Source organism: Actinokineospora sp. PR83, from assembly GCF_021056305.1.
Classification (GTDB): Bacteria; Actinomycetota; Actinomycetes; order Mycobacteriales; family Pseudonocardiaceae; genus Actinokineospora; species Actinokineospora spheciospongiae.
This window is the reverse complement of the sequence record NZ_JAJCXD010000123.1, coordinates 94,088-145,852: the sequence shown is the minus strand read 5'-3', so window position 1 is coordinate 145,852 and position 51,765 is coordinate 94,088. Positions and strand designations below refer to the sequence as shown.

Below are 51,765 nucleotides of genomic sequence, written 5' to 3'. Positions count from 1 at the left end.
CCCACCCGGGCATTTTCGTAGCCGGGCCTGCGGTTGCGGGGGTGGCTGGTTTTCGCTGCGCACGGTGAGGTTCGGCGTGGCGGGCCGCCAGCCTTGCGGTTGCGAGGGTGCTCGGCGGCTGCGCACGGTGAGGTTCGGCGTGGCGGGCCGCCAGCCTTGCGGTTGCGGGGGTGGTCGGCTGCTGCGCACGGGGGGGTTGCGGGTGGCGGGCCGCTTGGCCGTCGGTTTGTCGGGTGGTCGGCGGCTGTGCGGGATGGGGCTCGGTGTGGCTGGCTGGGGCGGCGTGGTTCTGGGTCGCGTCCTGCCGGACGTGACGCGGGTCTACACCCGCTTCGCCCGCTGTTCGGCCAATTTGGTGATCCGGTCGTGCACGCGCTTCGCCGCCCCGGTCGCGGGCGGGTCGGGTTCGACGCGGAGGGTGGTGAGGACGGTGGCGAGCATTTCGTAGTGGCCGACCAGGAACAGGAATTCCAGCGCCGTCTCCTCGTCCAGGTGCTCTCGCAGCGCGGCCCAGGTCGAGTCGTCGAGGTCCTGGTTGTGGTGGAGGTGGTCGACGGCGGTCAGGAGGGTTCGCTGGCGGTCGTTCCAGCCCTCGGCTCCCGGGCCCTGCCGCACGGCCTCGATGCGCTCGGCGTCGAAGCCGACCCGGGCGCTCATGCGCACGTGGTGCTGCCACTCGTAGTCGCACCCCCGCAGGTGGGCGACGCGCAGGATGACGAGTTCGGTGTCCCGCCGCCGCAGGCGCCCGCCCGCGAGGAGGCGGCCGGAGAAGTGCAGCCAGGCCCGGAAGAGCTTGCGGTGCCGTCCGATGATCCCGAACACCGCCATCGGCCCCGTGCCCTCCACCACCCCCGCGAGTCGGGGGACGACCCAACCGAGGACCCGGTTGTCCTTGAACGAACCCTGGGCGATGCGCGGCGCCATACCGACCGTCCTCTCCACCGATGACGTACCTGCCACTGGGTATACCAGTGCACCCGCCGATCGGCAGACCCCACGCACAACTCCGCTGCACCACGGGTTCCTGTCTGCGCCCCCTGGATCGCTCCGCGGACTTCGGGTCCCCTCCCGGGTTCCGTCCCGACAATCGGAGACGGCCCCCGCGGCTCCCCGGAGGGAAGGACCACGATGAATCAACCGACGCAGGGCGAGGCGGACCCCGCCCAGGGCAGCGGTGCAGTGGCTGAGCACCGGTGGACGCAGGCACAGCAACCGGCGACAACCCCCGAGCCGGGTGGCGGGCGGGGCACCGGCGCCGGGGAGGCTCGCGCCGAGGAGCGCGGGCCGCGTGATCCGTTGGCCGTGGCGATCGGCAACGCATCGCTGTTGGGTGTCGGGTACCTGTTGCTCGGCAGGCGGTGGCTCGCCTCGGCGGCCGTGGTGATCACTGCCGGGCTGGTGGTCGTGCTGACCACGACCGCGCCGAGGGTGTGGGTCGAGCTCGTCGTGGTGCTGTGGTGGCTCGTGACCACCGGGCACGGGTGGTTGCTGGCGGGTGGGCGGCGGGGTGGGGCGGTGCGGCGCGGGCAGCGGGTCACCGCCCTCGCGGTCACCGTCCCGGTGGTGGTGGCGGTCGGGCTGCTGCGCTTCGACGCGGCGCGGATCGAGGGGGAGGTGGGCGACGCGCTGGGGGCGGGTGACTGCGGCCCGGCGCTGGCGGCTCTGGACGGGGTGTGGTTCGGGCACCGCGTGGCCGACGCGCCGATGACCGTGCGCGGCGAGCGGACCGTCGAGGCGTGCGGGCACGCGGGCGAAGCCGCGGCGGAGTTCGCCGAAGCCCTGGGCGGGGACGCGTCGGCGGTGCGGGCGGGGTTCGCGCAGTTGTCCACCGTGCTGTCGACCCTGCCGGGGCACGAGCGGGTGGTGGAGGTGGTGCTGGACGGGTTCCTCGACGCGCTGCCGACCAGGGACGCCTGCGGCACCTCGGCGATCACCGACGTCCTCGGCGAGCGGGCCGCGGACGGCACCGTGCTCGACCGCGGCCGGGAGGCCGTCGCGGCGGTGGCCCCCGCGGCGCTGGTGTCGTGCGGGAACGACCTGATGGCGGCGAACGACTGGACGAACGCCCGGACCCGGTACCGGCAACTGCTGGACCGGTACCCCGGTCACGCGCTCGCCGCCGAGGCCACGGCCGGGGTCAGGGCGGCCACGCTGGCGATCGAGCTGGCGCAGGTGCGCGGCCTGCTCGGTCCGGCGTCGACCGGCTCGCTGCCCCGCTACTGCTCCGCCCCGGCGGCCTACAGCGGGGCCGGGCCGTTCGGCACCGGGCGCGTCCTGGTGTACGGCAACGAGTACGCCTCCCGCCTGCCCGGCGAGTGGCGGACCGCCGAAGCCGCGGAAGCGACCGCGGTCGTCTGCGCCGGGGACAGCGAGATGGGCGCGGCCCGGAAGACCTGCACGTACCGGCCGGTGTCCGGGGCACCCATCCACGACGTGACCTTCCACGACGTGGTGGTGCCGGTGAAGGTGTACGAGCTGCGGACCGGGAAGCTCGTGGTCGACACGAAGGTGTCGGTGGCGGGCGCGACCTGCCCGCAGACGCTGAGCTACACGATCCACGGCTCCGTCGACACCGGCGGACCGCCGGACGTCTACGTCACCCCGACCGACGAGGACGTGCGCGCGGCGTTCCAACCGGTGCTCACGGGCTAGGAGCCGCCCACGAGCCACCCGACCGCGCTGCTCGCGAACGGTGTCCCGCGCCTCGTACACATTGGCGCGGGACACCGTTCAGTGCGTCCGGTCACCCGCAGGGCGCCGCGTCGGGGTCGCGGGCGCCACCGGGCACCCAGCGCACGTTCGCGAACGAGGCGTCGAACGCGGCCTCGGTGTAGACCAGGAACGGCGTGTTGACGTTGCCCAGGTCCAGTCCGCCCGCGTCGAAGCAGGAGATCGGGATCTTGACCGTCTTCTTCGCCCCCACCGGCGCCTGCAGCAGTTGCGTGGCGTCGACCTCGGCCAAGCACGGGTGCACGCAGTGGGCGCTGACCACGACCCGGCCCGCGGGCGGCTGGTGCACGAGCACGTCGAACTCCAGGGCGCTGTCGGCGCTGAGGTACGGCCGCAGGTCGGAGGTCCCGGCCGGGTCCTGCAGGTAGAGCTGGCCGGTGCCCGACCACGTGGTGCGCAGCGCGTCCTGCTGCACGTTCACGTCCGCGGGCACCACGCCGATCGTCGCGTGCGCGGCGGTGCCGTCCGCGCCGATCTCCGTGCCGCCCCAGTTCTCCGGGGAGCCGATGAAAGACTTGTAGGGGGCGATGTCCTGTCGGTTGAAGATTTCCAGGTCCTCGGTGGCGGGGCCGCCGCCACCACCGCCGTCGTCGCACTCCGGGGCGGTTTCGGGGAGTTGACCGACGGGCGTGCGCCGGCGGTCGGTGAGGCCGTAGCCGTACGGGAACAGCGGGTTGTAGTCCGGCGAACCGACGTTGAGCGGGGTCTGGCAGGGGGTGCGCGGCCAGGAGAACGACAGCTTGCCGTCGAACCCGCCGTCGACCAGGCGGTCGGCGACTCCCCCGCCCTCGGTGCCGGGCAGCCACGCCGCCACGAACGCGTCCGAGCGGTTCAGCTCCCTGTTGGCGTACAGCGGCCTGCCCGACAGGTAGACGCTGACCACCGGCACGCCCTTGCCCGCGACCCGGTCCAGCACCCGCAGGTCCTCCGGGTGCAGCCGGGACGCGTCCAGGCCGCGCCTGCCCAGGTCGCCGTTGCCCTCCGCGTACGGGGTCTCGCCGAGGACGGCCACCACCGCGTCGTAGCCGGTGGGGTCGACGTCGCCGGTTTCGCTGAAGGTCACGTTGGCCGCGCCGAGCTTCTCGCGCAGGCCGCCGAGCACCGTGGTGCCGTTGGGGAAGTCGGCGTTGGTGTTGCCGGTGCCCTGCCAGGTCAGCGTCCAGCCGCCGGTCTGGTTCTGCATGCTGTCGGCGCTCTTGCCGACGACCAGGACCTTCGCCCGCGACCGCAGCGGCAGCACCCGGTTGTCGTTCTTGAGCAGCACCAGCGACTCGCGGACCGCCTTGCGCGCCAGCGCCCTGGCCTCCAGCGCCCGACCGGCGTCGCGGCGGGCGGAGGGCTTGGGGGCGTCGAACACACCGGAGCGGAGCTTGACGCGCAGGATGCGGGTGACGGCGTCGTCGATGCGCGCCATCGGGATCTCGCCGCTCTGCACCTGGGCGATGGTGTTGGTGATGAACGCCTTCCAGTCCTGGGGGACCATGACGACGTCGATGCCCGCGTTGATCGCCCGGGGACAGCTTGCGTTGGTGCAGCCGGGGACCTGGCCGATGCCGTTCCAGTCCGACACCACGAGCCCGTCGAAGCCCAGCTTGCCCTTGAGGATGCCATTGAGGGCCAGGTCGCTGCCGTGCAGCTTGCCCTCGTTGATGCCCAGTGCGGGGTTGGTCCAACTGTTGAACGACACCATGACGGTCTGCGCGCCCGCGGCGAGCGCGCCGTAGTAGCCCTGGCCGTGCACGTTGATCATCTCGGCGGTGGAGGACGGGTTGACGCCCTGGTCCACGCCGCCCTCGGTGCCGCCGTCGCCGATGAAGTGCTTGGCGGTGGCCAGCACGCCGTCGAGGCGCAGGCGGCGGTCGCCTTGGAGGCCCTTGACCGCCTCGTAGCCGTAGGCGCGGGTGATCCGGGGGTCTTCGGAGTAGCCCTCGTAGGTGCGGCCCCAGCGGTCGTCGCGGACCACGGCCAGCGTGGGCGCGAACGCCCAGTCCTGGCCGGTGGTGCGGATCTGCCGGGTGGTGGCCTCGGCGACGTCGCGGACCAGGCACGGGTCGTGCGCGGCGCCGAGGCCGATGTTGTGCGGGAAGACGGTGGCACCGAATGCGTTGTTGTTGCCGTGCACCGCGTCGATGCCCCACAGCACGGGAATCCCGGTGCGGGTCGACTTCGAGGCCTGCCAGTAGGCGTCGGCCTGGGCGAGCCAGGCGGCGGGGGCGGCGTGCTTGTCCTGGCCCGGCCAGGCGCCGCCGCCGTTGAGGACCGAGCCGAAGCCGTAGGTGCGGACGTCGTCGGCGGTGATGGCGGTGATCTCCGGCTGAGTCATCTGGCCGACCTTCTCGGCAGGCGTCATGCCCGCGACCATCCGCCGGACCCGGTGCTCGTCGACCGGGTTGCTCGGCACCCGGCTGTCCACCCTCGGCCAGTCGGCGAGCGTCGGCAGCCGGTCCTCGACCCTGGCGCAGCCGTGCCCGTCGGTCCGCGGCGGACCGACCACCGGCCGCCCGGTCGCGGCGGCGACCGGGGTCAGCAGCGCCGCCCCGAGCACCCCGGCGACCACTGCCCGTACGACGCGTGCGTGCCTCATCGCGCTCCCCGGCCTCGTTGCCTGCTTTCCCCTAGCTCACCGTGTACGGGACTACCCGACAATCCGCCTTTGGGTGCATCTCCTCTCGACGACCGAGGGACCCCGTGACGCAGCGCGTACGGCATACTTGATCCGATCGGGTGACGTCGTGGACCGGTCGTGTCGGTAAACACCTGCTCACTTGACGGTGGGGCCGGCTATCCTGGCCGCGCCGCACCCCGATTCCCGGTTCTTCGGCAGTCGACGGCGACCGCTACTGGGGAGTCGTCCGTCCGTGCGCCCGCGGCGCACCCGTTCTGGAGGTTTCCACCCATGCAGACCCCTGCCGCCGCGCCCGCGGCCGGCGACAAGCTCGACGCGGCGGTGCTGAAGATCGCGGGCGTCGTCGTGCTGGGCGTGATCATGTCCATCCTCGACGTCACCGTGGTCAGCGTGGCGCTGCCCACCTTCCAAGAGGTCTTCGGCGCCAGCTACGCCACCGTGGCCTGGACGATGACCGGCTACACGCTGGCGCTGGCTACGGTGATCCCGCTCACCGGGTGGGCCGCCGACCGGTTCGGCACCAAGCGCCTCTACATCCTGGCGCTGGTGCTGTTCGTGCTCGGCTCGGTGCTGTGCAGCCTGGCCTGGGACATCGGCAGCCTGATCACCTTCCGGGTGCTGCAGGGCCTCGGCGGCGGCATGCTGATGCCGCTGGGCATGACGATCATGACCCGCGCGGCCGGGCCGGACCGGATCGGCCGGGTGATGGCCGTGCTGGGCGTCCCGATGCTGATGGGCCCGATCGGCGGCCCGATCCTCGGCGGCTGGATGCTGGAGTCGCTGTCCTGGCACTGGATCTTCCTGATCAACGTCCCGATCGGCGCGGTGGCGCTGGTCGCGGCGGTGCTGGTGCTGCCGAAGGACAACCCGTCGCCGTCGGAGACCTTCGACTACGTCGGCATGCTGCTGCTGTCGCCGGGGCTGGCGCTGCTGCTGTTCGGCGTGTCGTCCATCCCGGAGAAGGGCACCGTGGCCAGCTCCCGGGTGCTCGTCCCGGCGCTGATCGGCCTCGCGCTGGTGGTCGGGTTCGTCTTCCACGCGCTGCGGCCGCGGCACCCGCTGATCGACCTGCGGCTGTTCAAGAACAAGCAGCTCACCGTTGCCACGATCACGCTGTTCCTGTTCGCGGTGGCGTTCTTCGGCGCGATGCTGCTGGTGCCCAGCTACTTCCTGCAGGTCCGGCACGAGACCACGCTCGGCGCGGGCCTGCTGCTGGCCCCGCAGGGCCTCGGCGCGATGCTGAGCATGCCGATCGCGGGCAAGCTCGCCGACAAGACCGGCGTCGGCAAGATCGTGCTGTTCGGCATGGGGCTGATCGCCGTCGGCATGGGCGTGCTCACCCAGATCGACGCGAACACCCCCTACGTGCTCCTGCTGGGCGTCCTCGCCCTGATGGGCATCGGCATGGGCGCGGCGATGATGCCGCTGATGACCGCCGCGCTGCAGACCCTCAACGACCACACCATCGCCCGCGGCTCGACGCTGATGAACATCGTGCAGCAGGTGGCGGCGTCGGTCGGCACCGCGGTGATGTCGGTGGTGCTGACGAACCAGATCAACGGGTCGGAGGCCATCGGCAGGCTGGCCACCAAGTCGTTCGAGCCGCAGGAGGCACCGGCCCTGGCCGCGCAGGCCCAGGCCGACACCGCCTCGGGCTTCGCGATCGCGTTCACCGTGGCGTTCGTGCTGCTTGTGCTGACCCTGGTCCCGGCCTTCCTGCTCCCCCGCAAGAAGGTCGAGACCCCGCAGGGCGCCGAGGCGCCGAAGCCGGTGATCATGCACTGAGGTCCCGCACGGGGAGGGGCGCACACCCGTTGGGGTGTGCGCCCCTTTCTTTGCGGTTCTCACGCGGAAATCCCCGCTGCGGGTGGTTGATCGCCGACAGAGCTCACAGCGGGGTGGCGGCGGGCGATGCACCAGGTGGTAGCCGACGAGGGGGAGGCGCTGTGCTGCGTTCGGTGTTCGTGGGATCAGTGGTGGCCGGGTTGCTGGCGGTGTCGGTGTGGCCCGCGGCGGCGGCCGGGCCGAACAAGCCGTTCCTGGGGGACCTCAACGAGGACGGCCGCGCGGACCGGGTCACGCTCGGCTCGGTGGGGCTGACCTCGACCTGCACGGTGAGCGTGCAGGACGGCCTGGTGGGTGGTGGTTTCGCCGCGGCGGTCCAGCACAGCTACGTGTCGCCGCGCACGTCCGGGCCGCTGCCGTACTGCCCGGACATGGGCGAGGTGGTGGACCTCGGCGGGGACGGGACGCCGGAGATCGTCACCACCGGCTTCTACTGGTACGGGGCGACCGACGCGCTGCTGGTGCTGCGGGACTTCGCCCCGGTGGCGTCGTTCAGCGGGTTGAGCATGCCGAGCACGCTGCGCGCGGTCGACTTCGACGGCGACGGGCGCAAGGACCTGTGGAGCTCCACCGACCAGTCCAGCCGGTTGCGCACGTACACCAACACCGCGGCGGGCACCCTGGTGCCCGGCCCGTTCGAGGTGTGCAGCGACGCCTCGCTGCCCCAGCACGCCTTCGCCGACTTCGACGGCGACGGCGGCCAGGACATGCTGCTGTACCGCCGCTGCGGCCTCGGCGTCGGCCGCGCCGCCGAGCTGTACCCCGGCGGCGGCGGGCCGCCGGTCGTGTTCGCCACCTCCACCACCGCGACCTACGAGGTGTTCGTGGGCGACTTCGACTACAACGGCGTGCCCGACGTGGGGCTGATCACCAAAGCGTCGGGCGGGGCGGTGACGGTCCGGCACTTCCTCAACGACGGCGCCGCGGGCTTCACCGAGCTGCCCTGACCCCGGCCGGGGCTATCGCAGGGCGACCAGGGTGGGGCCGCGCTGCTCCAGGACGATCTCGCCGGTGGCCGACATGGTGATCGGGCCGGTGTAGCCGCCGCGGTCGACCGGGATCACCCCGACGTTGGCGCCGGTGACCTCGTCCTGCACGGCCAGGCCGTTCTGGATCGGGACGACCAGCCTGCCCGCGTGCACCACCCCGGGGCCGAGCGTGGTCTGGATCGTCCACATCGGACGCAGGTCGGCCGGGGACAGGGCCACCGTGCGGGAGCCGGTGAACCAGTAGACGCCCTCCGGGCCGCTGGTCGTCAGCACGGTCGCGCCCGGGGGGTCGGTGTTGGCGAGCTCGCCCGGCCCGGGTTCGTCGAGCGGGTAGTCGGCCAGGGCGACGCCCGCGGAGGTGTAGACGCGCAGCCGGGCCGGGTCGGACAGGGCGACGGCGGTGTGGGTGTCGGTCAGGGCGACGATGCGGGCGCGGGCGCCCACGACGGTGCTCGACACGACCTCGACGTCGTCGTTGTCCTTGCCGCTCGGGGCCTGGCTGCGGTAGACGGTGAGCCGGTCGGCGCCGTTGTCCTCCGGGCAGCGCTCGATGACGCCGACCTTGCCCGCGGTGACCGCGACCGAGCCGAACGTGCAGCCGTGGCGCAGGTTGGACCGGAACTGCACCGGGGTGGGGCGGGTGCCGTACTGCGAGGTCATCACCAGGTCGGAGCGCCAACTGGTGATCAGCCGCCTGCCGGTGGTGGTGGCGGTGCTGCCGTCGGAGAGCAGCCGGGTGCCGAACTCGGCGTCGGAGTTGCGGGTGCGCTCGACCTTGCCGCTGGTGCCGTCGAGGCTGGTGACCTCGCTGCACCCGCCCTTGGCGTACGGGTCGTCGTCGGGCAGCGCCCCGCCGTCGGAGGCGTAGAGGGCGAGCACGGTGCCGCTGTCGGTGCGCTGCGGCGGGGCGGTGTCGAACGGGGCGACGGTGCACAGCGCGCGGTCGCGGGCGTAGCGCCACTTGACCTCACCGGTCAGCGGGTCCCGCCCGACGACCTCCCCACCGGAGCCGGTGGCGACGACCGCGCCCGCGACCACGGGTACCGGGGTCATCGGGCTGTCCGCGCGCCAGGTCTCGGCCAGCGACGGCGGGAACTGCAACGGCGGCTCCTGCACCGCGCCCGGCTCGGCGGCGGGGGCACGGGTGGTGGCCGCGATGTCACTGGTCTGCCAGAGCACGACCGCCGAGGCCGCCAGGGCCACCACGAGCACGCCTGCGACGGCCCAGTCGCGCTTGCGGGTGAAGCGGGTGCGCCGTCCCCTCGGGACGGTCTCCCGAGGTCCAGCCGGGACGGTTTCGCGCGGCGGGTCGGAAGTGTGTCCAGGGTTACCCCCGGGGTCGTCCCGGTCGTTTTGGGACATTTGCCCCGCCTCCGGGACGCGTTCGACCGGCTCGGTCCCCCGCGCTCCGGGACCGCCTGCGCCGACCGCGTCGTCCGCCACCGCTTCTCCCTTGTTTACCCAGGTCAGATGCTCTTGGCGCCCCACCGTGGCACATCGGCGGCGGGCACTCAAGGGCGCTTGAGGCTACCGCGCGGAATGTGTCATCCCCGTTCGGATCGGAGGGGGCGAACCGGGGAGAAACCCACGCGGATGACAGCAGTGGATCATCAAGGTTGCCGGACCGTACAGCATACCTCCACCTCCGCGCCATCGTTGTCCCTCGAATGGAGGTAACCTCCCCCCTCGAGTCCCAGGAGGTGCGGTGAGTCCGGCAGCAGAGACAGAGGCCCCGTGGGCCCGCCGCCCGAAACGGGCGGACGGGCGACGCAACTACGACGCCATCCTCGAGGCGGCCCGGGTGGCGTTCGCCAACCGGGGCACCGGCGCGTCCCTGGAGGACATAGCCAAGGCGGCCGGAGTGGCGATCGGCACCCTCTACGGCCACTTCCCCACCAGGGAAACCCTGGTGGAGGCGTCCGTGCGCGAACAGCTCGACCAACTCGACCAGGCCGCCACCACCCTCACCGAGGAAGACGGCGACGCGCTGGGCGCGCTCACCGCGTGGGTGCGCCTGGCCGTGGAGCACTGCTCCACCTACCGCGGGCTGGCGAGCTTCCTGGCGGGCAGCGCGCACACCGCGGGCGCCCCCCTGCACCACACCGGCGTGATCGTGCACAAGGCCGTCGCCCCCCTGCTGGCCAGGGCGAAGGAGGCGGGCCGCATCCGGGCGGACGTGACCGCGGAGGAGCTGTACGCGATCATCACCGCCGCGGCCTGGACCAGGGAGAACTCCCCGGAGCAGGTCGACCACAGCGTGCGCCTGCTGGCGTTCGTGACCGAGGGCATGGCCCCGCAGGCGGGTTAGGAGCGGCAGGCCGGGCCCACCACCCGGCCGCCGACCACCACCCGGCCAGACGAGTCGCAGGCCCGGCCGCCTGCCACCCGGAACCCGCCGATCCGGCTACCAGCCGCCCGCCCCTCACCGGCGCAGCAACAATCAGCCACGCCAACCCCACCGTGCGCAGCCGCCGACCACCCCACCAACCGCCCAGCCAGGCGGCCCGCCACATCGAACCCCACCGTGCGCAGCCGCCGACCACCCCCGCAACCGCCGGCCCGGCTAAGCAGACGCCCGGGGGGGTGGATGTGCTTGGGTGGGGGTGCCGATCATGTGCAAGCCTGTCTGGGCTGTGGAGCATCTCTTCAGCCCCACTCGGTCACAGTGGGCGCATGATCGGCGTAGGGGCCCCGCCCGAGCGGATCCACCCACCCGGGCACCACCGACGAACGACCGGGCTTTGATACACAGGCACGGCTGAGCAGATCCACCCACCCAGGCACCAGCGGCAAAACCCCGGGCTTCACGACCGAGGCACAGCCGAGCGGAACCCCGAGCGCACACCAGGCCGGTTTCAGCCCGCGCCGCGGGGTACCCGGGGGCCATGGTGAGCATCGGTTACTTCCTGTCCTGCGAGGAGTTCGGCCCCAAGGAGCTGGTGCGGCAGGCCCGCCTGGCCGAGGAGGCCGGGTTCGAGCGCCTGTGGATCTCCGACCACTTCCACCCGTGGCTGGAGGAGCAGGGCCAGAGCCCGTTCGTCTGGTCGGTCATCGGCGCCCTGTCGGAGGCGGTGTCGCTGCCCATCACCACGGCGGTGACCTGCCCGACCGTGCGGGTGCACCCGGCCATCATCGCGCAGGCCTCGGCGACGGCGGCCGTGCAGACCGGTGGTCGGTTCACCCTGGGCGTGGGCAGCGGCGAGGCGCTCAACGAGCACATCCTGGGTGACGCATGGCCGTCGGTGGGGGTTCGGCTGGCGATGCTGGAGGAGGCCGTGGAGGTCATCCGCAAGCTGCACACCGGCGAGGAGGTGTCCTTCCACGGCGAGTTCTACGAGGTCCAGGAGGCACGCCTCTACACCGTGCCGGAGGAGCCGGTCCCGATCTACGTGTCCGGCTTCGGCCCGCAGGCCACCGAGCTGGCGGCCCGGATCGGCGACGGCTACTGCACGGTCATGCCGGACGCGGACCTCATCGGCACGTTCCGCATGTCCGGTGGTGGCACGAAGCCGGTGCAGGCCGGGATGAAGGTGTGCTGGGCGGAGACGGAGGCGGCGGGCCGGGCGACGGCGCACCGGCTCTGGCGCAACGAGGGCCTGGCGGGCCAGCTCGCGCAGACCATGCCCCGCCCGCGCGACTTCGCCGACGCGGCGAGCCTGGTGACCGAGGACGCGGTGGCCGAGCAGATCGTGTGCGGGCCGGACGTCGACCGGCACGTGGGCGCCGTGCGCGAGTTCGTGGACGCGGGTGCCGACGAGGTGTACGTGCAGCAGATCGGGTCCGACCACGAGGAGTTCTTCCGGGTGTGGGCGAAGGAGGTCATCCCGGCCTTCCGCTGATCCGGCGAGCGGTCCAGCGCGGCCGACCTGGTGGGCGGGGCGCGTGCGCGGGCGGGTGGGAACCCGGACCGCGCACGCGCCCCGTCGTCGTTCGGCGCACCGCGACCGGTGATCGGGGTTGTGAAACCGTTTCCGCTGTTGGACTCCGCACAGCCGCGACCGTGTGAGGTGCGGCCGTTCGGGGTAAGTAACGGGTAGAGCTGCCGTCGAGCTGGAGGTCACCGTCCCATGTGGATCGCACTCGCCACTCCCCTGGTCGTCATGCTCGGCGCGGTCGGCATGCAGCAGTTGGAACCGCGTGTCCTGGGACCGGTGACCCCGATCTCGGACGATCCGCTGCAACAGCCGATCGACGCCGACGAACTCACCGTCCACTGAGGATTTCCGCCTGCGGGGCGGGTGCTGCCGGAACGACGGCGTTCCGACAGCACCCGTCCCGCAGGCGTCCGTTCGCAGGTTGCACTCCGCACCTCCCTCGGCGTCCCGGCCCGATTCGCACCGATCGGGTGACCGGTGACCTGGTAACGATGGGGTGCGCAACCGCGACGCCATGTTCGGAGCCCGAAGACCGGTGCGGATGTCCCCGGCGCGGGTGAGGGTGCTCGGGGAAGGGGCGGTATGACGACGACGGACACCGATCGCGGTGCCGCGCCCGCCGAACTGGCGCTCGCCGTTCCCGCCGACGCCGCCGCGCTGCCGGACGTGCGGGTCACCCTGGACCGGTGGCTCACCGGGCTGGGGGTGGGCACCGGCACCCGCCAGGACGTCGTCCTGGTGGTCGACGAGGCGTTGACCAACGCCATCGAGCACGCCTACGGCGACAACCCCCACCCCGACCCGATCAGCCTCACCGCCGTGCACGACGCGAGCGGGGTCGAGGTGCGGGTGCGCGACCGGGGCACTTGGAAGCCGCCCACGGTCGACGGCGTGCGCGGTCGCGGCCTGGCCATGATCGCCACCATCGCCGACCGGATGGACCTCAGCGTCGCCGACGGGCACACCACGGTGTTCGCCCACGTGCCCCACCGGGACTAGCGCCTGTCCTCAAAGCAGGCGACCACCTCGCAACCGCCGGCCCGGCTACGGAAATGCCCGGGTGGGTGGATCTGCTTGGGTGGGGGAGCCGATCATGTGCAAGCCTGCCTGGGCTGTGGGGCATCTCTTCAGCCCCACTCGGTCACACTGGGCACATGATCGGCGTAGGGGCCCCGCCCAAGCGGATCCACCCACCCGGGCACGCCCCCCAAAATCCCGGACTTTGAGGTCACGGCCTAGCTCCCCGGCACCACCCGGAGAACCGCGGGCCCGGCGGGCAGCCGCGCCTCAGCGCTGCCGGAAGACCTGCCGGTACGCGGTCGGGCTGGTGCCGGTGGCCTTGCGGAAGCGGGCCCGGAAGTTGGCGGCCGTGCCCAGGCCGACGCGTCGGGCGATCTCGTCGATGCCGCTGTGCCCGGATTCGAGGAGGTGCTTGGCGAGGTCGATCCGGGCGACCAGCAGCCACTGGGCCGGTGACACGCCCGCCTCCTCGACGAAGCGGCGGGCGAAGGTGCGCTCCGACAGGGCCGCGTGCTCGGCCAGCCTGCGGACCGACAGGTCGTCGCCGAGGTGGCGCAGCGCCCACTCGCGGGTCCTGGCGAGGGACTGCCCGGAGGTCTGCGGCATCGAGTGCTTGATGTACTGGCTCTGGCCACCGGCCCGGTGCGGCGCGGCGACGGCGAACCTGGCCGCGGTGTTGGCGACGGCCGCGCCGTGGTCGCGGCGGACGACGTGCAGGCAGAGGTCGAGCCCGGCGGACGCGCCCGCGGAGGTCAGGACCTGGCCGTTGTCGACGTAGAGCACGTCCGGGTCCACGGTGACGGCCGGGTGCCGCCGGGTCAGCAGGTCCGCCGCCCGCCAGTGCGTGGTGACGGTGAGCCCGTCGAGCAGGCCCGCTTCGGCCAGGGCGAAGACACCGGAGCAGATCGCCACGAGCCGGGTGCCCGCGGCGTGGGCCCGCAGCAGCGCCCGCAGGGCGGCGGGGGGAACCGGCCGGTCCACGTCGTACCCGGGCACGACCACCGTGCCCGCCCGCACCAGTTCGTCGAGTCCGCGGTCGACGCCCAGGGAGAAGCCGTCGATGGTGGGCACCGCTCCCGGTTCGGGCGCGCACAGGGTGAGGCGGTAGCGGTCGGGCAAGGCGCCGAACACGAGCAGCGGAACACCGAGGTCGAAGGTCACGACGCCGTCGAGGGCCAGGACAGCGATGTCGTCGACCCCGGTGACGGGCCGCGCGGCAGCCTGCATGGCAGGAAAATAACACATGTTGGCAGAGCTGCCACTCGATGGCGAGTGCGTCGATCATTAGCGTGATCGGCACGACCGATCAGGAATCGACCGGCACCTCGTCCGACCAGGCTGCCTGCCTGACCGGTCGTCCAATCCACCCTCGAAGGGGCGTGCGCGTGTCAGATCCGACAAAGGCATTCACATCCGATTCCGAGTTCCCGCCGGTGACCGTGGCGATCCTGGTCTGCCCCGGCTACATACCCGCCGACATCATCGGCGTGCACACGTTGTTCGGGACCACCCCCAACGCCGAAGTCCACCTGGTGTGGAAGGACCTGGACGAGGTGATCGGGTTCCCGACGTACCCCACCCGGCCGACGACGACCTTCGCCGAGTGCCCCGAGAACCCCGACGTCCTGTGGACCGGCGCGGTGGCCCCGGAAATGTTCGACGACGAGGAAACCCTGGATTTCCTCGCCGACCGGGGGAGCCGCGCGCGCTGGGTGGGCGGCAACTGCGGGGGGACGCTGCTCCTGGGCGCGGCCGGACTCCTGCGGGGCTATCGCGCCACGTGCAATTTCCAGCAGAAGGACCTCCTGACCCACTTCGGGGCGGTGCCCGCGGACGGCAACGTCGTCGTCGACCGCAACCGCATCACCGCGGGCCCCCTCACCGGCAGCATCGAAGCCGGGCTGTGGTTGGCGAGGGAGTTCTACGGCGAGGACTTCGCCCGCGAGATGGAGTTGCAGAGCGAGTACGCGCCGGAACCGCTCTTCGGCGTGGGCCGTCCCGACCTGGCGGGCCCGGAACTCACGCGGCGCGCGCTCGACAACGCTGCCGCCATGACCCGACCGTACGTCGAGGTCATCGAACGCGCCGCGAAACGCCTCGCCGCCGCGGTGTGAGCCGCGGTTCCGCGCGCCGACCGGCGGCACTTTTGCCATCCGGCCACAAAGGTGCGTGCGGAACGTGCGCGCAGACACGCCAACCCGTCTGTCCACAAGGGTCCAAGGGGTGCAGAAACGCGCCATTGAGCAGGGTATTCAGGTGATTGCTCCTCCTGGGGAGCCGAGTGGGGGTCCACCGGGCCCCGCCTGTCCTGTTCCGAGGGAGATCCGATGCCGCGTCCTCTCACCGCGCGCGTGAACAAACTGTTGGGCCTCGGCGTGGCCGTCGTGGCGGGGGTCGGTGTCGCGTTCGCGGTCGTGCCCAGCGCCGCCGCGCAGGGCGACGTGCTGGGCGCGGGCAAGCCGGGGGCGATCAAGGACAGCTACCTGGTCGTGTTCAAGGAGGGGGCGACCCGCCAGCGCCCGGTGCGCGACCTGGTCGGCGCGCTGGCGGGCAAGCACCGGGCGAAGGTGCGGTTCACCTACCAGAGCACCGTGCGCGGCTTCGCGGGCGACATGTCGGAGGCCGAGGCGCGCAGGCTCGCCGCCGACCCGTCGGTGGAGCGGGTCGAGCAGAACAGCGTGGTGACCACCCAGGACACGCAGACCGGCGCCACCTGGGGCCTGGACCGCATCGACCAGCAGGCGCTGCCGCTGAGCGGGACCTACACCTACCCCAACACCGCCGGGAACGTGCGCGCGTACGTGATCGACACCGGCATCCGCACCTCGCACCAGCAGTTCGGCGGCCGGGCCACCTGGGGCACCAACACCACCGGCGACGGCAACAACACCGACTGCAACGGACACGGCACGCACGTGGCGGGCACCCTCGGCGGTGCCACCCACGGCGTGGCCAAGGGCGTGCAGCTCACCGCGGTCAAGGTCCTCGACTGCGCGGGCTCCGGCAGCTTCGCGCAGGTCGTGGCGGGGGTCGACTGGGTCACCCAGAACCACGTCTCCGGGCCCGCGGTGGCCAACCTGAGCCTCGGCGGCCCGGGCACCAACACCACCCTGGAGAACGCCATCCGCGCCTCCATCGCCGACGGGGTGGTCTACGCGATCGCGGCGGGCAACTCCAGCGCCAACGCCTGCGGCCAGACGCCCGCGCGCACTCCGGAGGCGATCACCGTCGGCGCCACCACCAGCACCGACGGCCGGGCCACCTACTCCAACTACGGCACCTGCGTCGACCTGTTCGCCCCCGGTTCCGACATCACCTCGACGGGCTCCGGCGGCGACACCGCCACCGCGGTCATGAGCGGCACCTCGATGGCCTCCCCGCACGTGGCGGGCGCGGCGGCGCTGGTGCTGGGCGCCAACCCGGCGCTGTCGCCGCAGCAGGTGACCGACACCCTGCTCGGCTCCGCCGTGCAGGGCAGGGTCGGCAACGCGGGCACCGGTTCCCCGAACCGCTTCCTCTACACCGGGGCCATCACCAGCCCTTCGCTCGGCGACACGCTGGCCAAGGGGAAGCGGATGGACGCCGGGCAGTCGCTGCGCTCGGCGGACGGCCGCTACCACCTGGACATGCAGTCCGACGGCAACCTGGTGCTTTACACCCAGGCGAACCAGGCGTGGTGGCACACCGGCACCCACGGCAACCCGGGCGCGTACACCGTCTTCCAGGAGGACGGGAACGTCGTGCTCTACGCCTCGGGCGGCCGGGCGCTGTGGGCGACGAACAGTTGGCGGTCCGCCGCGACCCGGCTGGTGTTGCAGAACGACTCGAACCTGGTCCTCTACGGCTCCGCCGGACAGGCCCTCTGGGCCCGCTGACCCCCTGGGATCCGATCATCCGACCAACAGCTCACCTCCCCCGCGCAGGGGAGGTGAGCTGTTGCCGTTCAGCCCCTCTGGTGGTCACGCAGACCCCGGTCGGACATGGATCACAGTAATATTACGTGCAGCCTGACCAGCGAATACACCGCTTCGCACCGCCGAGGGGGTCGCATCGACGCCGGATTCGTTGAATGATGGGTTAACAAGCCGGTCACGCTCGCGGAAAACGGACAGGAACGTTCAAGTAACCTGCGGCGATGCACCGGGTGAACCGGACATTTCCCGTCCGAGAGAGGGGGACGCGTGCCCGCGTCTGATCCAGCCCCAGCGACCAGCCGACCGATCTCCCCCGGCCGCCCGCGACCGCAGCGCAAGCTGCGCGACACCGGCGTGCTGACCTTCATCGTCCCGGCCGACAGCGACCAGCTCTACCTGGTCCGCCACCGGGTGAGCGCCTGGCTCGCCGCCCACCACGTGCGCGTGGAGCAGCGCCGCGACGTGGTGGCCGTGGTCGACGAGGCGGTGTCCAACTCCATCAAGCACGGCTACCTCGAGGGTGACGACTGCGGCCTGGTCGCCATCACCGTGCACGCCAACGCCGACGACATCGTGGCGCTGGTCGCCGACCACGGGTGCTGGCCCGCCGCGCCGGGGACCCGGGGCCTGGGCCTGACCGTCATCGAGGAACTCGCCGAGGACGTCGAGCTGTCGCACGACGCGGGGCGCACGACGCTCACGGCCCGGTTCCCGCGCGAGCGCGCCACGCGGCCGTCCGCGTGGGCGCCCGAGCAGCGCACCCCCGCGGACGAGCCCGCCCGCGCGCGCTGACCCCCGACACCCCGGGCAGGCGGCGCACCGCGCCACCTGCCCGGTGCCCGTTCAGGCCTGCTGCTCGACGGCGGCAGGCTCCGGCTCGACGGCCGGTTCCGGCTCCACGGCGGGTTCCTCCGGCTCCGGCGGGGTGATCACCGGCAGCGTGAAGCGGATCGTGGTGCCCCGCTCGCCGCTCTCGGCGCGCTCGGTGTCGAGCCAGATCCGGCCGCCGTGGAACTCCACGATCTTGCGGCACATGGCCAGGCCGATCCCGGTGCCCGGGTAGGCGTCCTTGCCGTGCAGCCGCTGGAAGATCACGAACACCCGCTCGGCGAACTGCGGTTCGACGCCGATCCCGTTGTCCGACACCGAGAACACCCACTCGTCGCCGTCGCGCTCCACCTCGATCCGCACCACCGGCGGCTCGTCGGCGCGGAACTTGACCGCGTTGCCGATGAGGTTCTGGAACACCGCCGTCAGCAGCGGGACCTCGCCGCGCACGACCGGCAGCTCGGCGGGCACCTCCACGGTCGCGCCGGTCTCCTCCAGCACCGCGCCCAGGTTGCGCTGCGCGGACTCGACCAGGTTCGCGACCTGCACGTCGGCGTGCTTGCCGGTGTGCCGCCCGACCCGGCTGAACGAGAGCAGGTCGTTGATCAGCACCTGCATCCGCCGCGCGCCGTCGACGGCGAAGCCGATGTACTGCCGGGCGTTGTCGTCGAGCTTGTCGGAGTAGCGGCGCTCCAGGAGCTGGCAGAAGCTGGCGACCTTGCGCAGCGGTTCCTGCAGGTCGTGCGAGGCGACGTAGGCGAACTGCTCCAGCTCGGCGTTGGAGCGCTTGAGGTCGGCGCTGAGGACGTCGAGTTCGGTATTGGTCTGCCGCAGCACCTCCAGCTCGTAGAGGATGCGGGCGCGCATGACGTCGACGTCCTCGGCGAGCCCGGCGATCTCCGCGGGCCCGGTCACCTCCACCCGGTGCCCGAAGCGGCCGTCGGCGACCTGTCGCACCTGGTGGCTCAGCCGCGACAGCGGGGCCACCACGGCCGAGCGCAGCAGCACCGAGGCGACCACCACGAGCAGCAGCAGCGCCCCCAGGGTGATCACGCAGGTGCGCACCAGCACGGTGGCGGAGTCGTTGAGGGCCTCGCGGCCGATGACCCGCTCCCGCTCCAGGTCGGCGCGCACCGCGTCCAGCGTCGAGCGCGCGCGGTCGAACAGGACCTTGCCCGCCTCCGGGTCGGTGGTGAGCCTGCCCGCCGCCGCCTGCGCGATGGTGGGTTCGGCGTACTCCGCGCGCCAGACCTCGACGCGGCGCATCGCCTCGTCGAACTCCGCCTCGATCCCGGGGAGGTCGGTGAGCAGGGGCCGCAGCTCCGCCTCGGCCTGCCGCTGGCGGGCCCGGCCCTCGTCGTAGGGGGTGCGGAACTCCGGGCGGACGGTGATGGCGAAGCCGCGCACCCCGGTCTCCTGGTCGACCACGGCGGTGGTGAGCTGCTCGGAGCTGATCACCAGCGGTCCGAGCCGGTCCAGCAGCCGCGCCCTGGTCGAGTCCAGGTCGTTGATGGCCACGGCGACCGCGGCGATGGCCGCGGCGAAGACGACCACGAGCAGCACCGAGGCCACCGTCGACCGGCGCCGCAGCGACCAGCGGGTCAGCCCGGACCGCCGGGGTCGGGACGGGTGCTCGCTCATCCGGGGTGTCCTAAGCCTCGCGCCGCGCGGGCGTACCCGCCTGATCGCGCGAAAGCCTACGGCCGGGCACCGGCCGGGCCCACGGCGGCGTCGGTGTGCCGCGGCCCCGCCGCCGGGGCGGGGCGCGGGGATGCCGCCGGGGGGCGGCTCGGCCGGGCGGCGCGGTGCCCGGGTGGTCGAGCCGCCGCCCGGTGGCGGCCGGACGGTCCGCGTGGGGGCATCACGCCGGGCACCGTCCGCATGGGAATGGTCTGGGTCGAGGTGGGGGATCCGTTGAGACGCTTACGGTACAACCTCGGGCGAGGACCGGTTCCGTTGCACCCCAACAAAACGCAACACCTCCGTTCCTACGGAAGAGTAACCCCGACTACGTTCACTCGAAAGAGTGAGAAACTCGACGGTAACCCCGTCTCGGCCCGATGTCGAGCGGATCACCGAACGCCGTTCGGCCGATAATCCGGTTCCCCGGGCTTTTGATCGTCCTGGGTGGACTGTGCTGATCACGGAGCAGGACAGGTGTCCTGCTGGGACGCCACCGCAGCGAAAAGCGTTCCCCGGCAGAGTAAACGGGTGTAACGGGTATCTCCGTCGACGAAGCGCCCGAGCCAGGAGATCACCAACCCGGCGGTCAGGTCGTCAGGGGCGTTCGAGAAGTCGTGGTCGCGGTCGGGCAGCAGCGCGTACGCCCGGGCGGGGGCGGTGAGCGAGGCGTAGAACCGCTCGGCGTGCTCGACCGGGGGCGCGATCGTGTCGTCCTCGGCGGCGAGCACGAGGGTCGGCACCCGCACGCCCGCGAAGTCCGCGGCCGGGTCCCACGGCGCCATCGGGATCGCCGCGCGCAGCCCGGGCCGGGCCAGGGCCGCCTCCAGCGCGGCGCCACCGCCCATCGAGTGCCCCAGCACCGCCGCGCGCGCCGGGTCGGCCCGGTCGCGCACCGGGCTGTCGGCCACCACCCAGTCGATGGCCGCGAGCAGTTCGGCGGCCCGGGCGTCCGGGAACTCGTCCGGGTCGAGGGTGTCGATCAGCAGGACGACGAACCCCCGGGAGGCCAGTCGCGGCCCCAGCCACGCCAGCGCCGCCGCACCCTCCCGGAACCCCGGGGCGACGGCCACCACCGGGTACGGGCCACCCGCGGTGTCGGCCGGGGCGAACAGCACGCCGCCGCCGAACCCGGTCACGTCCGCGCGCCGCACAGCGGCGGTGGTCACGGCGTGGGGACCGACGGCGGCCGTCACGCCCGCCAGGGTGGGCGCGGGTCCGAGTTCCGCGGCGGGCGGCGCGGGCGCGGCAGCGGTCAGCCCGACACCCAACCCGACGACGACCGCCACCGCGACCACCGCGTGACCCGCTCTCCGCACCGGAGCACTCCTCTCACCCGAACGGCCCAACCGCCGCCAGGGTAGGTGCGCAACCTGTGCGCGCGGCCTCAGTAGCCGTCGCCCCCGAAGAACATCTCTTCTATCTGGTCGGCGGTACCCGCGAGCAACGCCAACGGGTCGTCGAACTCGTGCACGTCGAGGTCGCGCAGCGGCAGCGAGTGCCGCAGCACCACGTGGTCACCCATGATCGCCGCACCGCAGGCGATCGACCCGTGGCCCACCTCCCGCAGCAGCGCGGCCAGGTCGACCGAGGCGGCCAGGCCGACCGGGCTGGCGATCTGCACCCACTCGTGCTTGTTGTCCAGGACCTCGCGCAGCAGCACCACGATCTGGCTGCGCTCGTCCTCCTCGTCGTACTTCTCGAACCGGAACTCGAGGCGGATCTCGTCCTCGCGCTCCTCGATGACCTCGTACTCCTCGCGGACGTACGCGGCGAGGTCGGCCCAAGTCGAATGCATGGCACCAGCGTACGGGAGACGATCACCCCTCGGGTGGAGCCGTTCGCGGGGTTGTGCGCCCCCCGGCGATCGTGTTAAGTCGATCGGGGCCGCCGACGACGGCACTGTCCACTTGGGAGGCTCGATGCCGAACAGGATCGCCCCGCCCGGTATGCCCGTCTCGCTGCAGTACCCGGACGTCGCGGTGGGCGCGATCCTGCTGGGCTCCGCCCGCCGCTACGGCGACCGGGTGGCCTTCGCCCACGGCGACGACGCGATCACCTTCGCCGAGCTGGGCGCCGCCGCCGCCCGGACCGCCAACGGCCTGCGCGCCAGGGGCATCTCCCCCGGCGACCGGGTCGCGCTGCGGATGCCCAACTGCCTGGCCTTCCCGGTCGCCTACTACGGCACCCTGCTCGCGGGCGCCGCGTTCGTCCCGGTCAACCCGCTGCTCCCGGAGGACGCCGCCCGCGCCCAGCTCGCCGACGCGGAGGTCGACCTCACCCTCACCGCCGCCGACGTCCCCCAGTTGGGCGAGGACATGCCCACCGCCCCGCCCCGGGTGGCCTGCGACGTCGACACCCACCTGGCCCACCTCGCCTACACCGGCGGCACCACGGGCGTGTCCAAGGGCGTCCGGCTCACCCACCGCAACGTGGTGGCCAACACCCTCCAGTACACCTGCTGGCACACCGGCTCCCTGCCCCGGCTCGACGACGAGGGCGGCCTGACCCTGGAGCAGGTGGGCGACCCGGAGGAGTGGCCGGTCCGCCTGGGCACCGGCGTGGCCATCAACCTCACCCCGTGGTTCCACGCCATGGGCATCGTCGCGGGCCTCAACGCCCCGGTGCTGACCGGCGCCACGCTCGTCCTGCACGACCGCCTCGACCCGGCCGCCTACCTCGCCGACGCCGAACGCCTCCGGGTCACCTCCATGGGCGGGGTCCCCGCCCTGTTCGCCGCCCTCCTCGCCCACCCCGACAGCGCCACCCGCGACCTGACCTCGGTCCGCACCGTCGCCTCCGGCGCGGCCCCGATGCCGGTGGAGATGATCGAGCGGCTGCGCACCCTGGTGCCGCACGCGCAGGTATCCGAGGGCTACGGGCTCACCGAGGTCACGATGGGCGCCACGGGTGCCCCGTCGCACCGGTCCGGGGTGCGCAAGGTCGGCTCGGTCGGGGTGCCGATGTTCGACACCGAGGTCCGCGTGGAACCGGTCGAGGGCGGCGCCCCCCTGCCCCCGGGCGAGCGCGGCGAGGTCTGCCTCCGGGGCCCGCAGGTCATGGAGGGCTACCACAACCACCCGGAAGCCACCGCCGAAGTCCTGGTCGACGGGTGGCTGCACACCGGGGACATCGGGGTGGTCGACGAGGACGGGTACCTGTTCATCGTCGACCGCAAGAAGGACATGCTGCTCTACAAGGGGTACAACGTCTACCCGCGCGAACTGGAAGAACTGCTGGCCGCCCACCCGGACGTCCTGGGCGCGGCGGTGGTGGGGCGCCCGGACGAGTTGGCCGGGGAACTGCCGGTGGCGTTCGTGGTCCCGCGCACGGGGTCGGTGACGGCGGAGGCCATCCAGGAGGCGATCAACGCGCAGGTGGTGCACTACAAGCGGCTGCGCGAGGTCCGACTGGTGGAGTCGATCCCGCACTCGGCGGCGGGCAAGATCCTCAAGCGCGAACTGCGGAACCGGTTCACGGACCCGGACGCCGCGGGCGGTGGCCGGGTGTAGCCACCGCCCGCGATGCCTGAACAGGAAGAACAAGAATACGCACATCCACGTATTGACAGATCCTTTTCCCGCACACTGCGGCGCAAATTCATCCACACATGTGACTTCGCTCATGAACCGATTTTCCCGACAGTCGGTTTGATAACGTCCGAGCGACACGGCCGCACAGTCGACAATTTCCATTGACGACCGTCGCCAGTCAATTCATTCGCCGATGACAGGAGTCGTCTTCGATGCGAGGAAAAGCATTCGTCGCGATGGTGGCCGCCGGAGTGGCCGCGGCCGTCGCGTTTCCCACCCCGGCCTTCGCGCTCGGCGACAGCGCCGATCTCATGCCCAGCGTCGACTACCTCAAGCGGAACAACTGCGACGGCGTGCTGTACCCCGTCGCGGACAACGGCGTCCGCCGTTACACCGCGAACGCGGGCACACCGCAGCGCGTCGGCCAGAAGAGCTCGGCCACCCTCACCGCCACGGACACGACCGCTCAGACCGAGCAGGTGCAGACCCAGCAGGGCCTTTCCGTCCAGGGAAAGGTGAGCCTCGGCAAAATCCCGTTGAGCAGCGGGGAAGCCGGAGCAGACGCCTCTGTCACCTACAGCACCGCCACAACGCACACCGACGGGACCACGGTCACCTACAGCACCGCCAATTCGATCAAGGTCACGTCCCTCGGGCCCGCTTTGACCGTGACGCCGACCTATTTCAAGGTGTCCGCCACCGGTTCGTACTACCGCTGCCAGGTGCAGGGCAGCACGCGCACCGCCACCCGTGAAGGGCTCGAAGGCGACTTCGAGATGGACGTGGTCGAGGCTGAGGGTTGGCGGATCGCCTGCTCTCCCGCGAGCCCGTGCAAGGTGAACGAGCAGTACACGTGGTGAAGGGGACAGTTTTGACGATGAGGACAGCGACGGCGAAGGCGACGATGACAGCCAGGTCTCGACCCCCGTTCGCCCTGGCCGCGGCCGTCGTGGCGACACTGGCCATGGCCGCTCCCGCGCAGGCCGAGGAACCGCCGAGGACCTGCTCCGGAGCCGGGAACGGCGAATGCGTCCAAGCTCCCACGGAATGCGGCGTGTACCCGCATCCCGACCAGGACGGAATCGACGCATACCTCGCGGGAACGACCAAGAACGGGCGGATCGAGATCGGCTGTCCCAACAACAAATCGTACAAGAATTTCAAGGTGACGTTCATCAGCCGGGTGTACGAATTCGGAAACTTCCACGGAAACGCGGACGTCATCAACGGCACGGTGGTCGCCGCCGACGGAAAGAACCACACCTTCCCCGTCTACATCACGCAGAACCAGCCCGGCCAGGGCATCCAGTGGACCACACAGGTCGATCTGAAGGTCCTCCCGATCTACAACTGAGCCCCACCGCCGACCAGCGGCGCGCACAGGGCAGACGGCCCCTGTGCGCGCCGTCACATTCATCCGGCAGGGAAAAGGCGGAGCCATGGCGACATTGCCACATGATCATTCACCGCGCTCGACCACTGATGATCGACATTCCACTGCGGAAGCGTTCCCTACGTAATTCTGTCGATGCGCTGTCGCCGCGCGTGACCCAGTGTGTGGTCATGCCGAACGACGCCATGCCGAACGACAGGGCCGGCCAGGACCATCTCGAATTGACCAGTTTCGTGGGTCGGGAACGCGAACTGGCGGAAATCGATCTTCTTCTCGCCGAGTGCCGGTTGGTGACTTTGGTCGGTCCTGGCGGGGTGGGCAAGACCAGGCTGGCCAGGCGGGCGGGCCTGGGCGGGCAGGACGGCCCCGGGTGCGCGCCGGTCTTCGTGGAGTTGGCCGGGCTGACCGACGGCGCCCTGCTGCCCGAGGCCGTGGCGAGACGGCTCCGGCTGGCTCGACCCGCCCTGGACCTGGTGCTCGACGCGCTGCACGAACGGGACGCGCTGCTGGTGCTGGACAACTGCGAGCACCTGGTCGACGCCTGCGCGGAGTTCGCCGACGCCGTGCTGCGCTCCTGCCCGGGCGCGCGCGTGCTGGCGACCAGCCGAGAGCCGCTGGGCGTCTACGGGGAGCACGTGCTCGCGGTCGGGCCCCTGCCCGCGCCGCCGCCCGACGCGCTGTCGGCCGCCGACCTGGACGACTGCGACGCGGTGCGGCTGTTCCTCGACCGGGCCTCAGCCGTGCTCCCGTCGATGCGGATCGGCGAGGACGGCTTGGTCGCCGTGGGTCGGCTGTGCCGACGGCTGGAAGGTCTGCCGCTGGCCATCGAGCTGGCCGCGGCGCGGTTGCGGGTGCTGTCCCCGCGGCAGATCGATGAATGCCTCGCCAACAGCTTCGACGTGCTGACCGGTGGTGGCCGGACCGTGCCGGAACGGCACCGGACCCTGCGCGCCGCCTTCGACTGGAGCCACGGCCTGTGCACGGAGGCCGAGCACGCGGTGTGGGCGCGGCTCTCGGTGTTCCGCGGCTCCTTCTGCCTCGATGCCGCGGTCGGGGTGTGCGCGGGCGAGGGAGTGGCGGCGGACACCGTGCTGGACGTGGTCGACAGCCTGCTGGGCAAGTCCGTGCTCACCCGGGCGGACGAGGACAGCGGGGAAAGCGCCGTGGCGCGCTACCGGATGCTGGAGCCGCTGCGCCAGTACGGCCAGGAACGGCTCACGGCGAGCGGTGACCGCGCCAGGGTCGCGCGGCTGCGCCTCGACCGGATCGATCGGCTCACCGCCCAGGCCGACGCGGACTGGCCAGGCCCGCGGCAGCGGGACTGGATCGCCCTGCTCGGCCGGGAGGACACGGACCTGCGGGCGGCGCTGGAGTCCGCGCTCGCCGAGCCAGGGGAGTCGGCCGTGGCGCTGCGCATCGCGGCGCGGCTGCCCGAGTACTGGAGGCTGCGCGGCCTGAGCAACCAGGCGCGGCGGTGGCTGGAGCGGGCGCTGGCCGCCACCGCGCCGGACTGCCCCGGCCGGGTGTACGCGCTGGGCACCGCCGCGCTGCACGCCCTGTGGCAGGCCGACCTCGACGGTGCCCAGGCGCTGCTGGACCAGGCAGGCAACCCGGCGGTCGACGACGGCGACGACCTGCTGCTCGCGCATGTCATCTCCGCGCGGAGCCTGCACGCGCTGCTGCGGGGCGACCCCCGGGCGGCCGCGCTGGCCGCGACGGCGGCGCGGATCTTCGGCGCGCGGGGCCTGCGCCGCGGGCAGGTGTACCCGCTGCTCCTGCACGGGGTCGCCACCGCGCTGGCGGGTGACCTGAGCACCGGCCGCGCGGCGATCCACCAGGTGACCATGCTGTGCGAGTCCGGCTGCGAGGGCTACCGCCCGGTCGCCCTGTTCGGGCTGGCCACGCTGGAACTGCTGTCCGGCGACACCGACCGGGCGGCCGAGGCAGCCGGGGACGGCCTGGTCCACGCCGAGGCGATCGACAGCCCGTTCGACCGGGCGTACTTCCTCGAAGTCCTCGCCTGGGTCGCCTCCAGCCAGTACGACCACCGCAGGGCGGCCCGGCTGTTCGGCGCCGCGGCGGGCGCCTGGGCCAGGCTGGGCGTGGCCGCGGAGCGCGCGGTCCCCCGGCAGCACCGCGAGCACGTGGACCGGACCAGGGCAGCCTTGGGCGCGGAGCCGTTCACCGCCGCGTTCGGCGAGGGGCGGGCGATGACCGTGGAACAGGCCAGGGACTGCGCCCTCGCCCCACACGTCGGGAACGTCGGGATCCTGCCGGAACCGAGGTCCGAGTTGACCAAGCGCGAACTCGAGATCACCGGCCTGATCGCCCAGGGGCTCACGAACCGCGACATCGCCGCCGCCCTGTTCATCTCGCCGCGCACGGCCACGACGCACGTGCAGAACATCCTCGGCAAGCTGGGGATGGCCAACCGGGCCCAGATCGCTGTCTGGACGACCACCCAGCGGGAAACATGAGCCGGTCGCATCCCAAACACCGGGTTGACGCGCGGTGAACGCATTTCACGCGGCGAAGGAAACGGTCCGACCTTCAGGGATCGCACAACGCTCCGATCCCGGTCGAGGTCCTGCCCGTCGTGACCGGTGCGCTCGCGAAACCGGGCGGGGTGTCGTCCCCTGTGGACTCCGAGCGACACCCCGCCTGCCACGCGACCCGCCGCACGGCCTCCGGTCAGCCGCCCGCCTTCGCGTTCCGCTCGAAGCGAGACCAGATGTCGGCGGCGCAGTACCCGCAGTTCGCGCCCGCGAACTGCGCGGCCGCCCGCTGGTCGCCGAGCAGCCGGGCCCGGAACCACGCGGTGACCGGACCGCGGAAGCCGCCGCCGTCGCCGGTGGCGGTCAGGTGCGTCGCGGCCGCCAGCTCGCCGTAGACGGCCGCGACCTGGTCGGCCCGCTGGTAGCGCGGGTAGACCAGCGTCTCCGCCGGGACGACGTTGTCGTCCTGGCCCGCGAGGAAGAACGCGGGGCCGTGCAGCTTCGCGACGTCGCCGAGGGGGCCTGGCTCGATGGGCACCACGGTGTCCACCCGCGGATCGGCGCCCGCCGCGATGGCCCCACCGCCGCCCTGCGAGTGCCCCGTCGCGCCGACCCTGGTCAGGTTGACCTTGCCCGCGTAGACGTCGCCGGGGGTGCTGTTCCGGGTCGCCAGGTAGTCCAGGCCCGCCAGCATCTCCCGGCCGCTTCCCGCATTGGCGGTTTTCGCCGCGGCGACGACGAACCCGTGCGAGGCGAGGTGGCGCAGCAGTCCGTCGTAGGTGTTCGGCCCCACCCCGGTGCCGTTGCCCCAGACGATCACCGGGTACGTGCCGCAGGCCCCCAGACTCGCCGGGCGGTAGATGGTGGTGTCCGGCGCGCCTGTCTCGACGGTGACCGCGAATGGGCCCCGCGCGGCCCAGCCCGTCGATACCGACGAGCAGTCGGTCGCCGCGGCGGCCGTTGACGTGGGCACGAGGGCGGCCATGATCGCGACCACACCGAGCAGCGTGAACCTTTTCTTCATCCTGGGTGACTCCTCTGTAGACAACCGCGCTGTGCGCTTGCCCCGAGTATCGACAGATCCACGAAGAACTGGACATACGTCTATTTGCGTATCCGGCCGCCAATACCCTCGGCGTGGGCAATTGTTCAGCTTCTCGTCACGGCGTGGACACCATTACCGCGACCGATTTCACGACGGGTAATCGCCACTACCCGGAGGGTGGCGCGACGAAGACCGCCCACCGTGTCCAAGATCCATTTTAGTTGGACCGACACCCATTGCCGCACAAGCGAAAACCAGGCAGATATTCCAAGCCGAAAATCACCCTGCGCTGTCCACAGTGGTTCACCCGTCGTTCATCCCTGTCGCTCGTTCCATGCTCCCACCCGCCCGTGGCGCGGTGACTCAGTCATCGGGGGTGGTTGAGGCGGCGCGCGGTTCCGCCCTTGCGAGGCGGGGTGGCGGTCACTTCGGCAGTGCGGGCTCGATCAACTCGGCGGCCGCCGGCACCCTCGGGCACAGCCGCGAACCGTCGTTGCTGCCCGCCCCCGTCGCCTGCACGTCCACCCGCGACGTCGCGGTCACCTCGATCGACACCGCACACACACTGCCACCCGCCCGAAGTGATTGAACGCCACGTCGAGAATTGATCTTGACTTCCTTCTTCTCACCGACGGCGACAACCTCATCAACACCGAGCTTCAGGAAAACAGCGATCCCGAAGTTGTAGCGGTCCGCAATCTCACCATCGCCAACCTGCCACTGACACAAACTGGAAGACGACGAATCCCGGGACTCAGGCGTTGTGGTAAGCCCCAACGTCGTCTTCATCGATGGGGTCGGCAACTCACACGGGTCCACAGAACTCAACGAACCGTCACCACTCGGCGATGAACTGGTCGTTCTGGGCGACGTGGTCGGCTCGTCAGACCCCTCAGTCGGGGTCACGTCCTGATCGGCGACAGCACGACCCGGAGTCTGCGTCGAACACGCGACCACGGTCAACGGGAGCAATGCGGCGAACGCCGCACACAGGACAGCACGCTTCACCGGCACTTCACCCTTCACGCGAGCTTGTCCGCGTTGCTGCTCCCCGACTTCGGCTCCTGCTCCGAGTAGCCCAGTTCACCTCATGTGCTGTCGATCCAGTCGGTCATCTTGCGGATCGCCTTGCGCAGGGCGTCGCCGCCGTGTTCGTTGACGGCGAATTGGCCCGCTGCGGCGGCGCCCGCGAAGGTGTCCACCGACTTGCCGATGGCTTCGAGCGCGATGGAGTCGCCCTCATCGATGTACACCAGCACCCCCCGAGGCGACGACCCATGGACTCATGGGTCACCGCACAGGGCACGAGGGTGAGCTGTATCAGACTGTGAAAAGTTGACCTGTCACGCGCAAGGGTTCACCTTGCGTGCTCTACCGGGAGATACGGCCCGCCTTGACGGAGGCAACCAGCGCGGCGGCGTCGCCGCGCAGCAGCACCGCGTCGGCGCCCCGCTTGCTGTCCCGCAGGTACGCCAGGGTGTGGGCGACCTCCACGCAGTCCTGGGTACCGGAGTGCCGGGACTTCTTGAACCGCAAGGGTTCACCGCGCATGGTCACTTCCCCACAATCCGCTGCTCGATGATCTTCTCAAGCCTATCCTGCGTTGCCCGCACCGACAAGGCAAGGCCATCGAGCTTCTGCCGGGCAGCCGTGTAGGGCTCGCTTTCCTTGTCGAAGAGGAAGGTCGACGAACCCAGGTGCTCCACCACCGCCACCGGTCCGGATCGGTCGAAGTTCAGGAGGTACCACCCGCCGATGGCGAACGAGGTGGGCGATTCGACCAATCGCACGTCCACCCCCTGGCGGTTCGCCATGACGACCAGGTGCCGGAGTTGGGCGACGAAGTCCTTGGCCGGACACAACTGGTTGCGCAGGGCCGCTGTCCCGATGAAGGCGGTGTAGTCGACCTCGTGCCAGTTCAGCAGCTCCTGCCGTTGCCGTCTGGCCCGCAGGCGCGGGTGGACGTCGTGCTCGGGAACGCCCAAGTCCCGCATGACCGCCTCCGCGTAGGCCGGGGTCTGCAACATGCTCGGGATGACACCGGGGCTCCAATGCGTCATGCGAATGGCCTCGTACTCGTATGACGCCAGAGCGCCGAGGTCACTCGGCACGCCTGCGGGTGGGCGGTCCCACCAGCCCAGCGTGGCCGGTTCCTTGGCGCGGGCGACCAGTTCGTCCCGCCGTTCCAGTGGCAGCTTGTAGACCACGGCCAGGCCCATGACGGCCTCCGGCGAGATGTGCCGCTGCCCGCGCTCCAGGCGGCTCAGCGTGGAGACGTTCCACTGAATGGCCCTGGACACCTGCGCCAGGCTCAGTTCGTTCCACTCCCGGATCGCGCGCAGCTCGGCTCCCAGGGCACGATCGCGCGGCGTTGCAGGCCGGTGTTTGCCACCCATTCCACTCCCCCAATCAGCAATTCTTCGTTCGACTTTCTGTCACTGCGGTCAAGACCATACGCTCGGTACCCGCAGGCGGGCAAAAACGTTTCTCCCCAAGCGCAACCGATGCAGTGGTCAACATCAGAAACAGGTGACAACATGCGGATAGGCCCCGATCCGGGAATCCACCCGGTGAAACAGAATTCAGCTTCTGACACTCCGATGACCGCACCCCTTCACCGGGCACCGCGATCCGACAGCGACACCATCCGGGCGAAGACGCTGCGCGGGCTCATCCTGGCGCGCAGGCTCGACACCGCCCGGCGCCGACGCGGGTACACCACCCGGAAGCTGGCCGGGGAGATGTCGATGAGCGCGGCGATGGTCAACCGGGTGATGACCGGGCGCCGGGTGCCGACCGCGCTGGAGATCGGTGGGCTGTGCGCGCTCCTGGACATCCGCCCCGACCACCGCCAGGTCCTTTACCGCCTCGCCGCGACCGCCGACCGCACCGACTGGATCATCCGCCACGGCCACGACGGGCCGGACCCGGTGCGCGACCTCGAAGCCCTGGCCACCACCATCACCACCTACGAACCGGACCTGCTCCCGGCTGCGCTGCGCACCCCCGCCTACCACCACGCCACGCGGCAGCCCCGGGAACTCGAACGCCCGGAACCGGACACCCGGCGCAAGTCCGTGTACCTCGTGCCCGCGCGGGTCCTCGACGACCACGACCTGCCGGGCGAGGTGCGGCAGGCGCAGTTGCGGCACCTGCTCGCCGAGCCGCAGCGGGTGCGGGTCCTGCCGCGCTCCGCACCGCGCCAATCCGCGTTCCGGGTGCTGGAGATCGACAACTTCCCGCCGGTTGTCCACATCGAACACCACACGACCAGCATCGTCCTGGAGCGCGCGGATTCCACCACGGCCACGGCGGCGTTGCTGGCCGAGCTGCGCGCACTCGCCCGGCCAGAACGGGACACGACCACGATCCTGCGCGACCTGCTGCCTCTCAGCGGGGGCGCGTGACGGCACGCCGCCGGTGCGGGGTGCGAACAGCGGCGCCAGGCCGTGTCTTGGTTAAAGCCCGGGATTTTGTCGCTGGTGCCCGGGCGGGTGGATCTGCTCGGGCGGGGCCCCTACGCCGATCATGCGCCCAGTGTGACCGAGTGGGGCGAAAAGATGCCCCACAGCCCAAGCAGGCTTGCACATGATCGCTACCCCCACCCAAGCACATCCACCCACCCAGGCATTGGCGTAGCCGGGCCTGCGGCTGCGAAGGTGGTCGGCCGGTGCGCACGGTGGGGTTCGGAGTGGCTGGTCGTTGCTGCGCCGGTGGGGCGGCAGGCGGCTGGTGGGTCAGGGCACGAGCAGGGTCGCCGGGCCTGGGACGAGGAAGCCGGAATCCAGTGGGGCGCAACGGACTCCGCCTCGGCCGCGCATGGCCTTGAAGGCGCCGGGGGCAAGTTGCGTGTCCATCCACCGGCACGGGTGCGCGGGGCGGTGGGCCTGGAAGCGGATGGGACCGGCGCCGGTGTCGAGGCTGAACACCGCACCCTCCCGCGCGCGGGTGGCCGCCAGGTCGTCGACCGGGAAGCCGCGCAGGATGATGTTGCGGCGGGTCTTCTCCACCGGCAGGTGGGGCAGGCCGAGTTCGGCCGCCACCTCGTCCAGGGCGTCCGCCGAGAACACCGTCACCGATGCTTGGCGGTGGGCTTCGCGGTTGTGGTAGCGGTCGCCCGCCAAGCCGAGGTGCGCGTGCACCTCGGCCCGGGGGACCGACAGCGGGGCCGGGTCCGGGCGCGGCGGCTCGGTGGGGCGGCCCTCGTAGGCGTGGACGGGGGAGACCAGCAGGGCCTCCACCCGCACCGTCAGTCGCCGAGCCAGCCGTGGCCCTCGGCGAGCTTGATCATGGCGCGGCGGACCGCGACGAGCTGGTCGCCGGTGAGGGAACCGACCGAGCCCAGCAGGGCCTCGGTGACCTCGGTGGAGAACTCGCTCGCCGGGATGAAGTCGCACAGGACCTCGTCGCCGTCGGCGGCCGTGGAGATCCGGGGGGTGCTCGGGGCGGCGTCGGGGCGGCGGACCAGGCTGACGCCGAACGCCTTCGGGCCGCGCGGGCTGTCCTCCACCTCGAACTCGACCACCGAACCCGCGTTGATCAGGTGTTTGTCGAATTCCAGGTCGTTCACGTGCAGGAAGATGTCGTCCCCGCCCGCGTCGTTGGCCACGAACCCGTACCCGCGAACCTGGTCGAACTTCACCACTGTGCCTGTCGCCACTTCACCCACCGCATCACGTCAACCGGCGCGGACCCCTGGAACCGGGACCACCGCGCGCCACCCATGAACGAACAAGTGGGCTCATTGTGCCACCAACCTGGTACGGCGCCACGCGACGGCCAGGAAAGCCACCAGCCCGACGAGCGGCAGCGTGCTCAGCGACCAGCTCAGCGCCATCGGCGGGCCGGGCTGGTCGAGCACGTTCAGGGAGGTCAGCGCACCCTCCCCGGGCCCCTGCGGGCCATCGATGCGGAACCGGAGGGTCCAGGTGCCCGGCGAGTCCAGGGACTTGATGTCCAGGCCCCAGACCTCCAGCTTGCGCGGGTGCCGGGCCAACGGCCGCTGCCGGGCCTCCTTGCCCTGGTCGGGGGCGGTCATCGACAGGGTGCCGGACTTGTCGGCGATGCCTCCGACCGGCGCGAAGGTCCAGTCCAGCGACTGCATGGCGCGCACCGGCCAGGCGCTGAACCCGACGTCGAGGGCGTACGGGCCGACCTGGACGCGTTCGGTGTGCACGACGTTGACCGGCTCGTAGGCCTGCGCGAGCGGCGCGGTGGCCAGCACGAGCCCGAGCACGGCGGTGAGGACGGTGAGGATCCGGCGCACGATCAGGCCTTCCCGGGGTTGACGAGGCGCAGCATCCGGCCGAAGCGCCAGCCGACGAACCCGGCAAGCAGCCCCAGCACCGCACCCGCGACGACGGTGGGCGCCAGGTCGCCGACCGGCGGCACCGCGTAGCCGTAGACCCAGGCGTTCTGCACGCCCTGGAACCCGGCGACCAGCCCACCGGCGAGGGCACCGGCCACCGCGGGCAGCCAGCGGTTGCCCCGCCGGGCGGCCACGGCGAACACCTCGACCAGCGCGGCCACCAGGACCAGGCCCATCGGCATCAGCGCGGGCATGACCGGCACGCCCCGGATGTAGTCGCGGATCGGCAGGCCCACCGCGTCGGCGTAGACGTGCGTGACCCACGGGGAGAACCACCAGCCCACGGCCTGGATGATCCCCAGCGCGACGGCCAGCGCGACGGCCAGGCCCGGCTTGCGGGCGAACCCGACCGCGGTGACCACGAGCACGACCATCAGCCAGGACAGCGCGGCGCTGACCGCGTCGACCGGCCCGTCGACGTTGCTGAAGCCCAGCACCACGATGGTGCTGAACGCGGCGAGGATGCCCAGCGAGGTGACGGTGCCGACCCGGCCCCAGGTCTGCCGGTACGCCGCGGCGAACACCATCACGGTGCCCACCAGGGTGGCCATCACCGACAGCAGCAGCCCGATGTGCGGCGGCGAGTCGATCACCGCGTCGAAGCCGTAGAGCCCGTGCCACCACTGGTCCCACAGCCCGTAGAGCAGGAACGACGCGGCGCCGCAGCCCGCGACCAGGTAGCCGATGGGGGCGGAGAACACCCGCAGGACCGCGATCGGCCTGCCGCCGACGACCGGGTCCGGGTCGCGGCCCGCGCGCTGACCGGCGGTGGCGGCGAGCACGGCGCCGAGGCTGGCCAGGCCCGCCACCGCGCTGCCCGCGTACAGGAACAGGTGCGGCAGGGTGAAGAACGTGTCCGGGCCGACGTCGGTGTGCCACTGCACGTCCCAGGTCAGCCCGACCAGGGTCAGCAGCGACCCGGTGAGCAGCGCCAGTGCCGTGGGCAGCCCCCGGCTCGCCGTCGCCGTCCCGGTCGCGGTGCGCGGTTCCGCGCGCTCCCGGGTGATGCCCGGGGCGATCCCCGCTGTCATGTCCCCTGCTGTCATGCCTGTGCACCCCTCATCCGACTGCGGGTCATCCGACTGCCGATCACTCAACTGCGGACCGCGATGGGGAACACCGCGGCTTCCTGCTTGCCGCCCGAGCGGACCGTCACGGTGATCTCCCAGGTGCCCGCCATCGTCAGCCGGGCGCCGGTGGCCCGGTAGCGGCCGGGCACCCCCTCGGCGGTGGCCGCCACGGCGGGTTCGGCGTGCCCCATCTCGGGCATCACCGGTTCGACGGTCACCTCGTCGGCGGACACGGGTGTGCCCGCGGTGTCGGCGACCTCGATGTTCAGCGCGCTCTCCCCCACGGTGGTCGGGCCGTCGAACCGCACGCGCAGCGCGTAGCTGTCGGTGCCGCCGCTCAACTCGACCGGTTCGTCCCCGGAGCCCAGCCGCCACAGCAGGACCGCGCCCGCGAGCACGGCCACCACGACGAGGGCGAAGACGGTCTTCCCGGTGCGGGTCACGGCGCACCGCCCGGGTCGGCGGGGACGTCGAACACGGCCGGGGCGGTGATCACCCGGTAGCCGCGCTCGGCCTGGAACCACAGCCGGTACCGGCCGGGCTGGGGGAAGGTGAAGGTGAAGTCCACCTCCGGGTCGTAGGCGGCGACGGTCTCGTCCGGTTCCCCGCCGACCGCGCCGGGCGTCGGCGGCACCATGGCGTGGGCGTGCGCCCACACCGGCGCGGCCACCGCGGCGGCGCCGACCGGCGCGTCCGGCGGCAGCGGCCCCACGACGATCAGGTGCCCGCGCATCCCCAGCCACGGCTGGAGGTCGGAAGGCCCGCCGAAGTCCGCCGCCACCGTCACCGCCCGCCCGGCGACCAGCGGCCCCGAGGAGACGTCCACGGTCGCGCCGTCGGCCTGCCGCGGCCCGACACCCGGGACCACAGTGGACACCGCAGGATCGCCCGCGACGTCGAGCGTCGCCCGCACCTCCTGGACCCCGGCCCCCGCGCGGGAAAGCTCGGCGGAGAGCCCGAACCGGCCGCCCTCGCCCGGGGTGAAGGTCGCCGCGTAGTGCCCCGGCCGCACCCGCACCGGGTGCACGTGGGTCAGCACACCGGACGGGCTCACCAGCACCAGGTGCACGAACGCGGCGTGCTGCACGCGCAGGTCGTCCACCGGCCGCCCGGTCGACGCGTCGGTCAGGTCCACCGCCAGCGCCACCGGCACCCCGGCCCGCGCGTCGACCGCCCGCACGGCCATGTTGACCGGTGGCCGACTCCCGTCCAACGGCGGCGCGGCGACGGGGATCGACGCGGACAGCAGCGCCGCCGTCACCGCGACGGTGACCGCCACGACCAATCCCGCCACCGCCAGCACGGTCCCGCGCCCGACCCCCGTCCGCAGCGCGAAACCCAGCGCCAGCAACAGGAAGAGCCCCGCGGCGACGAACCCGCCGTAGGTGAACCGCTCCCACGCGGGCGTCACCCGCTCGGGCACGGTGAACGGGATGCGCGCGGTGTTCGCCCCGTCGTCGAGCTCCAACTCCCACGGCCCGAACCGGTCGACCGACAGGGTGGCGGAGGTGGCCCCCGGCCCGCCGACGCGCACGGTGGTCTCACCGGTCACCCGCCCACCCGCGGGCACCACCCGCAGCCGCAACTCCCCCGCGGCGGTCCCCACGTGCCCCACGACGTCCACCGACACCGGCGCGGGAGCCCCGTCGACCCGCCGCACCACCACGGTCAACTCCCGATCCCCCAACGTCTGCGCGACGTGCAGGTCGCCCCCGACCGGCCCCCCGTCGGCCCACGCGGCAGGCGCCGCCCCACCCAGGAGCAGCACCAACGCCGCGACCACCCATCCCCGCACACCGGGCACGCTACCGACCGGCACCGACAGTTTCGTCCCGTCACCAGGGGATTTCCCACTCCCCCGTTCGGGGGACAACCCCTGAGGGCACCGGTGGGGAATCGGCGGACCGGCTCAGGGCCTGCGGACCAGACCGTGCCGGTGGGCGTAGACGACGGCGTGCACGCGGTCGCGCAGGCCCAGCTTGGACAGCACGCGGGAGACGTGGGTCTTGACCGTCTCCTCGCCGATGTGGAGTTCGGCGGCGATCTCGGCGTTGCTCAGGGCGTCGGCGACCAGCAGCAGCACCTCCTGCTCGCGGACGGTGAGGCGGTCGGGGGCGGCGAGGCCGGGGGCGGGGGCGAGGCTGGCGGTGAAGCGGGCGACCAGCCTGCGGGTGACCGAGGGGTCGATGAGTGCGTCGCCGCGGGCGGCCACGCGGACGGCGGAGGCCAACTCCTCCGGGGGCAGGCTCTTGAGCAGGAAGCCGCTGGCCCCGAGGCTGAGGGCGCGGTAGATGTACTCGTCGAGGTCGTAGGTGGTGAGGACGAGGACCCGGGTGCGGTTGCCGGGGGCGGCGAGGATGGCCTCTGCGGCGGACAGGCCGTCCAGCCGGGGCATCCGCACGTCGAGGACGACCACGTCGGGGCGGAGGCGGGCCACCTCGCGGACGGCGGCGGCACCGTCGCCGACCTCGCCGACGCACTCCAGGTCGGCCTGGGTGTCGAGGACGGCGCGCATCCCCGAGCGGAACATGGCGTGGTCGTCGGCGAGCAGGACGCGGACGGTCACCTGGCCTCCAGGGGGACGGTGACCCGCACGACCCACCGGTCGCCGTCGGGGCCGCAGGTGACCGAGGCGCCGAACAGGGCGGCGCGCTGGCGGATGCCGGGCAGGCCGCGGTGGACCAGGACGTCGTCGACGGGCTCGGCGTCGGGGGTTCGGTGTGCGCGGGCGGGTGGAGCGGCGGTGCGACCCGGGTGAGCGGGGTCCACGGCGACGCGGCCTGCCCGGGTGGAGTCGGCGGTGCCCGCACGGGTGTCTGCGCCGCGAGCGGCATTCGCGGCGCTGCCCACGTCGACGGGGCTCGCCGCAACACCACGGCCCCCGTGGGCGGACGCGGCGTCCGGGTGATCCGGGTGGGCGGGGTCTGCGGCGGCGCGGCCTGTTCGAGCCGCGCGGCCCGTGCGGGTGGGTGCGGGGGCGGTGCGGCGGCCGGGGGGTGCGGCGTCGGGGGGCAGGTCGTTGGCGATGGTGAGCACCACTTCGGTGTCGGTGCGGGTGAGGGTGACCTCGGCGCCTTCGCCGCCGCCGTGGCGCAGGGCGTTGGTCAGCGCCTCCTGGGCCACGCGGTACAGGGCCACGTCGACCGAGGGCGGCAGGTCGACGGCGACCCCGGCGGTGGTGAGGCGGGTGGGCAGGCCCGCCGCCCTGGTCACCCGGACCAGGTCGTCGAGGTCGTCGAGGCCGGGTTGGCGGGTGGCGGCGTCGCCGTGGTGCAGGAGGTCGAGCATGCGGCGGAGGTCGGCCATGGCGGAGCGGCTGGCGGTCTCCACCGCCGACAGCGACCGGCCGACCGGGTCGGGTGGGCCGCCGAGGGCGAGGCGGGCCGCGCCCGCGTGCACGCCGATGGCGCTGACGTGGTGGGAGATGACGTCGTGCAGGTCGCGGGCGATGGCGGTGCGCTCCTCGGCGACCGCGCGGCGGACGGCGGCGCGCTCCTCGATGCGGCGGCTGGTCTCGCGCTGCTCGACCTCGGCCTGGTGGCCGCGCCGGGCGGTGGTGTTGCGACCGACCAGCCAGGGCAGGACGACCGTGGTCAGCGCGTGCAGCCCCACCAGGCGCCAGTCGCCGCCCACCTCCGACGGGGGGAAGCCGACGCGGCCGACGAGCGTGCCCACCAGCAGGACCGCCAGCACGACGACCGCCTCGCGGGTGCCCAGCCAGGCGCCCGCCCGGTACCCGGCGACGAGCAGGCCGGTCTCGTTGGCGCCCTGGTACCAGCCCAGCCCGGCCAGCATCGCGGGCCCCGCGACCTGCAACGCGGAGTGCGCGGCGGCCACCACCCCGGAGAACCGGGCCGGGGTCGCCAGCGCCAGGTCGGCGAGCACGGTCAGCCCCAGGGCGAGCAGTCCCCACCCGCTGCGTCCGGCGGCCGGACACAGCAGCAGGATGGTGGACGCGTCGGCGACAGCGCACAGGGCGGCGACAACCAGCGACTCCCGGCGCAGCGCGGCTGCTGTGTCCCACACCCGTCCAGCTTCGCACTTCCGCCCCGCGCGGTGGTCCGGTGTCGGGGATCCGACCGGTCCGCGCCCCTCAGAACAGTTCCTCGCCCCACACGACCTCACCCGCGACGGCGGTGGCGCGGACGGCGATCTCCGCCGGGGGCACGTGGTGCGGGTCGGCGGTGAGGACCACCAGGTCCGCCAGCGAGCCGGGGGTGAGCGCGCCCAGGTCGTCCTCCCAGTGGCAGGACCAGGCGGCCTCGGTGGTGTAGGCGTGCACGGCGGTGGCCGGGGTGACCGCCTCGGCCGGGCCGACCACCGTGCCCAGCGCGGAGGTGCGGTCGAGCAGGAACTGCATGGCGCGCAGCGGGGCGCCGACGGTGACCGGGCGGTCGGAGCTGCCGACCAGCCGCACCCCCTCGTCGATGAAGGACTGTCCTCTGTAGAGCCAGGGGGCGCGGTCGGGGCCCATGATCCGGGCGTAGTCGTCGCCGAAGGACCAGAGGAAGGCGGGTTGCACGACCGGGGTGACGCCCAGGGTGGCGAAGCGGGGGAGCTGGTCGGGGCGGACCAGGCCCGCGTGCTCGACCCGGTGCCGGGCGGTGGGGCGCGGGTGGGCGGTCTGCGCGGCCTCGATCGCGTCCAGGGCGACGTCGACGGCGCGGTCGCCGATGGCGTGCACGGCGAGCTGCCAGCCCGCGCGGTGCCCGTCGACGATGACCCCGCGCAGTTCGTCGGCCGGGGCGTACAGCTCCCCCGCGCCCGCCTCGCCCACGTACGGTTCGGTGAGCGCGGCGGTGCGGGCCATCATGCCGCCGTCGGTGAAGACCTTGAGGGCGCCCAGCGACAACCGCTCGCCGCCGAAGCCGGTGCGCAGTCCCAGGTCCATCGCCCTCGGGGTGTCGTCGGTGCCGTGCGCGGCGACCGGGCGCAGCAGCGACCCGGCGACCATCAGCCGCACCCGCAGCGGCAGCCTGCCCTGCTCCTCGGCGCGCTGGTAGGCGTCCAGCTCGACCGGGCTGTGCCGGATGAGGCCGCCGCCGATGCCCGCCTCGGCCACCGCCGTGATCCCCTCGGCCAGGCACTGGGTGCCCGCCCGCTCGATGGCGGCGACCAGCTCGCTCAGCGCGTAGGGCTGGCGCAGCTCGCGCACCAGGCCCGCGCCCGCCTCCACCAGCAGCCCGTCGCGGTGCGCGGTCCCGGCGGGCAGCAGGGCCAGCACCGAGGAGTCCACCACGCAGGCGTGCCCGGAGTCGTGCACGAGGTTGATCCGCCGACCGGCGGCCACGGTGTCCAGTTCGGCGGCGGTGACGTGGCGGCCGAGCCCGCGCTGGTCGTAGCCGACGACGTCGACCCACTCCCCCGCCGGGCGGGCCGCGGCGGCGGCGCCGACGGTGGCGAGCAGTTCGGCGACCGAGGTCGCGGCGGCCACCGAGGCGGCCCCGGCGGCGAGCCCGGTCCAGGCCAGGTGCACGTGCGGGTCGACGAAGGCGGGCAGCACCACGGCGCCGCGCAGGTCGACCACCCGGCGCGCGGGCAGGCGGGTGACCTGCTCGTCGAGGCCCACCACGCGACCGCGCCACACGCCCAGCGCCGAGGCGCGCGGTCGGGCCGGGTCCAGGGTGGTGAACCGGCCGCCCACCAAGAGGAGATCGAGCATGCCACCAGCCTAGGGCGGCGGATTCGCGCCCGGAATGGGCAGTCCGGTGGGCGCACCCGCGCAATTCGCCGGTGAATGCGGCGCGGGAAAGCCCGGCACGGACGGCCGGTGATCGGCGGAACACAGATCGCGACCCGGCACACCGCCATCCGACCGCCAGAGCGCGCCGAACGGGCGGCGGGAACGGGTGGCACCAACCGGCGGTATCGGGGGTGACACCGACCGCCGGTATCAACAGGTGACGTCGAACGGGCAGCGCGATTGCCCGGACTCCGCCCGTTTCACCCGGGTGCGCCGGGGGCGCCGGGGCTCGCCCCACCGGTCCGCCGATACCGGCGGCCGACAACCCGGTGGTCTTGCGCCCCGGCCCACCCCGACCCATTCCGGCCGCCGGACGCGGCCGGGCACGGCTACACCGCCGACAGCCGCCGCTTGCCCGCGTGGGCCTCCTCGAACGCCTCCACGACCGCGGACGGGATGCGCCCGCGCTCGGAGATCTCGTGGCCGTTCTGCCTGGCCCAGTCGCGGATGGCCTTGGTCTGCTCCTTGCTGCGGACCTCGCCGACGGCCTTGGCGGGCGCCCCGCCGCGGCGGACCCGGCCGCCGGTGCGGCGGGCGGCGTTGACGAACTCGGCCATCTCCTCGCGGAGGCGGGCGGCGTTGGCCTCGTTCAGGTCGATTTCGTAATGCACACCGTCGAGGCTGAACTCGATCGGGCGAATGTCATCGCCCGGGGAACCGTCCAGATCATCGAACAGTTGCACGATCGTCTTCTGAGCCATGGCACACCTTTTTTGCGGAAACGGGCAGATCCTATCCATTATTGGATCACATCCGAGCCCGCGACGCCATGCACCACCCCGATCAGCGTATCGCCGATCGCGGGAATGTCGACCTCGTCACCATTGGTGAGACGCCCGGGAATGCCGGGGCAATTCACGACTCCGGTGCGCTCATCCCGGTGGGCAGCAGGTTGAGCAACCCGCCCGCGGCCCAGATCTCGCGCACGAACTCCCCCGGTGGGACCAGCTCGACCACGGTGCCGTCCGCGCAGGTCAGCGTGGCCGCCACCGGGTCGAGGACCACCCGGGTGCCCGCCTCGACCAGCTCCAGGTCGGCGGGCCGGGCGAAGGTCAGGCAGGGCAGCCCGTTGTTGGTCGCGTTCCGGAAGAAGATCCGCGCGAAGTCGACCGCCACGACCGCGCCGACCTCGTTGAGCTTGATCGCGCGGATGGAGGTCTCCCGGCTGGAACCGCAGCCGAAGTTGCGCCCCGCGACGAACACGTCACCGGGGCGCAGGTCGCGGGCGATGGTCGGGTCGTAGCCGTGGAACAGGCCGCGGCGGACCTTGTCCGGGTCCAGGCTGTAGAAGGCGGGCGGGTGGATGACGTCGGTGTTCACGTCGTCGCCGAAGCGCCACACCCTGCCCTCCACCGGCCCGGTCACGCCGTCGGTTCCGCTGGTCACTGCGCCTCCCGGTAGAGGTCGGGGGTGATCGCCCCGCGCAGGGCCGCGCGGGCCACGGTGCGCGGGGACGCGAGGTAGGTGCGGCTGTCCCAGTGGCCCATCCGGCCCCGGAAGTTGCGGTTGGAACTGGACACGCACACGTCGGCGGCGCCGAGCACGCCCTTGTCGATCCCGCCGCAGGCCCCGCAGCTCGAGTGGTTGAACTGCGCGCCCGCCTCGGTCAGCACCTCCACGTACCCGGCGCGCAGGGCCTGCTTGAACACCTCCACCGAGGCGGGGATGACCACGAACCGGACGTTGGGGTGGACCTGCTTGCCCGCCACCTCCTCGGCCGCGTCGCGGATGTCGGCGAGCCGCCCGCTGGCGCAGGAGCCGAGGAACGCCGAGGTGATCTCGGTGGGCTCCAGCTCGGCGACCGGCACCACGTTGCCCGGCGACCACGGCTTGGCCACCCGGGCGGTGAGGTCGGTCAGGTCCAGCTCGATCACCCGCTCGTACCCCGCGTCGGCGTCCGGGCGGACCGGGGTGCCCAGGAGCGGCTCGCTGGCGGCCAGGCCGTCGCGGTCGCGGCAGTAGGTCTCGGTGACCTCGTCGGCGGCGAACACGCCGAACTTGGCGCCGATCTCCACCGCCATGTTGGAGATGGCGAACCGGTCGTCCTGCGGCAGCCGGGTGCTGGTCTCGTCGTGGAACTCCAGGCTGCGGTACTGCGCGCCGCCCTCGCCGAGCACCCGTAGCAATTCCAGGACGATGTCGCGGCCACCGGACTGCGGCGGCAGCGCGCCGGTGAAGCGGACGGCGATGGTGGGCGGCAGCCGCAGCCAGGTGGTGCCGGTGGCGAGGGTGAACAGGATGTCGGTGGCGCCCATGCCGGTGGCGCAGGTGTTGACCGCGCCCGCCATGATCGTGTGGCTGTCGGCGCCGACGATCAGCCCGCCCGGCTGGCAGAGCCGGTGCTCGACCAGCAACTGGTGGCAGATCCCCTTGTCCAGCATCAGGTTCGGCATGTCCAGCCCGCGCGCCCAGCCGAGGAACCTGTTGGAGATGTCGGCGCGCTCTGCGGTGGCGGGCGGGGCGAAGTGGTCGTTGGTCAGCAATACCTTTGACTTGTCCCAGATGGACAGTCCGCGCCGCTCGAAGTCGTCGATCAGCAGGGCGGTGGTGGCGTCGTGGCCGAGCACGGCGTCCACCGACACCCGGCGGAACAGCGCCGACCGGTCCTCGTCGAGGCTGTGGGCGTCGATGACGATGTCGGAAATGGTCCTGCCGCTCACGACTGCGCTCCCGCGATCCGGTGGTACTCGGCGACCACGACGTCCGGTGACACACCGGCCAGCGCGGTGGCGACGAACCGCTCCTTGGCCGCGTGGGCGGCGTCGTGCCCCGACTTGTCCCAGCCGTCCACAGTGGACTTGACGGTGTCCAGCAGGCGGCGGGCGGTGTCGTCGTCGACGTCGGTGGCGGTGCCGGTGCGGCGCAGCACCTCGCGCACCAGCGAGGTGCCGGAGTGCTTGCCCAGCACGTACCCGCGCTCGGCGCCGACCCAGGACGGCGGCAGCACCTCGTAGCTGCGCACGTCCTTGAGCATGCTGTCCACGTGCAGCCCGGACTCGTGCCGGTAGACGTTGCCGCCGGTCACCGGCTTCGTCGCGGCCATGTGGATGCCGCTGATCCGCTCGACGAGGCGGGACAGGCGCGGCAGGGCGGTGGCGTCCACCCCGTGCGCGACGCCGTGCAGGTGGGTCAGCGAGGCCAGGCACTCGGCCAGGTCGGCGTTGCCCGCGCGCTCGCCGATGCCGTTGACCGTGCAGGTGATCGCGCGGGCGCCGCCCTCCACCGCGGCCAGGGTGTTGGCGGTGGCCAGGCCGTAGTCGTTGTGGGTGTGCGCGCAGATGTCGATGGCCGGGTCGAGCCGCTCGGCCAGGGTGCGCACCAGCGCGCGCATCGACCCCGGGTGCGCGCAGCCCACCGAGTCGGCCAGGATCAGCCGCGACACCTCCCCGGGCAGGCACACCTCGTCGACCAGCCGGGCCATGTGCTCGGGGGAGGCGCGGGTGGCGTCCTCGAAGACGATGTTGAGGCCCATGCCGTTGCCGAGCACCTCGTCCACCCCGGCGCGCATGATCCGCGCCGCCTGGTCGCGGGTGATGCCCAGCGTCTCGCGCAGCCGCAGGTCGCTGGTGGGCATGAACAGGAAGACCTCGTCGGCCTGGGCCTTGCGGGCGGCGGCGATGTCCTGCTGCACCGGGCGGGCGGTGGCGCCCACCGCCGCGGCGATGCCCGCCTGCCGCATCCCCTGCAGCGCCTCGACGTCGGCGCCGGAGGACGCCGGGAAGCCCGCGTCGAGCACCAGCACCCCCGCCTCGGAGAGCATGGTGGCCAGCTCGACCTTCTCGGCGACGGTGAACCAGACGCCCGGGGTCTGCTCGCCGTCGCGCAGCGTGCAGTCGATGACGTCCACCGCGGCGGGCATCAGGGGAACGGGGTCCGCCGGTCCCGGGTGAGCGGCGGTGTCCTGGGGTGGGTGGGCGAGGTCGTCGGTGTCCACGTGGAACGAACCCTTCTCGATGGGAACCGGTTCTGCTCGGTCACGGACCCCCCAGGGAACCGGCCGCCGCGCGGTGCCACCCCAGGACGCGGCGCTCGACGGCCAGCAACGCGGTGTTGAGGGCGTAGCCGAACACGCCCAGCACCACCAGCACCGCCCACAGGGCGGCGAAGTCGAACTTGTTCTGCGCGTCGCGCAACTGCGCGCCGAGCCCGCCGTTGGGGGCGAACAGCTCGGCGACCACCACCAGCACCAGCGCCTGCGACAGGCTGACCCGCAGCCCGGCGAACACCTTGGGCAGCGCGGCGGGCAGGACCACCCCGAACAGCCGGACCGACCACGGCACCCGGTACACCAGCGCGGTCTCCACCTGCACCGGGTCCACCGAGCGCACCCCGTCCACGGTGGCCAGCAGGACCGCCCACACCGCGCCGAACACGACCACGGTCAGCACCATCTGCGTGCCCAGCGTGGTCAGCAGCACGAACACCGGCACCAGCGCGGGCAGCGGCAGCGACCGGAAGAACGCGAACACCGGCCCCGCGGCGACGCTCGCCGACCGCGACAGCCCCAGCAGCGTGCCGAGCGCGACGCCGAGCAGCGACGCCAGCGCCCACCCGCCGACGACCCGGCCCAGGCTGGCCAGCGGCCCGTCGACCACGGCCCCGGTGGGGAACGCCCCGGTGAACCACAGGCGCCGCGCGGAGTCCAGGATCTCCGCCGGGGCGGGGAAGAACGGGTGGTACGCCGCGGCGGCGACCCACTGCCACACCCCGACCACGGCGGCGAAGAACCCCCAGCGCAGCGCGAACGCCGCCACCCCCGCCGCGCGCCGGGCGCACGGCGACCGCACCGCCGCGGCCGTGCTCATCTCGCGGCCACCTCGGGGCTGCGCCACCCGAACCAGCGGACCTGCGCCCGCTCCAGGCCCTCGTTGATCAGGTACCCGAGCACCCCGGCGACCACCACCGCGGCCAGCACCCGGTCCATCCTGGTGGCCCCGCTGGAGGCCAGGAGGATGAACTCACCGATGCCGCCGCTGGTGCCGGTGAGCATCTCCACGCCGACGAGCACCGACAGCGCGATCGCGGCGGACAACCGCACCCCGGTCAGCACGAACGGCGCCACGCTGGGCAGCGCGACCCGCAGCGCCACCCGCGACCGGTTGAGCCCGAACGCCCTGGCCGTGTCCACGAGCAGCGGTTCCACCTCGTCGTAGGCGTACATGGTGGTGAACAGGACCGGCCAGACGGCGGCGAAGGCGGTCAGGCCGATCTTGGTCTCCGGTCCGCCGCCGACGACCACCACCGCCAGCGGCACCATCGCCACGGTGGGGATGGGCCGGAGGAACTCGACCACCGCCCGGCTCGCCGCGCGGGCCAGCGGGCGGGCGGCGAGCAGCAGGCCGAGCGGGACGGCGACCACCGTGGCGATCAGCAGCCCGATCGCCCAGGACAGCACGGTCGCGACGACGCCGAGCAGGAACTCCGGGTCCCCCAGCAGGTGCACGACCTGCGGGAACACCTGGCTGGGCGGGGGGAGGTACCCGTCCAGGAACAGCCCGGAGCGGCCCGCGGCCTCCCACACCAGGAGGACGCAGGCCGCTCCGCAGACCCGCAGCAGGGCGTCGCGCACGCGCTCAGCCCGCGGGGGTGGCCAGCACCATCGGCTTGATGTCGAACGGCTCCGCGATCAGGCCGAACTCCTTGAGCAGGTCCGGGACCCGCTGCAACCGGGTGACGTCGGTGGTGATCGGGTAGTCCGGCAGGTGCAGCACCGGGCCGATCTCCGGCTTGACGTTCGCGTTCTGGATCAGCGCCTGGCGCACGGCGTCGTCACCGGAGCGGGTGGCCGCCTCGCGGTGGGCCTTCTCCACCCCGCGCTGGAAGGCGGCGACGGTCTTGGGGTACTGCTGGGTGGTCTTCTCCAGCGCGGCGTAGCCGTTGAGCGCGATGCCCTCCAGCCGCCCGGTCATGGGCTGGAACACCGTCCACACCCCGAGCTGCGCCTGGGCGATGGACAGGAACGGCTCGACCAGGAACGCCGCGTCGATCTCGCCGCTGCCCAGCTTGGGCAGCATGTCCGGGAACTTCATCTGCTGCCACTGGATGCCCGCGGTCTCGGCCTTGGCCGCCTTCATGCCCGCCAGCACGGCCAGGTCGGCCATGCTGCCGGTGGAGGTCACCGCGATCTTCTTGCCCTGCAGGTCGGCCGGGCTGCGCAGCGGGGAGTTCTTGGCCACCACCACCGCGGTGGTGTCCGGCTTGGCCGCCGAGGCGTCCGCGACGACCTTGATGTTCGTGGCGCCGCGGCCCTTCTGCTGCGCCTGCACCAGCAGCGGGTAGCTGGCGAAGGCGAAGTCCACGTCGCCGCCGAGCAGGCTGGTGATCACGTCACCGCCGCCGCCTTTGGTCACGAACTCGACCTCGATGCCCTGCTCGGTGAAGTAGCCCTGGGTCTTGGCCACCCACAGCGGCGCCATGTCGGTCGACGGGATGATCGCGACCCGGACCGTGGCCTTCTCGACCGGACCGGCCGACGACCCGGCCTCGGCGTCGTCGTCGGAGCCGCCGAGCAGCCCGCAACCGGACGCCACCAGGGCCACCGCGGTCACCGCGGCACCCGCTCGCAGCGTCCGGAACAGCCCGCGGGACCGGGCACCGTGCCCGGGGGAGCCGCCGCTTTGCACCACCGTTTGCTCCTCACATGGGAAGACTCATCGACTCGCCGAAACGTGGGTGCGTTCTCCACGCGGCCCAGGGGACTTTAGTCCGCTGTCAAGGCCGGTCGATCACGCTGCGGCATCGATACGCCGTCGAACCGTGGATCGCGGGTGCATCCAGTAACGGCGGTCATCGTGAGAATACCGCCCATTCATGTCCACTCGACACAATCTGAGCTGCGGATATGCCGCTCACGCAGGGGGAACGCCCAGGTGGTGAATCAGTTGCGAAGCGTCACCGTACATCCGAAAGTGAACAACAGGTTCCTTTCCGGTCAGCACTGCGCCATTCGGGCCAATGATGGTTCGTCAAATCAAGGCGTGACAGTATCTAGCGGTGGAGAGCGCCCGAATCGGCGGCTTGCTTATTCAGCGCAATCCGGGTAACTGAACGCTGACAACGGTGGAGGGGACTCCACCGGCCTGTCGGACGAACGCGCAGCAGAGGCCACCAGCGGAGAGTGCGGACTATGTGGACGAGGTGTCCGGAGACGACACTGCCCGGGGGTTGCGACCGGTGAGCGCCGAGGACGAGACCCGGTCCGCCCAGGAGCGCCCCGACGGCGGGCGGGCGGGCGATCCCGCCGCCGAGCACGAGCGCGCCATCCTCGCCCCCAAGCCCCGCAGGCCCCGGCCCCGGCGCGACCCCGCCGCGGCGACCGGCGCTTGGCGGCCGCGCAACTGGCGGCTGCGCACCAAGATGACCGTGGTGCTGCTGGTGCCCGCGCTGACCGCGGCCGTCTTCGGCTGGCTGCGGGTGCAGACCGAGCTGGACAACGCCGACGGCTACCAGCGCATCGTCGACCAGGTCGACGTCTCCCAGCAGGTCACCGCCACCGTGCACGCGTTGCAGCACGAGCGCGCGCTGGTCGTCACCCGGGTCGCGGCGGGCGACAAGGAGATGGCGGGCAACGCCCGGATCCGCGAGCAGTTCACCCGTACGGACGAAGCGGTGTTCGCGCTGCGCGAGTCGCTCGGGGGCCTGCGGCTGCCCGACGCCGAGAAGCGCGACCGCTACCAGCTCGCCTTCGACCAGCTCCGCCAGCTCGACGCGCTGCGCCAGCTCGCCCAGGGCGCGGTGTACCCGGACCTGGCCGTGCTGAGCAGCTACAACACCATCATCGACCCGCTGGTGCAGCTCGGCAGGGAGATCTCGACGTCCGGCTCCGACAGCGGGCCGTCCCGGGTGAGCACCGCCGTGCAGACCCTGGGGCAGGCCAAGGAGCGCGGCGCGCAGCTCGACGCGCTGCTGCTGGTCGCCGCCGTGCACAACACCTTCGGCGCGGGCATCGTGCAGAACCGGGCCCGCTCGGTGGACGCGGGCTTCGACGCCGCCATCGCCGACTTCGTCGCGGTCGCCACCCCGGACGAGCGGCAGACCTACAACGACGGCTACAGCGGCCCGGAGGTCGACCGCCGCCGGGCGATCGCGCAGACCGCGCTGTCCAGCGCCGACCCGGTGGCCCCGCTCGACACCGACGTGGTGATGCTGTCGGACACCTCGGTCGCGGCCAACGACAAGCTGCGCGCGGTCGAGACGAACCTGATCGCCCGGCTGCGCGCGCAGGCCGAGTCCGCCGCCGACAGCGCCATCGCCGCGGCCACCCGCGACGCGGCCATCGTGGTCGCGCTGCTGGTGCTGGCGCTCGGGCTGATGTTCTACATCGCCTGGTCGATCCTGACCCCGATCCGCACGCTGCGCCGCGAGGCCCTCGACGTGGCCAGGGTGCGGCTGCCGGAGACGGTCAAGCGCATCCTCGACGACCCGGACCCGGTCGCCGCGTCCCGCAACGCCGTCGCCCCGGTCGCGGTGTCCGGCGGCGAGGAGATCGGGCAACTGGCCCGCTCGTTCGACGCGGTGCACGAGCAGGCGGTGCGGATGGCCACCGAGCAGGCCGTGCTGCGCGACAACGTCAACGCGATCTTCGTCAACCTGTCCCGGCGCAGCCAGGCGCTGATCGAGCGCCAGCTCGCCGAGCTCGACCAGCTCGAGCAGAACGAGCAGGACCCCGACCAGCTCGGCCGGTTCTTCGTCCTGGACCACTTGGCCGCCCGGATGCGGCGCAACAGCGAGAACCTGCTGATCCTCTCCGGCAGTGGCCTGGCCAAGCGGATGGCCCGCCCGGTGCCGGTCGGCGAGGTCGTCGAGTCGGCGCTGTCGGAGGTCGAGCACTACACCAGGGTGCGGGTCAAGCAGGTCCCCGACCTGCTGGTGCAGGGCCGGGTCGTCAAGGACCTGGTGCACCTCATCGCGGAGCTGCTGGACAACGCCGCCACCTTCTCCGCCCCCGACACCCAGGTCCTGGTCAGCTCGGCCAGGGTGCGCAGCGGCGAGGTCGCCATCCAGATCTCCGACGAGGGCATGGGCATGAGCGACGAGGAGCTGGAGGAGGCCAACGAGCGCCTGGCCGACCCGCCGGACTTCGACGTGTCGCTGTCGCGCCGCATGGGCCTCTACGTCGTCGCCCGCCTGGCCCAGCGCCACGCCATCCGCGTGCGCCTGCACGGCGGCGTCGACGCGGGCACCACCGCGGTCATCACCCTGCCCGCGGACCTGATGGCCACACCCGGTCGCCGCGGCGGCCCGGCCACCAACCCCGGCGCCACCGGCGGCCTGCCCACCGTGGTCGACCCCCTGTCGCCCACCCACGCCCCGGGCGGCTTCGCGGGCACCCTGCTGCCTGCCCGCGCCAACCCCGACGCCCCCTGGTTCAAGCCCAAGCCCCAGGAGTCCCCGGAACCCGACGCGGCCGAGGAGGACTGGCGCGCGGTCCGGTCCAAACTGGACAACGTCCCGGACAGCGGCCAGGGCCCCGGCGCCCTCCCCCGCCGCTCCCCCGCCGCCCCCGGCGACCGCACCGCCGCCACCCGGGGCCGCCCCCGCCGCACCCTCCCCGACACCCCGTCGACCGGCGGCACCCGGGGTGAACAGCCGCCGAACGGGCCGCGCCGCCCGCAGCCGGACTCCCCGCAGTCGGACTCCCCGGTGACGGGCACCCCGATGCCCCGCGCCGACCGCACCGCACCGCACCCGGACGGCACCGGCCCCCGGACCGATCGGGCGAGCGCCCCCGGCGCCCCCCGGGGCAACGACAGCGGCTCCCGACGCGGCGTCCGCGCCCTGCCCGACGGCGCGGACCCCACCGAGATCAGGCCACCACGCCCGGAGCGCGACGGCCCTGGCGGCACCGGTCCCCGCCGCACCGGCGCGGGAACACGCGCGAGCACCCACGCCGCCGACAGCAACGGCGCCCGAAGCCCGGGCGGCGCGGAAAGCCGCACGGGAGCACCCACGAGCGCCCGCGGCGGTGCGGGCAGCTCCGAGAACACCGCCCCGGACGCAGGCACCCGCGACGGTCGAGGCGGTGTGACCAGCATCAGCGGCCACGCCACCGGGACCACCGACCCGGGCAATCCCGGCACCGGCTCCCGAAACGGCAGCGGCGAGGGCCAGAGAGGCAGCACGGGATCGCACAGCAGGCCAGGCGCTGGCGGCTCCGGGCCGCGCGGCACCACTGAGCGCACCGGGACCCCACCACACGGCCTCCCCGCCCAGCGCCCCGCCCCGAACCGCGCGCCGGGCGGCACGGACACCCACCGCATCCCCGCCACCGACCGCCCCGGCACCGCCGGGTCCGACCCGCGCCCCGCCGCACCCCCGCACGGCCTGCCCACCCAGCGCCCGACCCCGGGCACCGCGCCCGTGGGCGGCAACGGCAAGCCGAACGGCTCCGGGAACGGCGGCGCACCCGAGATCCCCGCCGAGAGCAGGCGCGGTCGCCGTGCGGGCTCCGACAGCGCCGACCCGACCGGCAACAGACCCGGCGCCGGGAACGGCCCGGGTACCGGGAACGGCTTCCGGGGCGACAGCCTCAGCGGTGACCTCGGCAACGGTGCGATGGGCACCCACCCGAACCGCCCCGGTGCCGCGAACGGCGTCCACGGCACCGCCGGGAACGGCGGTGGCTCCGACCAGGCACCTGGCGGCAGCAGCGGACCCGGCCGCGCACTCGGCAACCGCGGCGGGTCCAACCACACACCTGGCAACCGCACCGAATCCGGCCACACACCCGGCAATGGTGTCGAGTTCGACCGCGCACCCGGCGACGGCGGCGAGTTCGACCGCGCACCCGGCGGCGGGTTCGGCCACGCCCCCGGCGGCGATCCCGGTGGGTCCGCCGAGGACGGCCGGTACGGCGTCGACGAGCCGGGCGGTTTCGGGGCGCCCGCGCAGCGCACCCCCGAGGAGACCCGGGCCCGGCTGGCCGGTCTGCAGCGGGGCCTGCGCCGGGCGCGCGGAGCCGACGTGGACGAGGGGCGCGACGATCGGGGCGAGCGGTGACCCGGCCGGGCCGGTCGCGGCGGGGCGAGGCGGCGGTGGCGCGGGCCGGGGGCAGGCACGACGACCTCGGGTGGTTCCTGGCCGAGTTCGTGACCAGGGTGCCCGACGCGGCGCACGCGCTGGTGGTGTCCTCCGACGGGCTGGTGCTGGCGTCGTCGGAGACGCTGCCGCGGGTCAACGCGCAGCAGTTGGCCGCGATCGTGTCCGGGTTGGCCGGGTTGACCGAGGCGGCGGCGAAGTGCCTGGACGCCGGGCGGGTGGTGCAGACCAGTGTGGACATGACGCTGGGGTACCTGTTCCTGATGTCCATGGGCGAGGGGTCGCACGTGGCGGTGCTGGCGGCGGCCGACTGCGAACTGGGCCTGCTGGCCTACGAGATGAGCACGCTGGTCGAGCGGGTCGGCGCCCGGTTGACCCCGGAGTTGCGCGCGTCGCTGGCCGCCGCCGCGCGGGAGTAGCGCCGCACACCTGTCCCATGCCGAGAGAGTGATCCCTTCGATGTTGCCCGTGCACGTGTTCACCGAAACTGAGCGGAACTCGCTTTACTCCGTCCTGGGGTCCGTCCGCGCCCACCCGTACACCGACCGGCCCGCGTTCGCGGCCGAGGTGGCCG

General features: G+C 72.5%; 46 protein-coding genes (1 of these 46 running past the window's edge). 18 read left to right on the top strand and 28 right to left on the bottom strand.

Annotation, left to right across the window (positions count from 1 at the left end):
• Positions 1-321: 321 nt before the first annotated feature.
• Positions 322-924 (bottom strand): carboxymuconolactone decarboxylase family protein, encoded by a 603-nt coding sequence (locus L6E12_RS32135; RefSeq protein ID WP_236231681.1) that lies wholly within the window; start codon positions 922-924, stop codon positions 322-324.
• Positions 925-1,128: 204 nt separating this feature from the next.
• On the opposite strand from L6E12_RS32135, the gene L6E12_RS32130 reads away from it, so the two are divergent.
• Positions 1,129-2,652 carry a tol-pal system YbgF family protein gene (locus L6E12_RS32130; protein ID WP_236231680.1) on the top strand — a complete coding sequence of 508 codons (1,524 nt, stop codon included), beginning with the start codon at positions 1,129-1,131 and terminating at the stop codon, positions 2,650-2,652.
• A gap of 91 nt (positions 2,653-2,743) precedes the next feature.
• Here the strand turns inward: L6E12_RS32130 and L6E12_RS32125 are convergent, their stop codons facing one another.
• Positions 2,744-5,314, bottom strand: coding sequence for an exo 1,3/1,4-beta-D-glucan glucohydrolase (locus tag L6E12_RS32125; protein ID WP_236231679.1), 2,571 nt, complete (start codon positions 5,312-5,314; stop codon positions 2,744-2,746).
• Positions 5,315-5,626: 312 nt separating this feature from the next.
• On the opposite strand from L6E12_RS32125, the gene L6E12_RS32120 reads away from it, so the two are divergent.
• Both L6E12_RS32120 and L6E12_RS32115 read left to right on the top strand, forming a co-directional pair.
• The gene (locus L6E12_RS32120) at positions 5,627-7,141 is read left to right on the top strand and encodes a DHA2 family efflux MFS transporter permease subunit (protein ID WP_236231678.1); all 1,515 of its coding nucleotides are present in this window, start codon (positions 5,627-5,629) and stop codon (positions 7,139-7,141) included.
• A gap of 161 nt (positions 7,142-7,302) precedes the next feature.
• On the top strand, positions 7,303-8,148 hold the full coding sequence (locus L6E12_RS32115) for a VCBS repeat-containing protein (protein WP_236231677.1): 846 nt from the start codon (positions 7,303-7,305) through the stop codon (positions 8,146-8,148).
• Between the two features lie 12 nt (positions 8,149-8,160).
• On the opposite strand, the gene L6E12_RS32110 is transcribed toward L6E12_RS32115, so the two are convergent.
• Positions 8,161-9,552: a hypothetical protein gene (locus L6E12_RS32110; RefSeq protein WP_236231676.1), complete on the bottom strand. Its 1,392-nt coding sequence runs from the start codon at positions 9,550-9,552 to the stop codon at positions 8,161-8,163.
• Between the two features lie 343 nt (positions 9,553-9,895).
• On the opposite strand from L6E12_RS32110, the gene L6E12_RS32105 reads away from it, so the two are divergent.
• The 4 genes from L6E12_RS32105 to L6E12_RS32090 all read left to right on the top strand — a co-directional run bounded on the left by L6E12_RS32105 (position 9,896) and on the right by L6E12_RS32090 (position 13,064).
• A complete protein-coding gene (locus L6E12_RS32105) occupies positions 9,896-10,498 on the top strand; it encodes a TetR/AcrR family transcriptional regulator (protein ID WP_236231675.1) in 603 nt (200 codons plus the stop codon).
• Between the two features lie 577 nt (positions 10,499-11,075).
• Positions 11,076-12,029, top strand: a complete 954-nt coding sequence (locus L6E12_RS32100; protein WP_236231674.1) for an LLM class F420-dependent oxidoreductase — start codon at positions 11,076-11,078, stop codon at positions 12,027-12,029.
• A 228-nt stretch (positions 12,030-12,257) separates the two neighbouring features.
• Positions 12,258-12,407 carry a hypothetical protein gene (locus L6E12_RS32095; RefSeq protein WP_236231673.1) on the top strand — a complete coding sequence of 50 codons (150 nt, stop codon included), beginning with the start codon at positions 12,258-12,260 and terminating at the stop codon, positions 12,405-12,407.
• 240 nt (positions 12,408-12,647) lie between these two features.
• Complete coding sequence (locus L6E12_RS32090) at positions 12,648-13,064, top strand: ATP-binding protein (protein ID WP_236231672.1); 417 nt, start codon at positions 12,648-12,650, stop codon at positions 13,062-13,064.
• Between the two features lie 288 nt (positions 13,065-13,352).
• Here L6E12_RS32090 and L6E12_RS32085 read toward each other — a convergent pair whose 3' ends face one another.
• A complete protein-coding gene (locus tag L6E12_RS32085; RefSeq protein WP_236231671.1) occupies positions 13,353-14,312 on the bottom strand; it encodes a GlxA family transcriptional regulator in 960 nt (319 codons plus the stop codon).
• A 38-nt stretch (positions 14,313-14,350) separates the two neighbouring features.
• Here L6E12_RS32085 and L6E12_RS32080 point away from each other — a divergent pair, with 38 nt between their 5' ends.
• The 3 genes from L6E12_RS32080 (at position 14,351) to L6E12_RS32070 (ending at position 17,791) form a co-directional block, all read left to right on the top strand.
• Positions 14,351-15,199 (top strand): DJ-1/PfpI family protein, encoded by an 849-nt coding sequence (locus L6E12_RS32080; RefSeq protein ID WP_236231670.1) that lies wholly within the window; start codon positions 14,351-14,353, stop codon positions 15,197-15,199.
• A 237-nt stretch (positions 15,200-15,436) separates the two neighbouring features.
• Complete coding sequence (locus L6E12_RS32075) at positions 15,437-16,960, top strand: S8 family serine peptidase (RefSeq protein ID WP_236231669.1); 1,524 nt, start codon at positions 15,437-15,439, stop codon at positions 16,958-16,960.
• A 306-nt stretch (positions 16,961-17,266) separates the two neighbouring features.
• Complete coding sequence (locus L6E12_RS32070; RefSeq protein WP_236231668.1) at positions 17,267-17,791, top strand: ATP-binding protein; 525 nt, start codon at positions 17,267-17,269, stop codon at positions 17,789-17,791.
• A gap of 51 nt (positions 17,792-17,842) precedes the next feature.
• Here L6E12_RS32070 and L6E12_RS32065 read toward each other — a convergent pair whose 3' ends face one another.
• The 3 genes from L6E12_RS32065 to L6E12_RS32055 all read right to left on the bottom strand — a co-directional run bounded on the left by L6E12_RS32065 (position 17,843) and on the right by L6E12_RS32055 (position 21,305).
• The gene (locus L6E12_RS32065; protein WP_236231667.1) at positions 17,843-19,468 is read right to left on the bottom strand and encodes an ATP-binding protein; all 1,626 of its coding nucleotides are present in this window, start codon (positions 19,466-19,468) and stop codon (positions 17,843-17,845) included.
• 500 nt (positions 19,469-19,968) lie between these two features.
• Positions 19,969-20,826 (bottom strand): alpha/beta hydrolase, encoded by an 858-nt coding sequence (locus L6E12_RS32060; RefSeq protein ID WP_236231666.1) that lies wholly within the window; start codon positions 20,824-20,826, stop codon positions 19,969-19,971.
• Positions 20,827-20,894: 68 nt separating this feature from the next.
• Positions 20,895-21,305, bottom strand: coding sequence for a hypothetical protein (locus tag L6E12_RS32055; protein ID WP_035286141.1), 411 nt, complete (start codon positions 21,303-21,305; stop codon positions 20,895-20,897).
• Positions 21,306-21,429: 124 nt separating this feature from the next.
• Between L6E12_RS32055 and L6E12_RS32050 the strand changes: the two genes are divergently transcribed.
• The 4 genes from L6E12_RS32050 (at position 21,430) to L6E12_RS32035 (ending at position 26,910) form a co-directional block, all read left to right on the top strand.
• Positions 21,430-23,019 (top strand): class I adenylate-forming enzyme family protein, encoded by a 1,590-nt coding sequence (locus L6E12_RS32050; RefSeq protein WP_236231665.1) that lies wholly within the window; start codon positions 21,430-21,432, stop codon positions 23,017-23,019.
• A 233-nt stretch (positions 23,020-23,252) separates the two neighbouring features.
• Entirely contained in the window at positions 23,253-23,900 is a 648-nt protein-coding gene (locus tag L6E12_RS32045) for a hypothetical protein (RefSeq protein ID WP_236231664.1), read from the top strand.
• Positions 23,901-23,917: 17 nt separating this feature from the next.
• Complete coding sequence (locus L6E12_RS32040; protein ID WP_236231663.1) at positions 23,918-24,394, top strand: hypothetical protein; 477 nt, start codon at positions 23,918-23,920, stop codon at positions 24,392-24,394.
• A gap of 329 nt (positions 24,395-24,723) precedes the next feature.
• Positions 24,724-26,910 (top strand): LuxR C-terminal-related transcriptional regulator, encoded by a 2,187-nt coding sequence (locus tag L6E12_RS32035; protein ID WP_236231662.1) that lies wholly within the window; start codon positions 24,724-24,726, stop codon positions 26,908-26,910.
• Between the two features lie 214 nt (positions 26,911-27,124).
• Here the strand turns inward: L6E12_RS32035 and L6E12_RS32030 are convergent, their stop codons facing one another.
• The 5 genes from L6E12_RS32030 to L6E12_RS32010 form a co-directional block, all read right to left on the bottom strand.
• Positions 27,125-27,952: an acetylxylan esterase gene (locus tag L6E12_RS32030; protein WP_236231661.1), complete on the bottom strand. Its 828-nt coding sequence runs from the start codon at positions 27,950-27,952 to the stop codon at positions 27,125-27,127.
• A gap of 444 nt (positions 27,953-28,396) precedes the next feature.
• Positions 28,397-28,930, bottom strand: a complete 534-nt coding sequence (locus L6E12_RS32025; RefSeq protein ID WP_308075418.1) for a DUF3558 family protein — start codon at positions 28,928-28,930, stop codon at positions 28,397-28,399.
• A 131-nt stretch (positions 28,931-29,061) separates the two neighbouring features.
• Positions 29,062-29,232: a hypothetical protein gene (locus tag L6E12_RS32020; protein WP_236231660.1), complete on the bottom strand. Its 171-nt coding sequence runs from the start codon at positions 29,230-29,232 to the stop codon at positions 29,062-29,064.
• A gap of 112 nt (positions 29,233-29,344) precedes the next feature.
• A complete protein-coding gene (locus tag L6E12_RS32015; RefSeq protein WP_236231659.1) occupies positions 29,345-29,524 on the bottom strand; it encodes a DUF397 domain-containing protein in 180 nt (59 codons plus the stop codon).
• A 2-nt stretch (positions 29,525-29,526) separates the two neighbouring features.
• Entirely contained in the window at positions 29,527-30,369 is an 843-nt protein-coding gene (locus tag L6E12_RS32010) for a helix-turn-helix transcriptional regulator (protein WP_236231658.1), read from the bottom strand.
• A gap of 204 nt (positions 30,370-30,573) precedes the next feature.
• On the opposite strand from L6E12_RS32010, the gene L6E12_RS32005 reads away from it, so the two are divergent.
• On the top strand, positions 30,574-31,380 hold the full coding sequence (locus L6E12_RS32005; RefSeq protein WP_236231657.1) for a Scr1 family TA system antitoxin-like transcriptional regulator: 807 nt from the start codon (positions 30,574-30,576) through the stop codon (positions 31,378-31,380).
• 330 nt (positions 31,381-31,710) lie between these two features.
• On the opposite strand, the gene L6E12_RS32000 is transcribed toward L6E12_RS32005, so the two are convergent.
• The 16 genes from L6E12_RS32000 to L6E12_RS31925 all read right to left on the bottom strand — a co-directional run bounded on the left by L6E12_RS32000 (position 31,711) and on the right by L6E12_RS31925 (position 46,780).
• Positions 31,711-32,220 (bottom strand): MOSC domain-containing protein, encoded by a 510-nt coding sequence (locus L6E12_RS32000; RefSeq protein WP_236231656.1) that lies wholly within the window; start codon positions 32,218-32,220, stop codon positions 31,711-31,713.
• A 2-nt stretch (positions 32,221-32,222) separates the two neighbouring features.
• On the bottom strand, positions 32,223-32,633 hold the full coding sequence (locus L6E12_RS31995; RefSeq protein WP_236231655.1) for a cold-shock protein: 411 nt from the start codon (positions 32,631-32,633) through the stop codon (positions 32,223-32,225).
• A gap of 81 nt (positions 32,634-32,714) precedes the next feature.
• A complete protein-coding gene (locus L6E12_RS31990) occupies positions 32,715-33,239 on the bottom strand; it encodes a hypothetical protein (protein ID WP_236231654.1) in 525 nt (174 codons plus the stop codon).
• A 2-nt stretch (positions 33,240-33,241) separates the two neighbouring features.
• Positions 33,242-34,387 carry a hypothetical protein gene (locus tag L6E12_RS31985; RefSeq protein ID WP_236231653.1) on the bottom strand — a complete coding sequence of 382 codons (1,146 nt, stop codon included), beginning with the start codon at positions 34,385-34,387 and terminating at the stop codon, positions 33,242-33,244.
• A 47-nt stretch (positions 34,388-34,434) separates the two neighbouring features.
• Complete coding sequence (locus tag L6E12_RS31980) at positions 34,435-34,854, bottom strand: FixH family protein (RefSeq protein ID WP_236231652.1); 420 nt, start codon at positions 34,852-34,854, stop codon at positions 34,435-34,437.
• Positions 34,851-36,206 carry a hypothetical protein gene (locus L6E12_RS31975; RefSeq protein WP_236231651.1) on the bottom strand — a complete coding sequence of 452 codons (1,356 nt, stop codon included), beginning with the start codon at positions 36,204-36,206 and terminating at the stop codon, positions 34,851-34,853. Before L6E12_RS31975 ends, L6E12_RS31980 begins: the two co-directional genes overlap by 4 nt.
• A gap of 114 nt (positions 36,207-36,320) precedes the next feature.
• Positions 36,321-36,977, bottom strand: a complete 657-nt coding sequence (locus L6E12_RS31970) for a response regulator transcription factor (protein WP_084176162.1) — start codon at positions 36,975-36,977, stop codon at positions 36,321-36,323.
• Entirely contained in the window at positions 36,974-38,437 is a 1,464-nt protein-coding gene (locus L6E12_RS31965) for a sensor histidine kinase (protein ID WP_236231650.1), read from the bottom strand. The genes L6E12_RS31970 and L6E12_RS31965 overlap by 4 nt, the downstream gene beginning before the upstream one ends.
• 67 nt (positions 38,438-38,504) lie before the next feature.
• A complete protein-coding gene (locus L6E12_RS31960; protein WP_236231649.1) occupies positions 38,505-40,073 on the bottom strand; it encodes an amidohydrolase in 1,569 nt (522 codons plus the stop codon).
• Between the two features lie 410 nt (positions 40,074-40,483).
• The gene (locus L6E12_RS31955; protein WP_236231648.1) at positions 40,484-40,855 is read right to left on the bottom strand and encodes an Lsr2 family protein; all 372 of its coding nucleotides are present in this window, start codon (positions 40,853-40,855) and stop codon (positions 40,484-40,486) included.
• A 154-nt stretch (positions 40,856-41,009) separates the two neighbouring features.
• Positions 41,010-41,540 carry a 3-isopropylmalate dehydratase gene (locus L6E12_RS31950; RefSeq protein ID WP_236231647.1) on the bottom strand — a complete coding sequence of 177 codons (531 nt, stop codon included), beginning with the start codon at positions 41,538-41,540 and terminating at the stop codon, positions 41,010-41,012.
• Complete coding sequence (locus L6E12_RS31945; RefSeq protein WP_236231646.1) at positions 41,537-42,814, bottom strand: aconitase/3-isopropylmalate dehydratase large subunit family protein; 1,278 nt, start codon at positions 42,812-42,814, stop codon at positions 41,537-41,539. Before L6E12_RS31945 ends, L6E12_RS31950 begins: the two co-directional genes overlap by 4 nt.
• Positions 42,811-44,088, bottom strand: a complete 1,278-nt coding sequence (locus L6E12_RS35600) for a LeuA family protein (protein ID WP_236231645.1) — start codon at positions 44,086-44,088, stop codon at positions 42,811-42,813. The genes L6E12_RS31945 and L6E12_RS35600 overlap by 4 nt, the downstream gene beginning before the upstream one ends.
• Before the next feature lie 40 nt (positions 44,089-44,128).
• Entirely contained in the window at positions 44,129-44,959 is an 831-nt protein-coding gene (locus L6E12_RS31935; RefSeq protein ID WP_236231644.1) for an ABC transporter permease, read from the bottom strand.
• Positions 44,956-45,723, bottom strand: coding sequence for an ABC transporter permease (locus L6E12_RS31930; RefSeq protein ID WP_236231643.1), 768 nt, complete (start codon positions 45,721-45,723; stop codon positions 44,956-44,958). Before L6E12_RS31930 ends, L6E12_RS31935 begins: the two co-directional genes overlap by 4 nt.
• Before the next feature lie 4 nt (positions 45,724-45,727).
• Complete coding sequence (locus L6E12_RS31925) at positions 45,728-46,780, bottom strand: ABC transporter substrate-binding protein (RefSeq protein ID WP_236231642.1); 1,053 nt, start codon at positions 46,778-46,780, stop codon at positions 45,728-45,730.
• A 547-nt stretch (positions 46,781-47,327) separates the two neighbouring features.
• Here L6E12_RS31925 and L6E12_RS35205 point away from each other — a divergent pair.
• The 3 genes in view from L6E12_RS35205 to L6E12_RS31910 are tightly spaced (at most 55 nt apart) and all read left to right on the top strand, a layout consistent with a single transcriptional unit that may run on beyond the window.
• Positions 47,328-51,152, top strand: coding sequence for a nitrate- and nitrite sensing domain-containing protein (locus L6E12_RS35205; protein ID WP_236231641.1), 3,825 nt, complete (start codon positions 47,328-47,330; stop codon positions 51,150-51,152).
• A 35-nt stretch (positions 51,153-51,187) separates the two neighbouring features.
• Positions 51,188-51,610, top strand: a complete 423-nt coding sequence (locus L6E12_RS31915) for a roadblock/LC7 domain-containing protein (protein WP_236231695.1) — start codon at positions 51,188-51,190, stop codon at positions 51,608-51,610.
• A gap of 55 nt (positions 51,611-51,665) precedes the next feature.
• A protein-coding gene (locus tag L6E12_RS31910; protein WP_236231640.1) for a TauD/TfdA family dioxygenase crosses the window boundary here: on the top strand, positions 51,666-51,765 show its beginning. 887 nt of this gene lie beyond the right edge of the window; the window shows 100 of its 987 coding nt (coding positions 1-100); it begins with the start codon at positions 51,666-51,668; its stop codon lies beyond the right edge, outside the window.

What these genes read in the sequence shown, in the direction of transcription:
- L6E12_RS32135 (WP_236231681.1), bottom strand. Translation starts at nt 924, where the DNA reads ATGGCGCCGCGCATCGCCCAGGGTTCGTTCAAGGACAACCGGGTCCTC.
- L6E12_RS32130 (WP_236231680.1), top strand. Translation starts at nt 1,129, where the DNA reads ATGAATCAACCGACGCAGGGCGAGGCGGACCCCGCCCAGGGCAGCGGT.
- L6E12_RS32125 (WP_236231679.1), bottom strand. Translation starts at nt 5,314, where the DNA reads ATGAGGCACGCACGCGTCGTACGGGCAGTGGTCGCCGGGGTGCTCGGG.
- L6E12_RS32120 (WP_236231678.1), top strand. Translation starts at nt 5,627, where the DNA reads ATGCAGACCCCTGCCGCCGCGCCCGCGGCCGGCGACAAGCTCGACGCG.
- L6E12_RS32110 (WP_236231676.1), bottom strand. Translation starts at nt 9,552, where the DNA reads ATGTCCCAAAACGACCGGGACGACCCCGGGGGTAACCCTGGACACACT.
- L6E12_RS32100 (WP_236231674.1), top strand. Translation starts at nt 11,076, where the DNA reads ATGGTGAGCATCGGTTACTTCCTGTCCTGCGAGGAGTTCGGCCCCAAG.
- L6E12_RS32095 (WP_236231673.1), top strand. Translation starts at nt 12,258, where the DNA reads ATGTGGATCGCACTCGCCACTCCCCTGGTCGTCATGCTCGGCGCGGTC.
- L6E12_RS32090 (WP_236231672.1), top strand. Translation starts at nt 12,648, where the DNA reads ATGACGACGACGGACACCGATCGCGGTGCCGCGCCCGCCGAACTGGCG.
- L6E12_RS32085 (WP_236231671.1), bottom strand. Translation starts at nt 14,312, where the DNA reads ATGCAGGCTGCCGCGCGGCCCGTCACCGGGGTCGACGACATCGCTGTC.
- L6E12_RS32080 (WP_236231670.1), top strand. Translation starts at nt 14,351, where the DNA reads ATGGCGAGTGCGTCGATCATTAGCGTGATCGGCACGACCGATCAGGAA.
- L6E12_RS32065 (WP_236231667.1), bottom strand. Translation starts at nt 19,468, where the DNA reads ATGAGCGAGCACCCGTCCCGACCCCGGCGGTCCGGGCTGACCCGCTGG.
- L6E12_RS32055 (WP_035286141.1), bottom strand. Translation starts at nt 21,305, where the DNA reads ATGCATTCGACTTGGGCCGACCTCGCCGCGTACGTCCGCGAGGAGTAC.
- L6E12_RS32050 (WP_236231665.1), top strand. Translation starts at nt 21,430, where the DNA reads ATGCCGAACAGGATCGCCCCGCCCGGTATGCCCGTCTCGCTGCAGTAC.
- L6E12_RS32045 (WP_236231664.1), top strand. Translation starts at nt 23,253, where the DNA reads ATGCGAGGAAAAGCATTCGTCGCGATGGTGGCCGCCGGAGTGGCCGCG.
- L6E12_RS32040 (WP_236231663.1), top strand. Translation starts at nt 23,918, where the DNA reads ATGAGGACAGCGACGGCGAAGGCGACGATGACAGCCAGGTCTCGACCC.
- L6E12_RS32030 (WP_236231661.1), bottom strand. Translation starts at nt 27,952, where the DNA reads ATGAAGAAAAGGTTCACGCTGCTCGGTGTGGTCGCGATCATGGCCGCC.
- L6E12_RS32015 (WP_236231659.1), bottom strand. Translation starts at nt 29,524, where the DNA reads ATGCGCGGTGAACCCTTGCGGTTCAAGAAGTCCCGGCACTCCGGTACC.
- L6E12_RS32010 (WP_236231658.1), bottom strand. Translation starts at nt 30,369, where the DNA reads ATGGGTGGCAAACACCGGCCTGCAACGCCGCGCGATCGTGCCCTGGGA.
- L6E12_RS32005 (WP_236231657.1), top strand. Translation starts at nt 30,574, where the DNA reads ATGACCGCACCCCTTCACCGGGCACCGCGATCCGACAGCGACACCATC.
- L6E12_RS31985 (WP_236231653.1), bottom strand. Translation starts at nt 34,387, where the DNA reads ATGACAGCAGGGGACATGACAGCGGGGATCGCCCCGGGCATCACCCGG.
- L6E12_RS31960 (WP_236231649.1), bottom strand. Translation starts at nt 40,073, where the DNA reads ATGCTCGATCTCCTCTTGGTGGGCGGCCGGTTCACCACCCTGGACCCG.
- L6E12_RS31955 (WP_236231648.1), bottom strand. Translation starts at nt 40,855, where the DNA reads ATGGCTCAGAAGACGATCGTGCAACTGTTCGATGATCTGGACGGTTCC.
- L6E12_RS31935 (WP_236231644.1), bottom strand. Translation starts at nt 44,959, where the DNA reads ATGAGCACGGCCGCGGCGGTGCGGTCGCCGTGCGCCCGGCGCGCGGCG.